The sequence below is a fragment of the Sphingomonas sanguinis genome, from assembly GCF_001476905.1.
Lineage (GTDB): Bacteria > Pseudomonadota > Alphaproteobacteria > Sphingomonadales > Sphingomonadaceae > Sphingomonas > Sphingomonas sanguinis_B.
Genome location: NZ_LDTE01000001.1, coordinates 111,284 through 167,792 on the forward strand (window position 1 = coordinate 111,284; position 56,509 = coordinate 167,792).

Annotated in this window: 55 protein-coding genes and 1 tRNA gene (2 of these 56 cut by a window edge); 32 read left to right on the forward strand and 24 right to left on the reverse strand. The window is 65.7% G+C overall.

Annotation, left to right across the window (positions count from 1 at the left end; genetic code table 11):
• The 4 genes from SB4_RS00540 to radA all read right to left on the reverse strand — a co-directional run.
• Positions 1–81, reverse strand: partial view of a cation:proton antiporter domain-containing protein gene (locus SB4_RS00540; protein WP_058750958.1) — the 5' portion only. Its footprint begins 1,668 nt before the window's first position; 81 of the gene's 1,749 nt are visible here — the first part of the coding sequence; its start codon is at positions 79–81; its stop codon lies beyond the left edge, outside the window.
• Positions 81–518, reverse strand: coding sequence for an iron-sulfur cluster assembly scaffold protein (locus SB4_RS00545; protein ID WP_058715962.1), 438 nt, complete (start codon positions 516–518; stop codon positions 81–83). Before SB4_RS00545 ends, SB4_RS00540 begins: the two co-directional genes overlap by 1 nt.
• Entirely contained in the window at positions 515–1,075 is a 561-nt protein-coding gene (locus SB4_RS00550) for a CvpA family protein (RefSeq protein WP_058750959.1), read from the reverse strand. Before SB4_RS00550 ends, SB4_RS00545 begins: the two co-directional genes overlap by 4 nt.
• An 84-nt stretch (positions 1,076–1,159) precedes the next feature.
• The gene (gene radA, locus SB4_RS00555) at positions 1,160–2,533 is read right to left on the reverse strand and encodes a DNA repair protein RadA (RefSeq protein ID WP_058750960.1); all 1,374 of its coding nucleotides are present in this window, start codon (positions 2,531–2,533) and stop codon (positions 1,160–1,162) included.
• A gap of 99 nt (positions 2,534–2,632) precedes the next feature.
• Here radA and SB4_RS00560 point away from each other — a divergent pair, with 99 nt between their 5' ends.
• A complete protein-coding gene (locus SB4_RS00560; protein WP_058750961.1) occupies positions 2,633–3,778 on the forward strand; it encodes a glycosyltransferase family 4 protein in 1,146 nt (381 codons plus the stop codon).
• 3 nt (positions 3,779–3,781) lie between these two features.
• Here the strand turns inward: SB4_RS00560 and SB4_RS00565 are convergent, their stop codons facing one another.
• Positions 3,782–4,072: a DUF2218 domain-containing protein gene (locus SB4_RS00565; protein ID WP_058750962.1), complete on the reverse strand. Its 291-nt coding sequence runs from the start codon at positions 4,070–4,072 to the stop codon at positions 3,782–3,784.
• Positions 4,069–4,671: a PadR family transcriptional regulator gene (locus SB4_RS00570; protein WP_058750963.1), complete on the reverse strand. Its 603-nt coding sequence runs from the start codon at positions 4,669–4,671 to the stop codon at positions 4,069–4,071. The genes SB4_RS00565 and SB4_RS00570 overlap by 4 nt, the downstream gene beginning before the upstream one ends.
• Positions 4,672–4,791: 120 nt before the next feature.
• Here SB4_RS00570 and SB4_RS00575 point away from each other — a divergent pair, with 120 nt between their 5' ends.
• The 13 genes from SB4_RS00575 (at position 4,792) to SB4_RS00635 (ending at position 16,730) form a co-directional block, all read left to right on the forward strand.
• On the forward strand, positions 4,792–6,120 hold the full coding sequence (locus SB4_RS00575; protein ID WP_058751027.1) for a replication-associated recombination protein A: 1,329 nt from the start codon (positions 4,792–4,794) through the stop codon (positions 6,118–6,120).
• Positions 6,113–6,964: a hypothetical protein gene (locus SB4_RS00580; protein ID WP_058750964.1), complete on the forward strand. Its 852-nt coding sequence runs from the start codon at positions 6,113–6,115 to the stop codon at positions 6,962–6,964. The genes SB4_RS00575 and SB4_RS00580 overlap by 8 nt, the downstream gene beginning before the upstream one ends.
• An 18-nt stretch (positions 6,965–6,982) precedes the next feature.
• Positions 6,983–7,057: transfer RNA gene (locus SB4_RS00585), tRNA-Thr, on the forward strand.
• 64 nt (positions 7,058–7,121) lie between these two features.
• Positions 7,122–7,817 (forward strand): endonuclease/exonuclease/phosphatase family protein, encoded by a 696-nt coding sequence (locus SB4_RS00590; RefSeq protein ID WP_058751028.1) that lies wholly within the window; start codon positions 7,122–7,124, stop codon positions 7,815–7,817.
• Entirely contained in the window at positions 7,817–10,099 is a 2,283-nt protein-coding gene (locus tag SB4_RS00595) for a patatin-like protein (RefSeq protein WP_058750965.1), read from the forward strand. Before SB4_RS00590 ends, SB4_RS00595 begins: the two co-directional genes overlap by 1 nt.
• Before the next feature lie 99 nt (positions 10,100–10,198).
• On the forward strand, positions 10,199–10,507 hold the full coding sequence (locus SB4_RS00600; protein WP_058715970.1) for a lipopolysaccharide assembly protein LapA domain-containing protein: 309 nt from the start codon (positions 10,199–10,201) through the stop codon (positions 10,505–10,507).
• Positions 10,508–10,514: 7 nt separating this feature from the next.
• Positions 10,515–11,189 carry an orotidine-5'-phosphate decarboxylase gene (gene pyrF, locus SB4_RS00605; RefSeq protein WP_058750966.1) on the forward strand — a complete coding sequence of 225 codons (675 nt, stop codon included), beginning with the start codon at positions 10,515–10,517 and terminating at the stop codon, positions 11,187–11,189.
• 35 nt (positions 11,190–11,224) lie between these two features.
• A complete protein-coding gene (locus SB4_RS00610; RefSeq protein ID WP_058750967.1) occupies positions 11,225–11,866 on the forward strand; it encodes a phosphoribosylanthranilate isomerase in 642 nt (213 codons plus the stop codon).
• Positions 11,867–11,912: 46 nt separating this feature from the next.
• Positions 11,913–13,145, forward strand: coding sequence for a tryptophan synthase subunit beta (gene trpB, locus SB4_RS00615; protein WP_058750968.1), 1,233 nt, complete (start codon positions 11,913–11,915; stop codon positions 13,143–13,145).
• A complete protein-coding gene (gene trpA / locus SB4_RS00620; protein WP_058750969.1) occupies positions 13,142–13,954 on the forward strand; it encodes a tryptophan synthase subunit alpha in 813 nt (270 codons plus the stop codon). The genes trpB and trpA overlap by 4 nt, the downstream gene beginning before the upstream one ends.
• Positions 13,951–14,805: an acetyl-CoA carboxylase, carboxyltransferase subunit beta gene (gene accD / locus SB4_RS00625; protein WP_058715974.1), complete on the forward strand. Its 855-nt coding sequence runs from the start codon at positions 13,951–13,953 to the stop codon at positions 14,803–14,805. The genes trpA and accD overlap by 4 nt, the downstream gene beginning before the upstream one ends.
• Before the next feature lie 82 nt (positions 14,806–14,887).
• A complete protein-coding gene (locus tag SB4_RS00630; RefSeq protein ID WP_058750970.1) occupies positions 14,888–16,207 on the forward strand; it encodes a bifunctional folylpolyglutamate synthase/dihydrofolate synthase in 1,320 nt (439 codons plus the stop codon).
• A 94-nt stretch (positions 16,208–16,301) separates the two neighbouring features.
• Positions 16,302–16,730 (forward strand): DUF6628 family protein, encoded by a 429-nt coding sequence (locus tag SB4_RS00635; protein WP_058715976.1) that lies wholly within the window; start codon positions 16,302–16,304, stop codon positions 16,728–16,730.
• Here the strand turns inward: SB4_RS00635 and SB4_RS00640 are convergent.
• Together SB4_RS00640 and SB4_RS00645 are read right to left on the reverse strand one after the other, a co-directional pair.
• Positions 16,720–18,048, reverse strand: coding sequence for an AmpG family muropeptide MFS transporter (locus tag SB4_RS00640; protein WP_058751029.1), 1,329 nt, complete (start codon positions 18,046–18,048; stop codon positions 16,720–16,722). The two genes, SB4_RS00635 and SB4_RS00640, sit on opposite strands and share 11 nt — an antisense overlap.
• Positions 18,049–18,135: 87 nt before the next feature.
• Complete coding sequence (locus tag SB4_RS00645; RefSeq protein ID WP_058715977.1) at positions 18,136–18,567, reverse strand: response regulator; 432 nt, start codon at positions 18,565–18,567, stop codon at positions 18,136–18,138.
• A gap of 111 nt (positions 18,568–18,678) precedes the next feature.
• On the opposite strand from SB4_RS00645, the gene SB4_RS00650 reads away from it, so the two are divergent.
• Together SB4_RS00650 and rsmD are read left to right on the forward strand one after the other, a co-directional pair.
• A complete protein-coding gene (locus SB4_RS00650) occupies positions 18,679–20,031 on the forward strand; it encodes a pseudouridine synthase (RefSeq protein WP_058750971.1) in 1,353 nt (450 codons plus the stop codon).
• Positions 20,031–20,567 carry a 16S rRNA (guanine(966)-N(2))-methyltransferase RsmD gene (rsmD, locus tag SB4_RS00655; RefSeq protein WP_058750972.1) on the forward strand — a complete coding sequence of 179 codons (537 nt, stop codon included), beginning with the start codon at positions 20,031–20,033 and terminating at the stop codon, positions 20,565–20,567. Before SB4_RS00650 ends, rsmD begins: the two co-directional genes overlap by 1 nt.
• Here rsmD and SB4_RS00660 read toward each other — a convergent pair.
• The 3 genes from SB4_RS00660 to SB4_RS00670 form a co-directional block, all read right to left on the reverse strand.
• Positions 20,558–21,832, reverse strand: a complete 1,275-nt coding sequence (locus SB4_RS00660; RefSeq protein WP_058750973.1) for an MFS transporter — start codon at positions 21,830–21,832, stop codon at positions 20,558–20,560. The genes rsmD and SB4_RS00660 overlap by 10 nt on opposite strands.
• Before the next feature lie 60 nt (positions 21,833–21,892).
• The gene (locus tag SB4_RS00665) at positions 21,893–23,533 is read right to left on the reverse strand and encodes an inorganic phosphate transporter (protein ID WP_058750974.1); all 1,641 of its coding nucleotides are present in this window, start codon (positions 23,531–23,533) and stop codon (positions 21,893–21,895) included.
• A gap of 119 nt (positions 23,534–23,652) precedes the next feature.
• Positions 23,653–23,958, reverse strand: coding sequence for a UrcA family protein (locus SB4_RS00670; protein ID WP_058750975.1), 306 nt, complete (start codon positions 23,956–23,958; stop codon positions 23,653–23,655).
• Positions 23,959–24,173: 215 nt separating this feature from the next.
• Here SB4_RS00670 and SB4_RS00675 point away from each other — a divergent pair, with 215 nt between their 5' ends.
• Both SB4_RS00675 and SB4_RS00680 read left to right on the forward strand, forming a co-directional pair.
• Positions 24,174–26,465 (forward strand): ATP-dependent helicase, encoded by a 2,292-nt coding sequence (locus SB4_RS00675; RefSeq protein WP_058750976.1) that lies wholly within the window; start codon positions 24,174–24,176, stop codon positions 26,463–26,465.
• Positions 26,466–26,592: 127 nt separating this feature from the next.
• A complete protein-coding gene (locus SB4_RS00680; RefSeq protein ID WP_058750977.1) occupies positions 26,593–27,156 on the forward strand; it encodes a glycine zipper 2TM domain-containing protein in 564 nt (187 codons plus the stop codon).
• A gap of 51 nt (positions 27,157–27,207) precedes the next feature.
• Here SB4_RS00680 and SB4_RS00685 read toward each other — a convergent pair whose 3' ends face one another.
• Together SB4_RS00685 and SB4_RS00690 are read right to left on the reverse strand one after the other, a co-directional pair.
• Complete coding sequence (locus SB4_RS00685) at positions 27,208–27,558, reverse strand: hypothetical protein (protein ID WP_420893854.1); 351 nt, start codon at positions 27,556–27,558, stop codon at positions 27,208–27,210.
• Positions 27,559–27,659: 101 nt separating this feature from the next.
• Entirely contained in the window at positions 27,660–29,777 is a 2,118-nt protein-coding gene (locus SB4_RS00690) for a prolyl oligopeptidase family serine peptidase (protein WP_058750978.1), read from the reverse strand.
• 222 nt (positions 29,778–29,999) lie between these two features.
• Here SB4_RS00690 and SB4_RS00695 point away from each other — a divergent pair, with 222 nt between their 5' ends.
• Entirely contained in the window at positions 30,000–30,824 is an 825-nt protein-coding gene (locus SB4_RS00695) for an alpha/beta fold hydrolase (RefSeq protein WP_058751030.1), read from the forward strand.
• Between the two features lie 33 nt (positions 30,825–30,857).
• Here the strand turns inward: SB4_RS00695 and SB4_RS00700 are convergent, their stop codons facing one another.
• Both SB4_RS00700 and eno read right to left on the reverse strand, forming a co-directional pair.
• Entirely contained in the window at positions 30,858–31,139 is a 282-nt protein-coding gene (locus tag SB4_RS00700) for an FtsB family cell division protein (RefSeq protein WP_240954765.1), read from the reverse strand.
• Positions 31,140–31,204: 65 nt separating this feature from the next.
• Entirely contained in the window at positions 31,205–32,485 is a 1,281-nt protein-coding gene (gene eno / locus SB4_RS00705; RefSeq protein WP_058750979.1) for a phosphopyruvate hydratase, read from the reverse strand.
• A gap of 159 nt (positions 32,486–32,644) precedes the next feature.
• Here eno and SB4_RS00710 point away from each other — a divergent pair, with 159 nt between their 5' ends.
• From SB4_RS00710 to SB4_RS00730, 5 genes are all read left to right on the forward strand, one after another.
• Positions 32,645–33,178 carry a hypothetical protein gene (locus SB4_RS00710; protein WP_058750980.1) on the forward strand — a complete coding sequence of 178 codons (534 nt, stop codon included), beginning with the start codon at positions 32,645–32,647 and terminating at the stop codon, positions 33,176–33,178.
• Entirely contained in the window at positions 33,175–33,528 is a 354-nt protein-coding gene (locus tag SB4_RS00715; protein ID WP_058750981.1) for a phage holin family protein, read from the forward strand. The genes SB4_RS00710 and SB4_RS00715 overlap by 4 nt, the downstream gene beginning before the upstream one ends.
• Positions 33,525–33,776 (forward strand): DUF3618 domain-containing protein, encoded by a 252-nt coding sequence (locus SB4_RS00720; protein WP_058715629.1) that lies wholly within the window; start codon positions 33,525–33,527, stop codon positions 33,774–33,776. Before SB4_RS00715 ends, SB4_RS00720 begins: the two co-directional genes overlap by 4 nt.
• Before the next feature lie 53 nt (positions 33,777–33,829).
• Positions 33,830–34,273 (forward strand): hypothetical protein, encoded by a 444-nt coding sequence (locus SB4_RS00725; protein WP_241488428.1) that lies wholly within the window; start codon positions 33,830–33,832, stop codon positions 34,271–34,273.
• Between the two features lie 133 nt (positions 34,274–34,406).
• The gene (locus SB4_RS00730) at positions 34,407–36,224 is read left to right on the forward strand and encodes a DUF885 domain-containing protein (protein ID WP_058750983.1); all 1,818 of its coding nucleotides are present in this window, start codon (positions 34,407–34,409) and stop codon (positions 36,222–36,224) included.
• 18 nt (positions 36,225–36,242) lie between these two features.
• Here SB4_RS00730 and SB4_RS00735 read toward each other — a convergent pair whose 3' ends face one another.
• From SB4_RS00735 to cyoA, 7 genes are read right to left on the reverse strand one after another with little or no spacing between them, the layout of a single operon-like run.
• Positions 36,243–36,776, reverse strand: coding sequence for a response regulator transcription factor (locus tag SB4_RS00735; RefSeq protein ID WP_058750984.1), 534 nt, complete (start codon positions 36,774–36,776; stop codon positions 36,243–36,245).
• Positions 36,777–36,779: 3 nt separating this feature from the next.
• Positions 36,780–38,090 (reverse strand): ATP-binding protein, encoded by a 1,311-nt coding sequence (locus SB4_RS00740; RefSeq protein ID WP_082669865.1) that lies wholly within the window; start codon positions 38,088–38,090, stop codon positions 36,780–36,782.
• Positions 38,087–38,797 (reverse strand): SURF1 family protein, encoded by a 711-nt coding sequence (locus SB4_RS00745; RefSeq protein WP_058750985.1) that lies wholly within the window; start codon positions 38,795–38,797, stop codon positions 38,087–38,089. Before SB4_RS00745 ends, SB4_RS00740 begins: the two co-directional genes overlap by 4 nt.
• Entirely contained in the window at positions 38,797–39,204 is a 408-nt protein-coding gene (cyoD, locus tag SB4_RS00750) for a cytochrome o ubiquinol oxidase subunit IV (protein WP_058750986.1), read from the reverse strand. Before cyoD ends, SB4_RS00745 begins: the two co-directional genes overlap by 1 nt.
• Entirely contained in the window at positions 39,201–39,839 is a 639-nt protein-coding gene (cyoC, locus tag SB4_RS00755; protein WP_058715635.1) for a cytochrome o ubiquinol oxidase subunit III, read from the reverse strand. Before cyoC ends, cyoD begins: the two co-directional genes overlap by 4 nt.
• Before the next feature lie 3 nt (positions 39,840–39,842).
• Entirely contained in the window at positions 39,843–41,837 is a 1,995-nt protein-coding gene (gene cyoB / locus SB4_RS00760) for a cytochrome o ubiquinol oxidase subunit I (RefSeq protein WP_082669866.1), read from the reverse strand.
• A gap of 11 nt (positions 41,838–41,848) precedes the next feature.
• Positions 41,849–43,060, reverse strand: a complete 1,212-nt coding sequence (cyoA, locus tag SB4_RS00765) for a ubiquinol oxidase subunit II (RefSeq protein WP_082669867.1) — start codon at positions 43,058–43,060, stop codon at positions 41,849–41,851.
• A 171-nt stretch (positions 43,061–43,231) separates the two neighbouring features.
• Between cyoA and SB4_RS00770 the strand changes: the two genes are divergently transcribed.
• The 3 genes from SB4_RS00770 to SB4_RS00780 all read left to right on the forward strand — a co-directional run bounded on the left by SB4_RS00770 (position 43,232) and on the right by SB4_RS00780 (position 45,454).
• Positions 43,232–44,566, forward strand: a complete 1,335-nt coding sequence (locus tag SB4_RS00770; RefSeq protein WP_058750989.1) for an MFS transporter — start codon at positions 43,232–43,234, stop codon at positions 44,564–44,566.
• A gap of 119 nt (positions 44,567–44,685) precedes the next feature.
• Entirely contained in the window at positions 44,686–45,117 is a 432-nt protein-coding gene (locus tag SB4_RS00775) for a DUF2147 domain-containing protein (protein WP_241488429.1), read from the forward strand.
• 64 nt (positions 45,118–45,181) lie between these two features.
• Entirely contained in the window at positions 45,182–45,454 is a 273-nt protein-coding gene (locus tag SB4_RS00780; RefSeq protein WP_058750990.1) for a DUF1488 family protein, read from the forward strand.
• Positions 45,455–45,469: 15 nt separating this feature from the next.
• Here the strand turns inward: SB4_RS00780 and SB4_RS00785 are convergent, their stop codons facing one another.
• Positions 45,470–47,518: an ATP-binding protein gene (locus SB4_RS00785; protein ID WP_058750991.1), complete on the reverse strand. Its 2,049-nt coding sequence runs from the start codon at positions 47,516–47,518 to the stop codon at positions 45,470–45,472.
• Positions 47,519–47,557: 39 nt separating this feature from the next.
• Positions 47,558–49,363 (reverse strand): glycoside hydrolase family 15 protein, encoded by a 1,806-nt coding sequence (locus tag SB4_RS00790; RefSeq protein ID WP_082669868.1) that lies wholly within the window; start codon positions 49,361–49,363, stop codon positions 47,558–47,560.
• Positions 49,364–49,487: 124 nt separating this feature from the next.
• On the opposite strand from SB4_RS00790, the gene SB4_RS00795 reads away from it, so the two are divergent.
• The 5 genes from SB4_RS00795 to malQ all read left to right on the forward strand — a co-directional run.
• Positions 49,488–50,621, forward strand: a complete 1,134-nt coding sequence (locus tag SB4_RS00795) for a Gfo/Idh/MocA family protein (protein ID WP_058750993.1) — start codon at positions 49,488–49,490, stop codon at positions 50,619–50,621.
• Positions 50,622–50,710: 89 nt separating this feature from the next.
• Entirely contained in the window at positions 50,711–50,971 is a 261-nt protein-coding gene (locus tag SB4_RS00800) for a DUF2934 domain-containing protein (protein ID WP_058750994.1), read from the forward strand.
• Between the two features lie 94 nt (positions 50,972–51,065).
• Positions 51,066–53,168, forward strand: coding sequence for a glycogen debranching protein GlgX (glgX, locus tag SB4_RS00805; RefSeq protein WP_058750995.1), 2,103 nt, complete (start codon positions 51,066–51,068; stop codon positions 53,166–53,168).
• The gene (gene treZ / locus SB4_RS00810) at positions 53,165–54,859 is read left to right on the forward strand and encodes a malto-oligosyltrehalose trehalohydrolase (protein ID WP_058750996.1); all 1,695 of its coding nucleotides are present in this window, start codon (positions 53,165–53,167) and stop codon (positions 54,857–54,859) included. The genes glgX and treZ overlap by 4 nt, the downstream gene beginning before the upstream one ends.
• A protein-coding gene (gene malQ, locus SB4_RS00815; RefSeq protein ID WP_058750997.1) for a 4-alpha-glucanotransferase crosses the window boundary here: on the forward strand, positions 54,856–56,509 show its 5' portion. Its footprint extends 233 nt past the window's final position; 1,654 of the gene's 1,887 nt are visible here — the first part of the coding sequence; the start codon lies at positions 54,856–54,858; the stop codon falls past the right edge of the window. Before treZ ends, malQ begins: the two co-directional genes overlap by 4 nt.

Here is a 56,509-nt window from a genome sequence, read left to right on the forward strand (position 1 = left end):
GCGTCGGAAGACCAGCACGAACGCCAGCCCGAAACCCAGCAGGATCGCACCATCGCGCAGCAGGGAGACTTCGCTGTGCATCAGCGGACAACCGCGCCGGATGCCTGCTCGGCGGCCTCGGCCGCCGCCTCGAAGGCGAGCCGGATCGAGGGGTGGCGTGCGGTATAGGTCAGGGCGGGCGAGAAAACCTCCAGGCCTGGCCAGTCGGGTGCATCCCCCTGCCCCGCCGCCAGCCAGCCGGTCAGGGCATCGCGGGCATCGGCCAGTTCGCTCACGCTGCGCCCGACGATATGCGCCGACAGCAGCGCGGCGGACGCCTGCCCCAACGCGCAGGCGCGGACTAGCATTCCGACCTGGCTGACGCGGCCGTCCTCGTCCAGATCGATGTCCACCGTCACCCGACTGCCGCAGATGGGCGAGCGCTTTTCCACGCTCGCCATCGGATCGGTCAGCCGCTGGTCGTGCGGAATGGCCGTGGTCAGCCGCAGAATTTCGGCATTGTAGAGGGGCGCGGTCATGACGGCGTCTCGCTGTTGGTGGCGGCGTCGGTGGCCGGTGTAGGGGCGCCGAAGACCGGCAAGCCGCGACGGCGGCGATCTACGAAATCCGCGATCCCGGCGCTCGTGGCGTTCAGAAGCTTATAGGTACGGCTCTTGACCATCCATTCGGGACGGCGGGCCGGGCCACCGCTGACCGTATCGACCAGAAGGGCCACGACGAGGAAGACGAGGCTGGCGAGGATCAGCCCCTTGAGCGCGCCGAAACCAAAGCCGAGCGCCCGGTCGACCGGCCCCAAAATCGAGGTCCGCGCCCGGCTGCCGATCGCGCGGGCGACCAGCCGTCCGCCGAGATAGGTCACGCCGACGATCAGCGCAAAGGCCAGGACGGCCGATCCCGATACGGTGCCGACCACACCGGTCAGCGCCTGGGCAAGCGGAATGTGGAACAGTTTCAGAGCCGCGACGATCGCGACCCAGGCAAACAGCGCGAGGACTTCGGTTACGAAACCGCGCAGGAAACCCTGGATCGCGGCGCCGAACACGGCGATCAGGACAAGAATATCAAGCGCTGTCAATGCGTCCGGTCCAATGTTTCAGCCCCATCCTGTCGTCGCGCCGCCCGTGACGGCACGGGCGGACGTGACGACCTCAGCCCCTCGCTACCCCCGACCCAACATATGGTCAACGAACTCGGCCAGGGTTCGGAAACCGGTCATCCGCAAACCGCTTTCCTCGGAGGTCATCGCTCGGGGCACCATGGCTTTCTCGAAGCCCAGTTTGCCTGCCTCCTTCAGTCGCAGCCCGCCGTGTGCGACCGATCGGATTTCCCCCGACAGCGCGATCTCGCCGAACACGATCGCGTCCGACGGAACCGGCCGCTCTGACAGCGCCGAGATGAGCGCAGCGGCGACCGCCAGATCGGCTGCCGGGTCCTGCACCCGGTATCCCCCCGCGATATTGAGATAGACTTCCGCCGACGAAAAGCTGAGCCCGCACCGCGCCTCCAGCACGGCCAGGATCATCGCGAGCCGCCCCGTGTCCCAGCCGACGACCGCACGCCGGGGCGTGGCACCCGATGCCAGCCGGACGGTCAGCGCCTGGATCTCGACCAGCACCGGCCGCGTCCCCTCCAGCGCTGGGAACACCGTCGCCCCCGTAACCCCCTCGTCCCGATTGGTGAGGAAGAGCGAGGAGGGATTGCCGACTTCGGTCAGCCCCTCGGTCTGCATCGCGAACACGCCGATCTCGTCGGTGCCGCCGAAACGGTTCTTGATCGCGCGCAGGATGCGGTACTGGTGGCTCCGCTCCCCCTCGAACGCGAGCACGGTGTCGACCATATGTTCCAGCACGCGCGGCCCCGCGATCGATCCGTCCTTGGTGACATGACCGACCAGCACGACGGCGGTGCCGCGCTCTTTGGCGAAGCGGATCAGCTCCTGGCCCGACGCCCGAACCTGGCTGACTGTACCCGGCGCGCCCTCGATCAGGTCCGAGTGCATGGTCTGGATCGAGTCGATGATCAGCAGTGCTGGTGGCGTGCCGATCGACAGGGTGGTCAGGATGTCGCGGACCGAGGTCGCGGCCGCCAGCCGGACCGGCGCTTGCCCCAGTCCCAGCCGCCGCGCGCGCAGACGCACCTGGTCGGCGGCTTCTTCGCCCGAGACATAGGCGACGGGTTTGCCCGCCAGGGCGAGCTTGGCGGCGGCCTGGAGCAGCAGGGTCGACTTGCCGATCCCCGGATCGCCGCCGATCAGCGTGGCCGAGCCCTCGACGAACCCGCCGCCGAGCGCCCGGTCCAGCTCGGCAATGCCGGTCGCCATCCGGTCGGGCAGCGGAATGTCGGCGTCCAGCCCGACCAGCTGGATCGCACGCCCGCCGCCCTGCAGATTATGCTTGGCGGCAAAAGGGGTCAGCTGGACCGGCGCTTCCTCCAGCATGGTATTCCATTCGGAGCAATCGGGGCACTGCCCCTGCCAGCGGGACGACACCGATCCGCAGGATTGGCAGACATAGCGCTTCTGAACTTTGGCCATGGCGCTACCTCTAGCGGGAGCGGAACGAAAATGGAACGGATATGATGCGCCGGGGCAGGAGTGGTCTTTGCGTCGTCACCCGTCTATGGGGCGGATTCCATGACCCCAGACCAGTTTCGTGTCGCCCTGTTCAGCGGCAACTATAATTACACGCGCGATGGCGCGAACCAGACGCTCAACCTGCTCGTCGGCCATCTGCTCGATCGGGGTGTCGCCGTGCGCGTCTATTCGCCGACATCCTCGACCCCAGCCTTTCCGCCGGTCGGTGATCTGGTCGATGTGCCTGCCATCCCGCTGCCCTTCCGCGCGGATTACAAGCTGGCGCGCGGACTACCTGCCAAGGTGCGCGCCGATCTGGAGGCCTTCGCGCCCAACATCGTCCATGTCTCGGCGCCTGAATTCCTCGGCCATGCGGCGGTGCGCTGGGCGCGGGAAAAGGGGGTCGCCTCGCTGGCGTCGGTGCATACCCGGTTCGAGACTTATCCGGCCTATTACGGCCTGGGCTTTCTCGAAAAGGCGATCGTCCGGCTGCTCACCCGCTTCTACAACAAGTTCGACCGGATCGTAGCACCCAGCCCCAGCATGATCGCGCTGCTGCGCGGCTGGGGCGTGACGCCGCCGATGAGCATCTGGTCGCGCGGCATCGATCATGACCGGTTCCAGCCTGCGCGCCGCAGCCTGGAATGGCGGCGCTCACTCGGCATCGCCGATCACGAGGTCGCGATCGGGTTCCTGGGCCGCCTGGTCAAGGAAAAGGGGCTGGACGTCTTTGCCGAGGCGCTGGCCGAGTTGCGGCGGCGCGGCGTGCCGCACAAAGTACTGATCGTGGGCAAGGGCCCGGCGGAGGGTTGGTTCGCCAAGGCCACGCCCGATGCGATCTTCGCAGGCTATCAGACCGGCGACGATCTGGGCCGGGCGGTCGCGTCGATGGACATCTTCTTCAACCCCAGCGTCACCGAGACGTTCGGCAACGTGACGACCGAAGCCATGGCCGCCGGTGTGCCCGTCGTCGCGGCCAACGCGACCGGCGCGATGGACCTCGTGGCGGATGGCGAGACGGGCTATCTGGTCGAGGCGCGCGACATCATGGGCTATGCCGACGCGCTGGAGCGGATCGCGACCGACGCTCCCTTGCGCCACCGGTTCAGCGCAGCAGGCCAGGCCCGCGTCGCCGATTACCGGTGGGATAAGGTCAACGACGCGGTGCTCGATGCGTACCGCGCACTGTTCGCCGACCGGGCCTGACGCCTAGCCTTCGCGCCAGTCGAAGGTCAGCGGTGCCTCGCGAAAGGCGAACCGGTCCAGATGGCTGGACACGACCTCGCGCATCCGCGCGACGTCGCCGTCCTCCGGCACGTTGAGGATCACGTCGAGCGTGTCGCTGCTCGCGCGCATCTCCAGTTTCGATCCATTGGGGAAGGTGATCGTCCCTTCCTCGGGGGTGAAGACGACCTCCATCTTGTGGCTCCAATGCTTGGCGAGCTGCTGGAGGTAGCGGCTGGCCGAAAGCGTCGGCACGCGGGCAACGGACATGCTCATTTCATCCGCTCCACCTTCTGGGCCAGTTCGTCGATCAGCGCGGCGACCTCGTGAGCCATATCCTGTGAGGCATCGCCCCGCCCGAAGCGTTCGCCCAGCGCGATCTTCAGCCCGATCATCGCACGCCGGACGGGTGCGGAGTCGGTCCGTTCGCGGTGCTCGCCCAGGGCTTTCAGGCGGGCGATCAGCGTTTCGACCTGCTCGGCATTGTCCGCGAGATGGCTGCGTCCGGTTTCGGTCGCGGCGAAGCGCTTCTTGGCGCCCTCCGACCGCTGTTCCTCGATGAAGCCCATTTCGTCGAGCAGGGTGAGCGTGGGGTAGATTACGCCGGGGCTGGGCGCGTAGGCGCCGCCGGTCATAGTTTCGATCTCGCGGATCAGGTCATAGCCGTGGCGCGGTTCGTCGGCGATCAGCTTGAGCAGGACCAGCCGCAATTCGCTGCCGTCGAACATCCGTCCACGGCGTCCGCCCCGGCCGCGACCGCCGCCCATTTCGCGCTCGATGTCCCATTTCACCTCGAACGGCCCGAACGACCAATGGCCCCGCCGATGGCCGCGATCCGTCCCCCCGGCATGATGATGGTGATGATGATGTCGCATGGTGCAACTCCTTTCTTGATAGCATCAAGATATATCGTGAGCGATCGGAGTCAAGATCGTCCAAGATATATCTTTGGGTGAGAGGATGACGTAACGCCCCTCGTGCCCTACATGGCGGACATGGCCGATCTGTTCGCGGGCATGGACCCCGCCCCCGCCGCTCCTGCCCTGTCACCGGACGCGCCGCTGGCCGACCGGCTGCGCCCGATGCAGCTGGCGGAGGTCGTGGGGCAGGATCACCTGACCGGGGCGGGCGGCGCGATCGGGCGGATGGTCGCCGCCGGTCGGCTGTCGTCGATGATCCTCTGGGGGCCACCCGGCACCGGCAAGACCACGATCGCCCGACTGCTCGCCGCCGAGGTGGGCCTGCGCTATGCCGCAATCTCCGCCGTCTTTTCGGGCGTTGCGGATTTGAAGAAGGTCTTTGCCGAGGCGCGCGACCATGCCCGTCTGGGCCAGCGCACCCTGTTGTTCGTGGACGAGATCCACCGCTTCAACCGCGCGCAGCAGGATGGTTTCCTGCCCTATGTCGAGGATGGCACCGTCACGCTGGTCGGGGCGACGACGGAGAACCCCTCCTTCGAGCTCAACGCCGCCTTGCTCAGCCGTGCGCAGGTGCTGATCCTCCACCGGCTCGGCCAGGCGGCGCTCGACCAGTTGCTGGAGCGGGCCGAGGTCGAGATGGAACGTCCCCTGCCCCTCGATCCGGCGGCGCGCGATGCGCTGATCGCCAGTGCGGATGGGGACGGGCGGTTCCTGCTCAATCAGGCGGAGACGCTGTTCGCGGTCGACCTGCCCGAACCGCTCGACCCCGCCGGGCTGTCCGCATTCCTGCAACGCCGGGTCGCGGTCTATGACAAGGACCGGGAGGGGCATTACAACCTCATCTCGGCACTGCATAAGTCGATCCGAGGATCGGACCCGCAGGCGGCCCTCTATTATCTCGCGCGGATGCTGACGGCGGGCGAGGAGCCGCTCTACGTGCTGCGCCGCCTGACCCGCGCCGCCGTCGAGGATATCGGGCTGGCCGATCCGCAGGCGCTGGCCCAGTGTCTTGCGGCCAAGGACGCCTATGACTTTCTGGGCTCGCCCGAGGGGGAGTTGGCGATCGCGCAGGCCTGCCTCTATCTGGCGACCGCGCCCAAATCGAACGCCGCGTACAAGGCGCAGAAACAGGCATGGCGGACCGCCAAGGAAACCGGCTCGTTGATGCCGCCCGCCAATATCCTGAACGCGCCGACCAAGCTGATGAAGCAGATCGGTTACGGCGCGAACTATCAATACGATCATGACGCCGAGGGCGGTTTCTCGGGCGCCAACTACTGGCCCGACGAGCTACCGCCGCAAGAGTTTTATACCCCCTCGGGCCGCGGTCTGGAAAAACGGATCGCCGAGCGCATGGCTTGGTGGGACGAGCGGCGGCGCGCGTTGCGGGATGGGGATGGCTGAGCGCTTCGAGGGGTTCGTCGCGATCGACTGGTCGGGGGCTCATGGGACGGCGCATCCGGGCATCCGCATGGCGCATTGCGGAGCGGGGCATGCTGCACCTGAGCTGGTGCCGCCGCCGGGCCGAGCCTGGTCACGACAGGGCGTGGCGGACTGGATATTGGAGCGTGCCGATGAGCCTCTGCTGATCGGTTTCGATTTCAGCTTTTCGGCGCCTTTCGTCGCGCGCGGCGCGCATCTGCCTGGCGATAGGCCCACGCCCGATGCCCGGGCGCTCTGGGCCTATGTCGACGAGAGCAGCGACGATCCCGATCTGGGCGCGCGCAGCTTCCTAGAGGCGCGGCGGGGCACGCACTTCTATTTCGGGGCGGCCGATGGGCGCAAAGCCGACTTCCTTCACTGGCGCGCGTGCGAGATCGCCGCGGATGGGGGTAAGAAGCCCTCGACCGTCTATGACGCGATCGGCGCGTCTCAGGTGGCGAAGGCCAGCTTTGCCGGAATGCGGCTGTTGCGGCGGCTGGACGGGCATGTCGCGATCTGGCCCTTCGATTCCATTCCGGCGAAGGGCGCGCTGGTGGTCGAAATCTATACCTCTATCGCCGCGCGCGCTGCCGGTCGCCCCCGCGGCCGCAGCAAGATGCGGAGTGCCGAGGCCCTGGACGACGCGCTGACCCAGCTGGGCAGCGAACGGCATCACCCGCTGGACCGGTATGACGACCACAGCACCGACGCGATCCTGACTTCCGCCTGGCTGCGCACCGTCGCGACTCGGCAGGATTTGTGGCATCCGGCCGGGCTGACGACGCAGATCGCCCAAACGGAGGGCTGGACCTTCGGTGTCTCTTGACGCTAGGGGGGCCGCAACGCCGGATTAGCACAGCGGTAGTGCAGCGGTTTTGTAAACCGAAGGTCGGGGGTTCGATCCCCTCATCCGGCACCATTTCCCTTCCGTCCACGCCATCGAAATTGGCACCAAAACCACCGCGCTGCGTTACAGTGGCGGAATGATCAAGGTCGCCAGCTACAATATCCGAAAGGGGATCGGCGCCGACCGCAGGCGCAATCCCGACCGTATCCTGGACGTGCTGCGCGAGGTCGATGCCGACGTCATTGCGCTGCAGGAGGCCGACCGTCGCTTCGGCGAGCGCGAAGGGGTAATTCCGCTTCACCTGCTCGACGATCACAGCGACTGGAAGCCGATCGTCTATGGCATGAAGGCCCGGTCGATGGGCTGGCATGGCAACACGATCCTGGTCCGCAAGACCGTGCAAATCCTGGATTTCGAGGCAATCCATCTGCCCTCGCTGGAGCCGCGCGGGGCAGTGATGGCCGACCTGAGGACAAGAAGCGGCGTCATCCGTGTGGTCGGCATGCACCTCGACCTGTCGGGCCTCTGGCGCAGGCGACAGGCGGGGGCGATCCTGTCGCATCTGGCGAGTTGCGTCGAACCCCGTCCCACCGTCATGATGGGTGACCTGAACGAATGGACTCGCTCCGCCGGGTGCCTTCGGGATTTCACGCGGGAGTTCATCATGGCGGACACCGGCCCCAGTTTCCATGCCAGACGCCCCATCGGGCGGCTCGACCGGATCATGGTGACGCCTGACCTCCACATAGCCGACTGCGGGGTCCATGCGACGCCGATGTCGCGCAAGGCCTCCGACCATTTGCCCATCTGGGCGACTTTGGCACCTCGCTGATGCGCGAAAAGGAACTGCGGCTGGCGCTGGTCTGCTATGGCGGGATCAGCTTGGCCGTGTACATGCACGGCATCACCAAGGAAATCTGGAGGATCGTCCGCGCCAGCCGCGCCTCACACGAGGGCGACCCGCCGGCGTCCGCCGTCGATGCCGTCTATCAGGACCTGCTGGACGAGATGGCGGAGCGGGGCGGCGTTCGGGTTCGCGTGCTCGCCGACATCATTGCGGGGGCGAGTGCGGGCGGGATCAACGGCATTTTCCTGGGGCAGGCGCTGTCGACCGGCCAATCGCTCGACCCGCTGACCGACCTGTGGCTGGAGGCGGGGGACATCGAGTCGCTGATCGCACCGGAGGCCGCGCCGACCTCTCGCTTCTCCAAGATGTGGGCCCTGCCCATCGCCTGGATGGCGGCGGGGCGCAGCGGCGACAAGATCGAGGCGCTGGACGAGGATACCCGCGACGAGGTGCGCTACAAGCTCGGCCATCTGGTCCGCTCGCGCTGGTTCGAGCCGCCGTTCGACGCCGATGCCTTTACGGGCAAGCTGCTGGAGGCATTCGACCGGATGGCGGCGGCTCCGGCGGGAAAGCGCCTGTTGCCGCCCGGCCAGCCGCTGGACCTGTTCGTCACCGTCACCGACTTCACCGGCCAGCCCCAGCGTCTGAAGCTCCATTCGCCGGGCGAAGTGGTGGAGACCGAACATCGCATGGTCGTCGACTTCACCGACAGCGGCGGCGGTCAGCTGGCGGCGATCCCTGAACTGGTATTTGCCGCGCGTGCGACGTCGAGCTTCCCCGGTGCCTTCCCGCCCTTCACCGTCGCCGAGCTGGACCGGGTGCTAGAGAGCCGGCAACAGCAATGGGACAGCCGCGACGCGTTTCTGCGCCGAGTCCTTCCCCGTCACCATGCGGCGGGCGCCGCCGACAAGGCGGTGCTGATCGACGGTTCGGTGCTCGTCAACGCCCCCTTCCGCCCCGCCATCGATGCGCTTGGTCGCCGTCCAGCGCGGCGGCAGGTGGATCGACGCTTCGTCTATATCGATCCCTTTCCGGGCATGCACTTCCGCCTGCCCGGCGGCGGCGGCCATCCCGGCTTCTTCCAGACGATCATCGGCGCGATCAGCGAGTTGCCCCGTCAGCAGCCGATCCGCGACAATCTGGAGGCAATCGCCGCGCGCTCGGGCCGGATCGACCGGATGCAGGCGATCGTCACCGCCATCCGCGAGGATGTGGAAGCCGAGATCGAGCAACTGTTCGGCGGCACCTTCTTCCTCGATCGCCCGACCGCCGCACGGCTGGCCTCGTGGCGGGTGCGCGCGCAAGCGGCATCGGCGGCCAAGGCCGGGTTCAGCTATGCCGCCTATGGTCATTTGAAGCTCGCCAACGTCATCGACGCCATGGCGACGATCTTTGCCGAGGCGATCGGCGACGAAGGGCCGCAGCGGCGCGGCCGCCTGCGCGCAACGATCGAGCGGACCATGGCAGAGCGCTATGTCGGCGCGGAAACGATCCACTTCAAAGGTGGCTCCAGCAACGGCGCGCGTAACTTCCTACGCGCCTTCGATCTCGGCTATCGCATTCGTCGCCTCCGCCTGCTCGCCCGTCGCCTGACCGCGCTGGAGGCCGATCATAGCGAAGCCGAGCTGGCCCCCGTGCGCGACGCCATCTACGAAATGCTGGCCGAATTTCTGGAGCGGCAGCAGGGCCCGGCCCATGCCGACATGGCGCACGATATTCGCCATGCCCGCGACGATGGCGGGCCGCTGCTCGACCAGTTGGAGGCGCGGCTCGACCTGATCCGGCTGGACGGGGAGACCGATGCTCGGCTGGCCGCCGCCTTCGCCGGGCTGCCGCGTTCGGCCCGGCGGACCTTGCTGCTGACCTATCTGGGTTTTCCCTATTTCGACGTGGCGACCTTGCCGCTGTTGCAGGGCGAAGGGCTGGACGAGTTCGATCCGATCAAGGTGGACCGCATCGCCCCCGACGACGCGACCGCGATCCGCTCGGGCGGGGCGGAGGCAACGCTGAAGGGCATCCAGTTCCTGACCTTCGGCGCGTTCTTCAGCCGTAGCTACCGCGAGAACGACTATCTCTGGGGCCGTCTGCACGGCGCGGAGCGGATGATCGACATCGCCATCTCCACCCTGCCCTCGACCATCCGGTTGAAACCCGGTGCGGTCGCAGCATTCAAGCGGCGCGCTTTCCTCGCCATCCTGGACGAGGAGGAAGAGCGGCTAACCGCCGTCGCGCCGCTGATCGCCTCGCTTCGCCGAGAGATCGGCTGAAGGCTGGTCATGCCCGAACAACGCGGCTAGACCGCCAGCCCATGGCGACGTCCGCCCGCTTCGTCAGGGGGCGGCGGACCGGGTTACGCGGAGAAGCGCATGCAGTTCCTGAAAATGCTGTTCTGGTGCTTGCTGGCCTTTCTGGCCGCAGCCTTCACGATCGGGAACTGGACGACCGTGCCGATCCGGCTGGTCGGCGGGCTGGTGGCGGACGTGAACCTGCCGCTGCTGCTGTTCCTGACCTTCCTGCTCGGCTTGGTGCCGACGCTGATCTGGCAGCATGCGGCACGCTGGCGGTTGCGTCAGCGGCTGAGCGCGGCGGAGCGTTCGCTCGCCGCCGTTTCGGCCGAAACGAGCGCCTATGTCGCGCCCGTGCCTACCACCCCCACCACCGAGCCGACGGTCTGATTTTCTCATGAGTAACCGCATCTATGTCGCCATCGACACGCCCGACCTCGCCCGTGCCCAGGCGCTGGCGCAAAAGGTCCGCCACCATGTCGGCGGCCTGAAGCTGGGGCTGGAGTTCTTCTGCGCGCACGGTGCGACCGGGGTGCGGGAGATGGCGCATATCGGCCTGCCGATCTTCCTCGACCTGAAACTGCACGACATTCCCAACACGGTCGCCAAGGCGGTCCAATCGCTGGGGCCGCTGGCTCCCGCCATTCTGACGGTCCATGCCAGCGGTGGTCGCGCGATGCTGGAGGATGCCAAGGCCGCCGCTCCCGTCGGCACCAAGGTCGTCGCGGTCACCATGCTGACCAGCCTCGACGCCAATGATCTGTCGGACACCGGTGTCGTCGGGTCGCCCGCCGATCATGTTCGCCGCCTCGCTGAGTTGGCGGCCGAGTCCGGTGTCGATGGCATCGTCTGCTCGGGTGAAGAGGTCGCGGCGGTCAAGAAGGCATGGCCCAAGGGCTTCTTCGTGGTGCCCGGCGTACGCCCGGCGAACGGCGTGATCGGCGACCAGAAGCGCGTCGTCACGCCGCGCGCCGCGATGGACGCAGGTGCCTCGATCCTGGTCATCGGTCGCCCGATCACCCAGGCCGAAGACCCGGACGCGGCCGCGCGGGCCATTGCCGCCACGCTCTGAGACGTTTTTCGACCCCTCCCATTCGGGAAACGATCATGCCCACCACCGCCAAGATCTGCGGACTGACGACGACCGCCACGCTCGACGCGGCGCTGGGCGGGGGGGCGAGCCATGTCGGCTTTGTCTTCTTCCCGGCCTCGCCCCGCCACCTGACCTTCGACGTGGCGGCAGGGCTGGCGGGCCGGGTGCCCGATCACGTTCAGCGGGTCGGTGTCTTCGTCGATCCCGACGACCAGCTGCTGGAGGCAGCGGTCCGCGCCGGAACGCTGGACGCGATTCAGCTTCACCGTACCGCCCCCGCCCGCGTCGCCGCGATCCGCGCGAAGTTCGATCGCGAGGTTTGGGCCGCCGTGGCGATCAAGGCGCGCGGCGACGTCGACAAGGCGCGTGATTATGCGGGGGCCGCCACGCTGATCCTGTACGACGCCAAGACCCCGGACGAGGCATCGCTGCCCGGCGGCATGGGCCTACGCTTCGACTGGAGCCTGTTGGACGGCGTGCGCCATCCGCTGCGCTGGGCGTTGTCCGGCGGACTGGACGCCGGTAACGTGGCGGAGGCGATCCGCCGCACCGGCGCGCCGTTGGTCGATGTGTCCTCCGGCGTCGAGAGCGCGCCGGGCGTCAAGGATATGGACAAGATCGCAGGCTTCCTTAAAGCCGTTGCGACAAATCAGTGACAGGATCGTTTGCAGGCTCGCCCCGCCAACGCCCAAGGAAGTGACCATGAACGCCCTTAACTCCTTCCGCGCCCAGCCCGACGAGCGCGGCCATTTCGGTGACTATGGCGGCCGCTATGTCGCCGAGACGCTGATGCCGTTGATCCTGGACTTGGAGCGTGAATATCGCGCGGCGCAGGTCGATCCGGCGTTCAAGGCCGAGTTCGACGACCTGATGACCCATTATGTCGGTCGCCCCAGCCCGATGTATTATGCGGAACGCCTAACCGAGACGCTTCGCGCCAGCGCGCCCGCGGGCAAGGGGCCGAAAATCTATTTCAAGCGCGAAGAATTGAACCACACCGGCGCGCACAAGATCAACAACTGCATCGGCCAGATCCTGCTCGCCAAGCGTATGGGCAAGACGCGGATCATCGCCGAGACGGGCGCGGGCCAGCACGGCGTGGCCACCGCCACGGTGGCAGCACGCTTCGGTATCCCCTGCACCATCTTCATGGGCGCGCGCGATATCGAGCGCCAGGCGCCCAACGTCTTCCGTATGAAGCTGCTCGGCGCGGAGGTCCGCCCGGTCACGTCCGGCGCGCAGACGCTGAAGGATGCGATGAACGAGGCGTTGCGCGACTGGGTCGCCAATGTTCACGACACCTTCTACATCATCGGCACGGCGGCGGGCCCTCATCCCTATCCCGAGATGGTCCGCGACTTCCAGTCGGTGATCGGCACCGAATCCAAGGCGCAGATCATGGAGGCCGAGGGTCGCCTGCCCGACCTGCTGATCGCCTCGGTCGGGGGCGGATCGAACGCGATCGGCCTGTTCCACCCCTTCCTGGACGACCCCGAGGTCGCGATGCTGGGCATCGAGGCGGCGGGTCATGGCCTGAGCACCACGCAGCACGCCGCCAGCCTGACCGGCGGCAAGCCCGGCATCCTGCACGGCAACAAGACCTATCTGCTGCAGGACGAGGACGGCCAGATCGCCGAAGCGCATTCGATCTCGGCAGGGCTCGACTATCCGGGTATCGGCCCCGAACATAGCTGGCTGAACGACACCGGCCGTGTCGTCTATGAAGGCATCACCGATACCGAGGCGCTGGACGCGTTCCAGCTGTGCTGCCGGGTCGAGGGGATCATCCCCGCGCTGGAATGCGCCCATGCGCTGGCCGGTCTGTTGAAGCGCGCGCCGACGATGGACCGCGACCAGATCATCCTGATCAATATTTCGGGCCGCGGCGACAAGGACATCTTCACCGTCGCCGACGCCATGGGAGTGAAGATGTGAGCCGCATCGCCGACACTTTTGCCGCCTGTGCCGAAGCGGGGCGCGCCGCGCTCGTCACCTTCGTGACGGCAGGCGATCCGACGCCCGGCGACACCGCCGCGATCCTCGACGCGCTGGTCGCGGGCGGCGCGGACGTGATCGAACTGGGCATGCCCTTTACCGATCCGATGGCCGACGGCCCTGCGATCCAGAAGGCGAATATCCGCAGCCTGAGCGCAGGCACCCGTACCGCCGACGTGCTGTCGATCGCCAAGGCTTTCCGCGCGCGTCATGCGAATGTGCCGCTGGTCCTGATGGGTTATGCTAATCCGATGACGGTGCGTGGCTCCGACTGGTTCGCACAGGCCTCTGCCGAAGCGGGTATCGACGGCGTGATTTGCGTCGACGTGCCCGCCGAAGAGGACGATGCGCTGGGCGTCGCACTGCGCGAGAAGGGCATTGCCTCGATCCGCCTGGCCACTCCGACCAGCGACGCCGCGCGCCTGCCGACGATTTTGACGGGTGCCGATGGCTTCCTCTATTATGTCTCGGTCGCAGGGATCACCGGTCAGCAACAGGCGGCGCAGGCCTCGATCGAGGATGCGGTCGCGCGACTGAAGGTGGCGACGCCTCTGCCCGTCGCGGTTGGCTTCGGTGTCCGTACCCCCGAACAGGCGGCGGCGATCGGTCGGGTGGCGGACGGCGTGGTCGTCGGCTCCGCCATCGTCGATCTGGTCGGCGAACATGGCGCGGGGGCCCCGGAGCCGGTCCGCGCCTATATCGAAACTCTCTCGTCGGCCCTGGCCGACGCCCGCAAGGAACTCGCATGAGCTGGCTCAACAGCGTCCGCAACGTCATCCCCTTCGTCGTCAAGAAGGAGACTCCCGACAATCTTTGGCACAAGTGCAAGGGATGCGGGCAGATGGTCTTCACCAAGGAACTGGAAGACAATCTGAATGTCTGCCCGAAATGCGATCACCATGACCGCATCGGGCCCAAGGCGCGTTTCCGCCATCTGCTGGATGAGGGCAGCTGCAACGAGCTGCCCGCGCCCAAGGTGCCGGAAGACCCGCTCAAGTTCCGCGACTCCAAGCGCTACGCCGACCGACTGAAGGCTGCCCGCACCAACGCCGCCGAGACGGATGCGCTGGTCAATGCGCGCGGCACCATCCTGGGCCATAAGGTCGTGGTCGGCGTGCAGGACTTCGCCTTCATGGGCGGCTCGATGGGGTTGGCCGTCGGCGAGGCGTTCGTGCGCGGCGTGGAAGCGGCGATCGCGGACCATTGCCCTTATGTCATCTTCACCGCCTCGGGCGGCGCGCGCATGCAGGAGGGCATTCTCAGCCTGATGCAGATGCCGCGCACCACGGTCGCGATCCAGATGCTGCACGATGCGGGCCTGCCCTATATCGTCGTGCTGACCGACCCGACCTCGGGCGGCGTGATGGCGGCCTATGCGATGCTGGGTGACGTGCAGATCGCCGAGCCCAAGGCGACGCTGGCCTTTACCGGACGTCGCGTGATCGAGAATACGATCCGCGAAAAGCTGCCCGACGATTTCCAGACCTCGGAATATTATCTGGACCACGGCATGCTCGACATGGTCGTCCACCGCCGCGACCTGCGCGAGCGTCTGGCGACCGTCATCGGCTATCTGACGGGATCGCGTCAGGCGGCCTGATCCGTCGCTTTTCATAAGAGTTGGAATTATGAGGCGGGCCGCGAGGTCCGCCTCTTGTCTGTCTGCCCACAGGGATCGACCGATGCCCGATCATGCCCGCTCCGATCATCCGGCCGTCCAGGCGCAACTCGACCGGCTTTGGGCCTTGTCGCCCGGTGCGGATGTGCTGGGGCTGGAGCGGATCACGACGCTGCTAGCCCGGTTGGGCGATCCCCAGCATCATCTGCCGCCGGTCTTCCATGTTGCGGGCACCAACGGCAAAGGGTCAACCTGCGCCTTCCTGCGCGCCGCGATCGAAGCGTCGGGGCAGAGCGTTCATGTCTATTCCAGCCCGCACTTGGTTCGCTTCAACGAGCGTATTCGTGTCGCCGGGCGGCTGATCGACGATGGGGCGCTGGCAGGGGTGCTGGAAGAGGTGCTCGCGCAAGCCGAGGGAATTGGGGCGAGCTTCTTCGAGGTGACGACCGCCGCTGCCTTTCTGTGCTTCGCGCGCACCCCTGCGGCCGCGACGATCATCGAGGTCGGGCTGGGCGGTCGCCTGGACGCGACCAACATCCTGCCGCCCCCGGCCGTCTGCGGTATCGCCGCACTTGGCATCGACCATGAGGCGTTTCTCGGCCGCAGCCTGACCGGCATCGCTCGCGAGAAGGCGGGTATCGCCAAGCCAGGCACCCCGCTGGTCACGATGGACTATGCCAGACCGTTGCGCGACGCGATCGAGGCCGTCGCTGCGACAGCGGGTGCGCCCGTCTTGGCGCGAGGCCGCGACTGGTTGAGCAGCGTGACGAAGGCCGGCATCCGTTATGAGGATCGCCAGGGCAGCCTTGCCCTGTCCCGTCCGGCCTTGTCCGGGTCGCACCAGTCCCGCAACCTGGCGCTGGCGGTTGCCATGATCCGGCATCAATCGACCGTGTCCGTTCCAGACCAGGCCCTGCAAGCCGCCGCCACGCGCGCAAGCTGGCCCGCCCGCATGCAGCTGCTGCGCCACGGGCCGCTCACCGCCCGGTTGCCGGACGGCAGTCGGTGCTGGCTGGACGGCGCGCATAACCCCTCGGCGGCTACGCCGGTAGCGCGGGCCATGGCCCGGTGGCGGTCGCAGGGGCCGAGTGGGTTGGTGCTGGGTATGCTGGCCAACAAGGAAGCCGGGCCCGTGCTCCAGCGGCTGGGCGCGATGGTCGATCTGGTGGTGACGGTGCCGGTTCCGCATCATGCCTGCCATGCACCCGACGCGCTGGCGCAGCAGGCGCGAGACCTGGGGATGAACGCCCTGTCGGCCGACGATCCGGCGGCGGCGTTGGACGTCATTGCCGAACGCTTCGGTCGCCCCGCCCAGGTGCTGATCGCCGGGTCGCTCTATCTCGCAGGTCAGATTTTGGAGCAGAACGACGAAGCGCCGGATTGATGTGGCCAAACATAGCCGCCGGATCATTTATTTGCGATTGACTATCAATAGCGAGGAATTAGCATGGGGCTCATAATCATGGAGTCCCAAGCCGATGGCCGAAACCCAGACCCTTTCCGCCGCTCTTCCACACATGCTGCCGGCCTGCCCCCATGCCCGGATCGCGCTGTTCGCCGTTCGCCGGATGGGCGCGCATGGTCTGGCCGATGCGCGGGCAGCGCATACGCTGTTCACCGTGTTCGGACAGGATTTCCGGCGACCGCTGGTGCTGATGCGCGCGCTGATGGCGGACTTGGCCGCTCACGCGACGGGCCAAATCGCGATCGCGCCCTGTTGCTGCGGCCGGATGACGGCAGCGGAGGCGGCGCTCATGACCATCCTGGCGCAGATGGAAGTCGCCCCCGACAAAGCCCGCTTCCTGATGGCGGACCTGCTCGGCGTGCGGCGCATCGATGGTGTACTTGCCAGCGCGGCAGCGGTCAGCGCCGCCTTTGCCGATGAGGGGCGACCGATCAGTTATTGACCGTCGCCTCCTGCCGGGCGTCGCCCTCCCCCTCGACGCCCGCACTGCCGATCGAGCGGTCGACCAGGCCCGAACGGGCCATCCACCAGAACAGAGCCACGCCCGGCATGGCCACGATGGTCGTCAGTATATAGAAGTCGACATAGCCGAAGCGCTCGACCAGGGCCCCCGCCGTCGTGCCGCTCAGAATACGGCCGACGATGCTCGCCGCCGCCGAAATCAGCGCATATTGCGCGGCGGTGAAACGCAAGTCGGTCAGCGCCGAGAAATAGGCGACGACGGTGACGCCGCCGATCCCGCTCGAGAAATTCTCGAACCCGATCGCACCGGCCATGCCCAGATTGGAATGCCCCAGCGCCGCCAGTCCGGCAAAGGACAGGTTGGACACCGCCATCAGCACCAGGCTGATGATGACCGAACGCTTCATGCCCAGGCGGGCATAGATCACGCCGCCAACGAACACGCCGATCAGCAGCGCCCAGAAACCGACGCCGACATCGTAGAAGGCGATCTCGTCCTTGCTGAAACCCAGATCGTTGAACAGCAGCCGGAAGGTCAGGTTAGCGAGCGTGTCGCCGATCTTGTGCACCAGGATAAAGGCCAGGATGATAGCAGCACCCCGCCGCCGGAAGAATTCGGCGAACGGACCGATCACCGCACGAACGACGCCTTCGCCTGGGCGCTTGGCAGTAATCTCGTGATGCCGTTCGGGCTCGCCCATGACGATCGCGGTCAGCACGGCTGGGAGCGCGAAGGCGCAACTGACCATATAGGCCACGCTCCAACCCGCACGGGTCGCGATGACGAGCGACAGTGAGGCGACCAGCGCCGATCCGATACGCCAGCCATATTGGCTCATGCCGGCGCCTACGCCCAGCTGGCGCGGCTCGAGCAGTTCGATGCGATAGGCGTCGATCACGATGTCGAAGGTCGCGCCCGCAATCCCTAGCGCGATCGCCGCCAAAGCGGTCTGCGCCAGCGATACCCTGGGATCGGATAGCCCCAGCCCTACTGCCGCCACGCAGACCAGCACCGCGACCACGAACAGCCATGACACGCGCTGGCCCAAGCGATGGAGCAGCGGGATTTTCACGCCCTCCACGATCCAGGCCCATAGGAATTTGAAATTATAGGCCAGGATGACGAGCGCGAAGGCGGTCACGCTCTTCTTCTCGATCCCGGCTTCGGCCAGGCGACTCGCCAGGGTCGAGTTGATCATCGTCAGCGGAAAGGCGGAGGATATACCCAGCGCCAGCGCGGCCAGCGGGGCCCGCTCGACATAGGGCCGCACGCCATCCACCCAACGCCCACTCGTCATAAGGAAATCCGTCCGCATCGAACCAAAGGCCGGACCCTATCGGGCTTGGACCATGCGGGCAACGGGCGCGGTGTCGGGTTCGTGCCCTCAGGCGCGGGCAAACAGCCGAAAACCGGAGGGCAAGCGCGCAGGTGTCCGGCCGCCGCGCCGCTCCTCGATCACTTCGATCGCGGCGAGCAGTTCGCGCGAACCATAGGGTTTCATCAATATGCCCTCGGCCAGATGCTCGGCCCCGTCGGGCGGCGTACCGGTGATGAACAGGACCGGGATGTCGCGGCCATGCGCGGCCTGGGCGACGTCGATGCCACTACCGTCGGCCAGCCGCACATCGGCCAGCACCAGGTCGATCGCCACGCCGCTTTCGATCACGGCCACCGCTTTGCTGGCCCGGTCGACCGTCGCGACGATCTCGTAATCGGCATCGGTCAGGGCGTGTTCGTTATCGAACGCGACCAGCGGCTCGTCTTCGACGACCAGCAGCTTGACGAGCTGTCGCTTCTTTCGCCCGAAGAGTCTCATCCCTGTACCGGCCCGTCTTTCTTGCCCCGTTCTGATTGCCGTAACGCGCCGTTGCGGCGAAACGACGCAATTAATTTCCTTTGGCGCATTGCGTCTGTATCAGCGTCGATCATGACATCAGATCAACGTATCGCCAAGCTGCTAGCCCGGGCCGGAGTCGCGTCGCGTCGCGAGATCGAGCGGATGATCGCCGAGGGGCGGATCGCCCTGAACGGCACGACGATCGACACGCCCGCGACGCTGCTTTCCACGCTCGACGGCATCACCGTGGACGGCCAGCCCGTCGCCGCGCCGGAGCCGACCCGGCTGTTCCTCTATCACAAGCCGACCGGTCTGCTCGTTACCGAGCACGATCCCGCCGGGCGCCCGACCATCTATGATCGTCTGCCCGAGGGGCTGCCGCGCCTGATGCCGGTGGGACGGCTCGACCTCAATACCGAGGGACTGTTGCTGCTGACCACCGATGGCGGTTTCAAACGGCAGCTGGAATTGCCCGCGACCGGCGTCGAGCGCACCTATCGCGCCCGCGCATACGGCGACATCACCCAGGCGGAGCTGGAAGAGCTGATCCACGGGATCGAGATCGACGGCATCCGCTATGGCCAGATCGACGCCAATCTGGAGCGGCGGACGGGCGCCAATGTCTGGATCGAGATGACCCTACGCGAAGGCAAGAACCGCGAGGTTCGCCGCGTGTTGGAACATCTGGGGCTGCAGGTCAGCCGGTTGATCCGGCTTCGCTACGGCCCGTTCCTGCTCGACGACCTGCCGGTCGGCGCAATCGGCGAGGTCAAGGGATATGATATCGTCGAATTCCGCCGGACGCTGGAAGGCGGCATTCCGGCCGACGCGATCAAGCCCCCGAAGGTGAAGCCCGGCTTCCGGGCGCCCCCGGCGCGGACGGCCAGCGATCGTCCTGCACGGAACGCGCCCGTCGATGGTGGCGTACCGAAGCGGCAGGATCGCAGCACGGGCCGTGACGGGCTTCGCCCCGACCGTCCACGCCCCGAGCGCAAGGCTCACACGGGTGATCGGCCCGGCCCGGGACGCGAGCGCTCGTTCCGCAGCGACGATCGCGCCGAGCGTCCCGCGCGGCCACCGCGTGGCGGCGCCACCGACCGTCCCCGTCGCGAAGATGCCGGGCGCAGCTCGGCCTATGGCGATGCGGCCCGCCCCGGCCGCTCTCGGTCAGAGGCGAAGCCCTTCGCCAAGTCCGGCGAGCGGCCGGTTCGCGGCGATGACCGCAGTGACCGTTCCGCTCGTCCTCGGTCGGACGCCAAGCCCTTCGCCAAATCGGGCGACCGCCCGTTTCGCAGCGATGATCGCAGCGATCGTCCGGCGCGGCCATCGCGCGGCGGGCAAGGTCCGTCTGGCCGCTCCGGTGGTCCGGCCAAGCCGGGTGCGCGCGGCGGCAGGCCCAGTGGCCGCGACTCGCGGCCTGGTCGGCCGGGAGGTAATCGCTGATGCGCGTCATTGCCGGACAATGGCGGGGCCGCCCGCTGGTCGCGCCCAAGGGTGATGTCACCCGTCCCACCGCCGATCGGACGCGGGAGGCCTTGTTCTCGATGCTGACCGCGCGGCTGGGCGATTTCGAGGGACTGGCGGTCGGCGATTTCTTTGCGGGTTCCGGCGCGCTGGGGATCGAGGCCTTGTCGCGCGGGGCGGCGTCCTGCCTGTTCGTCGAACAGGACAAGGCCGCGCTCGACGCCCTTCGCGCGAACCTCGCCAAGCTGGAGGCGCAGGGCGATGTGCGCGCGACCTCGGTGATGGCGCTGGGGCCGGCACGCGCGCCGCTGGACCTGATCCTGATGGACCCGCCTTATGGCACCGGCGCGGGCAGCGTCGCGCTCGACAAGCTGGCTCGGCTCGGCTGGGTCGGTGCAGGCACCTGGATCAGTATTGAAACCGCCAAGCAGGAAGAGATCACCATGCCGGGCTTTACCGTCGACGCCTCCCGCGTCCATGGCAAGGCGCGGCTGACCCTGTTGCGTCAGGGCTGAACGAGCGCGCGGCCCCGCACCAAGGCCGTTCCGGCGAGGCTGAGCAGACCGGCGGCGACCAGATAGCCGCCGACAAAGTTCAGCCCGCCTCGCTCGGTCAGCGCCTGGGCGGCAATGGGGGCGAGCGCCCCGCCGATGATGCCGCCCAGGTTGAAGGTCATCGACACGCCGGTATAGCGCACCCCCGCCGGAAACAGCGCAGGCAGCCAGCCGCCGAGCGGGCCATAGGCGAACCCCATCACGAACAGCGCCATCGCCAGCCAGACGAAGACCACGGCCAGCGATCCCGATCCCAGCATCGGCCCCATGACGATCCCGATGAGCACACAGCCCGCAAACCCAAGCTTCAGCATCGCCGGAGCACCGCGCCGATCGGCCATGACGCTCGAGACGATCACGCCCAGCGCGAGGAACAGGATCGCAACCAGCTGAACACCCAGGAACGCTTCGCGCGGATATCCCAGCACGGTGGTGCCGTAACCCAGCGCAAAGGCGGTCGCCAGGTAGAAGATGGCGAAACAGGCGATGACCCCGCCCGTCCCCGCCAGCAGCGCACGGCCATGACCGCTGAGCAGCGTGGCGATCGGCACGCGGGGTAGTGCGTCGCTTTGCTTGGCTTCGGCGAAATCGGGTGTCTCGGTCAGGCGCAGCCGCACCCACAGGCCCAGCATTACCAGCACCGCACTGGCCAGGAAAGGCAGACGCCAGCCCCAGGCGCGAAACTGGTCGTCGGTCAGGATCAGGCCCAGGATCAGGAAGAAGCCATTGGCCAAGATGAACCCGACCGGCGCACCCAGCGGCGGAAACATGCCCCAGGTGTTGCGCTTGCCCGGCGGTGCATTCTCGACCGCGAGCAGCGCCGCGCCGCCCCACTCGCCGCCCAGGCCGAGGCCCTGCCCCAGCCGGGCCAGGCAAAGCAGCAGCGGTGCGATCCATCCGGCCTGGGCATAGGTGGGCAGAAAAGCGATGGCGACGGTCGAGCCGCCCATCAGCATCAGGCTGACGACCAGGGTGGACTTACGCCCTACCCGGTCGCCGAAATGCCCAAACGCGATGGCACCGACCGGCCGTGCGACAAAGGCCAGCCCGAAGCTCGCATAGGACAGCAGCAATTGCGCCGTGGCCGAGGACGCCGGAAAGAAGAGCGGGCCGAACACCAGCGCCGCCGCGGTCGCATAGATATAGAAATCATAGAACTCGACCGCCGTGCCGGTCAGGCTGGCGAGCAGGATATGACGATGCGACACGGGGGATGCTGGGGTCATCCCCTGCTCGTGCAGAAGCGGGCGGGCCGCGTAAAGACCCTGCCGCCCGATTTATCCGCTTCAGCCCGCGACCGCACCCGCGAATTGCAGCAGCAGCCAATAGAGCGTGCCCGACAACAGCATCGCGGCGGGCAGCGTCAGGACCCAGGCAAGCAGCATGTTGCGGATCGTCCGAAACTGCAGCCCCGCGCCATTGGCCACCGACGCGCCCGCCACGCCGGAGGTCAGGATGTGCGTCGTGGAGACCGGACGACCGATATATTCGGCCCCGAAGATCGTCGCGGCGGTCACCAGTTCGGCCGCGGCACCCATGCCATAGGTCAGGTGCGTCTTGCCGATCCGCTCACCGACCGTCACCACGATCCGCCGCCAGCCGACCATCGTGCCCAGGCCCAGCGCCAGCGCCACGGTGACCTTGACCCAGAGCGGGATATAGCGGGTGCCGCGTTCCAGCGAGGCGGAATAGCCGTTGAGCGACTCGATCTCGGCAGCGGTAAAGCGCTGCTTGGCCCCCTCGCTCTTGGTCACCATGCGGGTGGTGTCGAGGACGAGGTACATGTCGTTGCGCAGGTTCGGCACGACGGCAGCGGGCACGCGGCTGAAGGTGCCGTAATCCTCGATCCGCTCGCCGATATCGCGCGACAGGACCGACAGGCCGGCATAGACCTCCGGCTTGTCGATGGCCTTGGTACGAACGCCGTCGACCACCGCCTCGCGGGCACGATCGACCGACAGCGCGCCGGGCGTCCCGTGTGCGGCATAGGCGGTGGCGGCGACATGGGCGCTGCGCACGAAGGCAGGCATCGCGCTTTCGGGCAGCGTGCGGTTGAGCGCATAGGCGGTCGGCGCGCAGCCGATCAGGATCAGCATGATCAGGCCCATGCCCTTCTGCCCGTCATTGCCGCCATGCGCGAAGCTGACTGCCGTGCAGGTGAAGATCAGCAAGGCGCGGATGCCACGCGGCGGCGGCGTATCGCCCTCGGGCTCGCGATAGAGCTGCTTGTCGCGCAGGAAGCGCTTCATCAGGAGGAGGAGCATCAACGCGCCGACGAAACCGATCAGCGGGCTGAAGAACAGCGCCGACAGAACCTTCTGCACCTGCGCCATATCGACGCCTGAGGTGCCGGGGATGTTCGACAGCAGCTGGTTGGCGAGCCCCACGCCCAGGATGGAGCCGATCAGCGCGTGGCTCGACGAATTGGGCAGCCCCACTGCCCAGGTCGCGAGGTTCCACAACACGGCGGCCAGCAGCAGCGCGAAGATCATCGCAAACCCGCCTGCCGAACCGACATGCAGCATCAGGTCGATCGGCAACAGCGTGATGATCGAATAGGCTACTGCGCCTGTCGAGGTTACGACGCCGAGGAAATTGAAGAAACCCGACCAGACGACGGCCAGAGGCGCTGGCATCGAGTGGGTGTAGATAACCGTTGCGACCGCATTGGCGGTGTCGTGAAACCCGTTCACGAACTCGAAGCCGAGCGCGATCAGCAGGGCGAGGCCCAGAAAGGCGAAGACACCCATCGCCATGGGCTCGCCGACGCGCGCCGTGTCGATCGCAACGCTATAGCCCGCATAGAGCAGGCCGCCGACCAGCAGTGCGGCAAAGAGCCACCGCCCCATCGGATGAAGTCCGGCGTCGAGACGCGGTCCGCGAGTGCGGGATTCGGATTGGCCACCGGCGAGCGCTTGAGCTGTCATGGTGATGATCCGTTGCGCCCTTCGAGTGACATTTTGATGACGATCGGTCCAGCACGGACCGGCGGCCGAACACGACCGGGTGCCCTGGAGGGTCGCCCAGTCGTGCGGAAAGACCGATCTCAGTGATTGCTTGCGAGCTGGACACGCGACGCCGACAGCGCCGCAACCTTCACCGCCGCATCGGCCGTCATCTCGCGACGACAGCGGGCGATGTCGTCATTCTGGCGCAGGTCGGCCGTCACCGTTCCGCAGGCGATCATCGCCGCCCGACGGATACGCGCGTCGAGCTGGGCGCGGTGATCGGCGCGACGGAGGTCGAGATCGCCGTGACGAACGGTCATGGAGACGGTTTCGCGCTCCTCGGCATGAACAGCGACAGACGCGAAAAGAGAGGCCGCAAAGGCGGCCGCCGTGAAGATTTTCATCGGGTGTTGCTCCTGCATCGGGACGTGCCCGTCGCGGCGTCGTGGGAACCGCTGCGGCACCCCGATGCTCGTCGGCACGCCGCGCCATTAGGGGCGGCGCATGTCGCTTTCGCGTCGTGAACAAGTCGTCATGATGACGAGTCCCGCGATGAAACAAGCGGTCTTCGATGACGCGGGTGGTTGCCCCGGTTGCAAACGTTCCCTAACTGTTCGCGATGACCGTCTCCCCCTCCGATCCCGCCGCGCTGTCGACCGACTATCCGTATCTGCGCAGCCTCAATCCGGCGCAGCGTGAGGCGGTGTTGACGACCGACGGCCCGGTCCTTGTGCTGGCGGGGGCGGGAACGGGCAAGACGGCGGCGCTGACCGCCCGACTGGCGCATCTGCTCTACACGCGAAAGGCGTGGCCGTCCGAAATCCTGTCGGTCACCTTCACCAACAAGGCCGCCAAGGAGATGCGCGAGCGGGTCGGTCGCCTGGTCGGCGATGCGGTGGAGGGCATGCCGTGGCTGGGCACCTTCCATGCGATCGGCGCCAAGATGCTGCGCCGCCATGCCGAGCTGGTCGGGCTGCAATCCAATTTCACGATCCTCGATACCGATGACCAGCTGCGCCTGCTCAAGCAGCTGATCGTCGCGGCGGACATCGACGAGAAGCGCTTTCCCGCCCGCGCGCTCGGCGGCCTGATCGACGAGTGGAAGAACAAGGGGCTGGTCCCGGCCGATATCGATGCGGGCGAGGCTGAGCGTTATGCCAATGGCCAAGGAGCTGAGCTCTATCGTCAGTATCAGGAACGGCTGCGCAGCGTGAACGCCTGCGACTTCGGCGACCTGCTGCTCCACATGCTCACCATCCTGAAGACGCACCGCGACGTGCTGGAGCATTATCAGCAGCGCTTCCGCTATATCATGGTGGACGAGTATCAGGACACCAACAGCGTCCAGTATCTCTGGTTGCGATTGCTCGCTCAGGCCCGCAAGAACATCGCGTGCGTCGGCGACGACGACCAGTCCATCTATTCGTGGCGCGGTGCGCAGGTCGAGAATATTCTGCGGTTCGAGCGGGACTTTCCCGGCGCCAAGGTCATCCGGCTGGAACAGAATTATCGCTCGACCCCGCATATCCTGGGCGCGGCGTCCGGCGTCATCGCCAATAATGGCGGGCGGCTGGGCAAGACCTTGTGGACCGAGCTGGACGTCGGCGAGAAGGTCCGGGTGCTCGGCGTGTGGGACGGCCCGGAGGAAGCCCGCCGCGTCGGCGAAGAGATCGAGTCGGCGCGGCGCTCCGGCACCTCCTATGGCGATATCGCCATCCTCGTCCGCGCGTCGCACCAGACCCGCGAGTTCGAGGACCGGTTCATCGCCATCGGCATGCCGTACCGGATCGTCGGCGGGTTCCGTTTCTACGAACGAGCCGAAATCCGCGATGCGCTGGCCTATTTGCGGGTGGTCAACCAGCCGTCCGACGATCTGGCGTTCGAGCGGATCGTCAACGTGCCCAAGCGCGGCCTGGGCGACAAGGCGCTGGCCAAGATCCACCAGCTCGCCCGTGCCGAGGACTTGCCGCTGACCATCGCGTCTGCTCGTATCCTCGACACCGACGAACTGACCCCGCAGGCGCGGCGCAGCCTGGGCAACCTGATTGGCGACATCGCCCGCTGGCGCGATATGGCGCGCGACCTGCCGCACGCCGAACTCGCACGGCAGATGCTCGATGAGAGCGGTTACACCGCCATGTACCAGAACGAAAAGTCGGCCGAGGCGGCGGGGCGGTTGGAGAACCTGTCCGAACTCGTCCGCGCGATGGAGGATTACGAGTCGCTCGGCGCGTTCCTGGAGCATGTGGCGCTGGTCATGGACCGCGACGGCGACCAGCGTGAGCCGGAGGTGACGATCATGACGATCCACGCCGCCAAGGGATTGGAATTCGACACGGTTTTCTTGGCGGGATGGGAGGAAGGACTGTTCCCATCCCAGCGCGCCATCGACGAGGGCGGCACGCGCAGCCTGGAGGAGGAACGTCGCCTCGCCTATGTTGCGATCACGCGGGCGCGGCGCAAGGCGATCATCCTCCATGCCGCCAATCGTCGCATCTACGGCCAGTGGACCTCCAGCCTGCCCAGCCGCTTCGTCGGCGAACTGCCGCCCGAGCATATCGAGAGCGAGACCAGCATGACCGGCGGCGAAAGCCTGTGGCGTGCCAACTGGTCCGAACATGCCGACCCCTTCGCCAATGTCGCGCGCGGCACGGGGCGCGGTCCCGGCTGGCAGCGTGCCGCGACGGGCCAGACTGCCCAGCCCGCGCGTCCCGCCCGCATCGTCGAGTCGCGCTCGCCCTCGGTCGGCTTGGGGCAGAAGGGCCGTGGCGATCTGAGTGTCGGCGAACGGGTGTTCCATCAGAAGTTCGGTTATGGCGACATCGCGGCGATCGAGGGCAACAAGCTGGAGATCGATTTCGAGCAGGCGGGGCGCAAACGGGTGATGGACAGCTTCGTCACGAAAGGGTGAGGCGGAAGACGGTTCTTGCCCCACCTCATGAGGGGAAGGACTGGATCGCCCGTTCAGGAACCATATCAGTTCGCATCCGTATCGGTCCCCTATACCCGATTATCCGGGCTATGGAGGGACAGGATCGATGGGCTTTCGTCATCTGACCATCGCAATGATGACCGCCGCCGTCACCATGACGGCGATACCCGCAAGTGCGCAGAGCGCGGCCGACGACGCTCGCTTCCGCGCGGCGCAGGCGCGGTTCGACCGTGAGTATCAGCTCTATCACCAGGAGGTGAACCTCTACATGTCGCGCATGGGTCGCGATTATGGCGATGATGGCTATGCGCCGCCCCCTCCCCCTCCGGGCCCCGGTCCCGGCGGCTACCGCGTCGCGCCGCCGGTCCCCGCCGACGGCTATGACCGCAATGCAGAGCCCTATTATGATCCGGTCGGCGATTATCGCGAAGGCTCGCAATATCGCGAGCGCGTGCTCCAGCCGCAGGACCGGGTCTATGCCGGGACCGATGGCCGCTATTATTGTCGGCGTTCGGACGGCACCACCGGCCTGATCATCGGTGGCGCGGCGGGCGGTATCCTGGGCAATCTGGTCGGCGGGCGTAGCAGCACGATCGCGACTCTGCTCGGTGCGGCCGGTGGCGCACTGGCCGGGCGGTCGATCGACCAGAACCAGGTCCGCTGTCGCTGATGACAAGAACGCCGCCCGCATCTGAGTGCGGGCGGCGTCCTACGACTGGGTTCAGGCCGGCTCGATCATCATCAGCGCGGCGTTCTGATATTTCTCGGCATCGCGCTCGAACAGTGCACTGGCGGCAAAGCGACGCGGCGTCAGGCGGAGCGAGCCCAGCCCGGCCAGCTTGAACGTCCCCATCTTTTCCTCGCGCGGCGGCTTCCCGTCACGCTCGATGGTGGTCGCGTCGACATATAGTTCGTCATGGCGCGTGAAGATCACATGGGGCGCCAGCACCACCTCGCCGCGATTGTACATGGCGGATACCGCCTGCATCTTGACGATCGCTTCAAAGATGATGGCGGGAGCGCCTGCCGCCGGCTCAGCCGGACGGCGCTCGGTCGTCGACATATCGGTCATGCCCCGCATTTGCCCATCCTGCCGCAATGCAGCAAGAGGAATATTGCCGCATACGTCATAGGCGAAAAGGCCGGGCGACGCCACCGCCCGGCCTGCGCTCATCAGCGCTTGGGGCTATCCATCAATTTCTGCGCGAAATAGACCATCTGCTGCGCGCTCAAGCGTGCACCCTGCGCGATGTCGGCGTCGCCCGAATGCCCCCCCGCCGTATCTTCGTAGAAGAGATAGGGGATGCCATATTCGGCCAGCCGCGCCGCGAACTTGCGCGCATGTTGCGGGCCGACGCGATCGTCCTTGGTCGTCGTCCAGATATAGGGCTCGGGATAAGTCACACCCTGGCGGATATTGGCATAGGGCGAAATCTTGCGCAGGAACGCGGCCTCTTCCGGCACGTCGATCGAGCCATATTCGTCCTTCCACGAATCGCCCGCCGCAATCTTCTGGTAACGAACCATGTCGAGCAGCGGCACCTGGATCGTCACTGCCTTCCACAGATCGGGATGCTGGGTCAGTTCGACACCCATCAGCAGGCCGCCGTTCGAGCCGCCATAGATGCCCAGTTTCTGCGGATTGGTGATCTTCCGCGCGAACAAGTCCTTCGCCACGCTCGCAAAGTCGTCATAGATGACCTGACGCTTGGTCTTGCGGCCCGCGTCATGCCATTTCGGCCCGAACTCGCCGCCGCCGCGGATATTGGCCAGGACATAGGCCCCGCCCCGCTCGGTCCAGATCTTGCCGGTCGAACCGAGATAGCTGGGCAGCCGTGCGACCTCGAACCCGCCATAGGCGGTCATCAGCGTCGGTGTCGTCCCGTCGAGCTTGGCCCCCTTGGGCAGCACGACGAAATAGGGGATTTTCGTCCCGTCGGTCGAGGTCGCCTCATATTGATGGACGTTCGTGCCGGTCGCATCGAAGCGCGCGGGCAGCGTCTTCACCACCTGCGGCGCGGCCGGGCGGCTGGCATCGAAACGGGAAAGGACGGTCGGTGTGGTGAAACCCGCCGTCGAGAGATACACGATGTCCGAGCGGTCGCTGGTGCTGACCACGTCGACCGCCATATTGTCCGGCACCTGAACCGCCGAGGCCGACCAGCCGCTTGCTGTCGGCGCAAAGACGCTCGCCCGGCCGCGAACATTGTCGATATAGGTCACGACCACCCGATCCTTGGTCGTCGACACGCCCTCGACCGCCTGGCGATCGGTGGGCGTGAACAGCGTGCGCGGGGTGATCGTCCCGGCCTCCAGCTCTGACAGCGGTGCCCAGACCACCGAACCGGCCGGATGCTCGCCCCAGGCGTCGCTGGTCTGGAAGATCACACGGCCGTCGACCAGCCCCGAGGGGAAGGCGCGCGCGGGCATAGCGATCGGCTTGGCCCCGCCGGTCGGCGTCCACAACAGCTTGTCGCCACCGAAGAAGGTCTTGCGCCGCTCGATGACCACGGCCCGGTGCCCCTGGGCATCGGTCAGCACACCCGCATAGGTGCCCAGCTCGTCGGTCGGCGCACCGCGATAGATTTCCGTCGCCTGCTCCAGCGGCTGGCCACGCTTCACCATCTTCACGACGAAGGGATAGCTCGACTTGGTCAGCGTCCCCTGCCCCCAGTCACGGCTGACCAGCAGTGTGTCCTTGTCGAGCCAGCTCGCGCCCTGCTTCGAGGTCGACAGGCGGAAGCCGCCCGGCACGAACTGCCCCGTCTCCATATCGAATTCGCGATACTCGATCGCATCCTCGCCGCCCTCCGACAGCGCGATCAGGCACAGGCGATCCTCGGGGCTGAGGCAGGTCAGGCCCTTCCAGACCCATTTCTTGCCCTCCGCCTTGCTCAGCGCATCGAGGTCGAGCAGCGTGGTCCATTTGGGATTGGCCGAGGCATAGTCCGCCTCTGTTGTATAGCGCCACAGCCCCTGCGGATGATCCGCATCGCGCCAGAAATTGACGATGCGGCCATAGAGCTGGCCGGGCATCGGAATACGGTCCTTCGCGGACGCGATGGCCAGCGCCTCACCATAGAAGGTCTGGTAGCGCGGATCATTCTGCAGTCGCGGCAGTGTCTTGGCATTCTCGGCCTCGACCCAGGCCAGCGCCTTGGCGCCGTCCTTGTCCTCCAGCCAGATATAGGGATCATTGTCGGTCATCGCGCCGGTCTGCGCCATGGCAGCCCCCGCCGCAAGCTGTCCGGCCAGCATCGTGCCCGCCAGCAGTCCACGCCATCCCCGCATTTTCGTTCTGCTCCGTCCCATTCGCGAATGGAGGGCATGTTACCTTGTCACGCGTCGCTGGCAACCACGGGCGACGCAATATTGCGCCCTTGATCGGCCCTATCGGAAGTCCCTGAAATCGATGCGCTTCGTGGCGATGTGATGCCGCACCACGGACGGAACGGCTTGGCGAGCCTGCCCGTTCAGCCCGCGCATTACCGCAGCACCGTGCAGGAGCAGACCATGCCATATGTAAAGACGCGCGACGGCACCGATATCTATGTCAAGGACTGGGGTGAGGGGCGCCCGGTGGTCCTCCTCCATGGCTGGCCGCTGTCAGCCGACATGTGGGACGCCCAGATGCTGGCGCTGGCCGAGGCAGGGTTTCGCGCGATCGCCTATGACCGGCGCGGGTTCGGTCGCTCGGGCCAGCCTTGGTCGGGTTATGATTACGATACGCTGTCGGACGATCTGGCCGATGTGCTGGAGGCGACGGGCGCGCAGGATGCCGCCGTCATCGGCTTTTCGATGGGCGGTGGCGAGGTCGCACGTTATATGAGCCGCCACGACGGCAAGGGCGTGATCGCGGCCGGGCTGATCGCATCGGTCGTGCCGTACATGCTGAAGACCGACGACAATCCCCACGGCACCGACCAGTCGGTGTTTGACCAGATCGGCCAAGGCCTGCGCGATGACCGGGCGCACTTTCTGCGCCATACCTTCTTCAAACAGTTTTTCGGCGTCGGCTATATCTCCAGCCCCGTCAGCGATGAGGTGCTCGACTGGGCGACGAGCGTCGCGATGCAGGCGGGGCTCAAGCCGACCCTCGCCTGCGCCGAGTCGTTCAGCCAGACCGACTTCCGGCCCGATCTGCCGGCGTTCCGGGTGCCGACGCTGATCATCCATGGCACCGGTGACCAGACCGTGCCGATCGATGCGGCAGGTCGTGCGGCGGCCGAGGGCATCGCCCAGGCGCAGCTCGTCGAATATGACGGCGCGCCGCATGGCCTGAACGTGACGCACAGCGATCGTCTGACCGACGACCTCCTGACCTTCTTGGGTCGTTAAACGAAAAGGGCGGCCTAACCGGGCCGCCCTTTCTCATTTCAGGGGAACGATCACCTCGTCCGGGTGGGCGACGTTCAGTTCCTTGCGCACCATCTCGTCCACCATATCGGGATTGGCATGGTCGGGATCGAGCAGCGCAACGCGGTTCTTCAGCACCGTCCGCTTCTTGTCGAGCGCCGCGTAGTCATGCTCGCGCTTCACCAGCTGACGCTGATACTCGCCATAAGCGAGCAGGCCGTTGCGCCCCAGCACCGCATAGGCCCCGAAGAACGCAACGATCGTCAGCCCCAGAGCGGGCAAGGCAGCCCGCTGCATGGTGCGGATAAAGGGCGACGTCTTTCTGGTCACGCTTCCCATAATCGTACCGTCGCCCTTCGAATTCAAGCGCGGATCAGGATATCGCGACCGGCATAACGTGCCGAATCGCCCAGCTCTTCCTCGATGCGGATCAGCTGGTTATACTTGGCGAGCCGGTCCGAACGCGCCAGCGAGCCGGTCTTGATCTGACCGCAGTTCGTGGCGACCGCCAGATCGGCGATGGTCGCATCCTCGGTCTCGCCAGAACGGTGCGACATGACGGCGGTGTAGCGCGAACGCTGCGCCAGCGACACGGCCTCCAGCGTCTCGGTCAGAGTGCCGATCTGGTTAACCTTCACCAGCAGCGAATTGGCATAGCCGCCTTCGATGCCCTTCTTCAGACGCTTTGGGTTGGTGACGAACAGATCGTCACCGACCAGCTGCACCTTGTCGCCGATCATGTCGGTCAGCGCCTTCCAGCCCTCCCAATCATCCTCGGCCATGCCGTCTTCGATCGACAGGATCGGATACTGGCGGGTCAGGTTCGCCAGATACTCGGCCATCTCATGGCTCGACAGGATCTTGCCCTCGCCCGAGATATTGTATTTGCCGTCCTTGAAGAATTCGGTCGCAGCACAGTCGAGCGCGATCATCACGTCGTCGCCCGGCTTGTACCCGGCCTTCTCGACCGAGGCCATGATGAAGTCGAGCGCTTCGTTGGTCGAGGCGATGTTGGGGGCGAAGCCGCCCTCGTCGCCCACGCCGGTCGCCAGGCCCTTCTCGTGCAGCGCCTTCTTCAGCGTGTGAAAGATTTCCGAGCCGCAGCGGACCGCTTCCATGATGTTCGCCGCACCGACCGGCATGATCATGAATTCCTGGAAATCGATCGGGTTATCAGCGTGTTCGCCGCCATTGATGATGTTCATCATCGGCACCGGCAGCAGATGCGCCGAGACGCCACCGACATACTTGTAAAGCGGCAGGCCGCGCGCCTCTGCCGCCGCCTTGGCCGCTGCCAGGCTGACGCCCAGGATCGCGTTCGCGCCCAGGCGGCCCTTGTTCTCGGTGCCGTCCAGTTCGATCATCGTGCGATCGAGATCGGCCTGGTCCTCGGCATCCATGCCCAGGATCGCGTCGGTGATCTCGTCATTGACCGCCTCGACGGCCGCCTCGACGCCCTTGCCCATCCAGCGGCTCTTGTCGCCATCGCGCTTCTCGACCGCCTCATGCGCGCCGGTCGACGCGCCCGACGGCACGGCGGCACGCCCGAAGCTGCCGTCTTCGAGGAGCACATCCACCTCGACGGTGGGGTTGCCCCGGCTGTCCAGGATTTGACGCGCGTGGATGTCGATGATTGCGGTCACGTAACGATGCTCCTACATCAGCCTTGAAGGTCTCGGCGCGGCTCTATCGTGTGACTGTGCGAAGGGCAATTGCGGGAAAAGCATGGAACCGTGGTTCCGTTGCCGGGGTTAAGAGGCAAAACCGCCCGTTCACCCGGGCCAAATGGAAAGGGTTTTCCGATGGCTGACACCGACAGCACATTTCCCGCCGCCAATAGCGACGCGCCGAGCTTCGCTGGAAACACCGCCGTCGCCCCGGAGGTCGCTGCCCCCAACGCTGCTTTTGATAGCGAGGCCGAGGCGTCTAGGGCGAAGGCAGGGCTTGCCGATGCCAAGCAGCAGGTGAAGGAAGGCGCAACCAAAGTGCAGCAGCAGGCGGTCGACAAGATCCATGCGCTGGCGGGCGATGGCAAGGCCAAGGCGGGGTCCGCGCTCGATCAGGTCGCGCAGATGCTGAACGATGCCGCCGTGCAGGTCGATGAGAAGCTGGGTCAGCAATATGGCCAATATGCGCGGTCGGCCGCCGACACCGTGACGTCGCTGTCGGGCGCGATCAAGGACAAGGATGTCGAGGAGCTTCTCGACGACGCGCGCGCCTTCGTGACCAAGAGCCCGGCGGTCGCGATCGGCGTTGCCGCGGCGCTCGGCTTCGTGCTGGCCCGCGTCGTTCAGTCGGGCATCGAAACCCGCCAGTCGGTCGATGGCGCCGCGTGACCCGGGTCGCCGAGACCCTGAAGGCGGCCACGCCGGAGCCGGAGACGCTGACCTCGTTGGTGTCGCAGCTGGTCGATGACGGGCGCTCCTTCATCACCGCCGAGATCGATCTCGCCAAGGCGCGGGCGACCGACAAGATCGGTCGTTATCGCAGTGCGGCGATCTTTTTCGGCGTGGCGGCGGTTCTCGGCCTTTCGGCTTTGATCGCGCTGCTGGTCGGCCTGATCTTTGCGCTGGCCCCGTCGACCGGGCCGTTTGCGGCAACGCTGATCGTGATCGGTGCCGTGCTGATCGTCGCAGGTGTTCTGGCGATGGTCGGCAGGTCGTGTCTGTCGGGGGGCCAGTCATGACCGTCGCCGAAGCCGAAGCCCGCGCAGCCGAAGCGCGCGAGCGGATGAACCAGACCGCCTCGCGCATCCAGGCGCGCCTGGAGCCGAAGGCGCTGGCCGCCCAGGCGAAGGAAGCCGGTATGTCCGCCGCCTGTTCGGGCTTGGAGACTGCAAAGAACAACCCAGCCACCGTGGCAGGCGGTGTCGCGGTCTTGGGGTTGCTGCTCAACCGTCGGCGGATCGCCCGCCTGTTCAAACGCAAACGCTGATTTGGCGCGCCGGGACGAGTCCCCCGGCGGCACAGCCCAGAAGGATGTTGGCCATGACCACCGAGACCCATCACAATCAGCAGACCGACGGCCTCCGCGAAAAGCTGGACCATGGTCGCGAAACCGCATCGCAGGCGCTGCACGACGCCAAGAACAAGGCGGGCGAGTTGGCGCACAAGACCGCGCGCACGATCGAAGCCAACCCGCTCGGCATCCTGGTCGGCGGCCTTGCGGTCGGCGTCATCGCCGGCGCGCTCATCCCGCGTTCGGCGCGGGAGAAGGAAGTGCTGACCCCGCTCGGCAAGAAGCTGGGCGAAACGATCCGCCAGGCAACGCAGGCCGCACGCGAAACCGGCCTTCGTGAGCTCGAAGAAGCGGGCCTGACCAAGGACAATGCCAAGGATCGCGCGCGTTCGCTGTTTGACAATGTCGTAAAGGCCGCCAGCAATGCCGGGTCGGCCGCTGCCAAGGCGGCCACGAACAAGACAACCGTCTAAATCGCCATTTTTGGCGGCTTATCAGAGCCCTGCGATCCTGACGGGATCGCAGGGCTCTTTTCGTTGAACGGCTTGCGGGCGGGGAAAGGGCTTTCTACCAAGGTCGGATTGTTTCTCCTGTCGGGATACCCGCTTGCGCCTTCTCTCCCTTGCCATAGTTCTGGCCGTGTCGGCCACGCCTGCCCTCGCTCTTGCCCAAGCGACTCCGATCGCCGCACCCCAGCCCGGTGAGGGCAAGGAGGATGCCCGGCTCAAGCGGCTCTTCCACGATAGCGACGAAGCCAGCCTGGCGCGCAATCCGATCAATGGGCTGTTTCGTGGCGACATGCGCCGTGCCGATCGGATCGGTGATTTCTTTTCCGATGCTTATATCAACGCCGAGCGGGCGGCGGCCGAAAAGGACCTGAAGGACCTGGGCCAGATCAACCGGGCTGCGCTGACGCCGACCAATCAGGTCGCCTATGACGTCTTCCAGCAGCAGACGCAGACGACGCTGAAGGGACTCGACCCGGCGCTTGTCGCGCTGACGATCGTGCGGCCGATGGACCATTTCTACGGCATCCAGACCTTCTATCCCGAATTCGCCTCGGGTCAGGGCGCCGCGCCGTTCAACACCGTGGCCGATTACGACAACAATCTAAAGCGCAACGTCGAATATGCCCGCCTGCTCGACGAAGCGATCGTCCGCTTCCGCCAAGGCATGGCCAGCGGTGTTGTGCAGCCCAAGCTGGTCGTGCGCAACATGATCGCGCAGTTTGACAATCTGTTGGCCGGCCCCGTCGAGGACTCGACCTTCTATGGCCCGGTGAAGCGCTTCCCCGCCAGCATTCCAGCGGCCGAGCAGGCGCGCTTGAAGACCGCCTATGCGACGCAGATCCGCGACGTCATACTCCCCGCCGAGCGTCGGATGCGGACTTTCCTGGCCGACACCTACCTGCCCGCCGCGCGCGATAGCGTTGGCCTTTCGGGAATGAAGGGCGGCGACCGCCTCTATAGCTATCTGATCGAGCAAAACACGACCCTGCCGCTCAAGGCGGACGAGGTGCACCAGCTCGGCCTGTCCGAAGTCGCGCGCATCCTGAAGGCGATGGAGGTGCAGAAGCAGGCGGTCGGCTTCAAGGGCAGCTTGCCAGAGTTCTTCACCTTCCTGCGCACCGACCCGCAATTCGCGCCCAAGAGTGCCGCGCAGCTCCGCGAAGGGTATGAAGCGATCGGACGCCGCATCGACGCGCGTATTCGCGAGCAATTCTCCCTGATCCCCAAAACCGCACTCGAAATCCGCCCCGTTCCGGCCTTCAAGGAAAAGACCGACGCAGGCGGCTCGTACCAGGGCGGCACGCCCGACGGCACGCGGCCGGGGGTCTTCTACTACAACACCTACGACCTGCCCTCTCGCTACATGTGGGAGATGGAGACGCTGTACCTGCACGAAGCGGTGCCGGGTCATCATTTCCAGATCAGCCTGGCACAGGAAAATGCCGCCCTGCCCGCGTTCATGCGCTTCGGCGGCAACACCGCTTATGCCGAGGGTTGGGCGCTCTATGCCGAGACGCTGTGGCCCGAGCTGGGCATGGAAACCGATCCCTATCAGCGCATGGGCGGCCTGAGTGACGAGATGCTGCGCGCCATGCGGCTGGTGGTCGATACGGGTATCCATGCCAAGGGTTGGACGCGCGACCAGGCGATCGAATATATGCTCGCCAACTCCCCCATGGCACGGACCGACGCGACCGCCGAAGTCGAGCGCTATATCGCCATTCCGGGCCAGGCGCTGGCCTATAAGATCGGCCAGCTGACGATCAGCCGGTTGAAGGCGCAGGCCAAGGCGGAGTTGGGCGCGAAGTTCGATCCCCGCCGCTTCCATGCCGAAGTGCTCGACACCGGTGCGCTGCCGATGCCGGTGCTGGAGAAGAAGATCGCCGACTGGATCGCGGCCGAAAAGCGCCGCTAGATCGGGGAAAGCGCCGCGTCAGGGGACGTGGCGCTTCTCCAGCTTCCGCGCCAGCGTCCGGCGGTGCATCCCCAGCCGCCGCGCGGTTTCCGAGATGTTGAAGTTCGTCTCGGCCAGCGTTTCGTTGATCCGCTCCCACTCCAGCGTCTTGATCGAACTCGGCCTGTCGGTGATCGCGGTCGTCGCGTCGCCGCCCGCCTTGTGGAAGGCCGCCTCGATGTCGTCGGTGTTCGACGGCTTGGCCAGATAGTGGCAGGCGCCCAGCTTGATCGCCTCGACCGCCGTGGCGATGCTGGCGAAACCGGTCAGCACGACGATCAACATGCCCGGATCATGCGCATGAAGCGTCTGGACACAGGCAAGGCCCGAGGCCTGGCCCAGCTTCAGGTCGACCACCGCGTAACGCGGCGTGGTCTCGCGCAGCACGGCGACTAGCACGTCGGGGCTGGCCGCGACCCACACGCGGTAGCCACGCCGCTCGAACGAGCGTTGCAGGGTCCGGGCGAAGGTTTCGTCATCCTCGACGATCACCAACGTGCGTTCGTCGTCCATATCCTACTCCCGATCCGATACGCCGATCATGCTTAAAGGTAGGGTCAGCGTCACCACCGCGCCACCCTCCGGGCGGTTCGTCGCCTCGATCCGGCCGCCCAGCTTGCGGACGACGCTCGAGACCAGGAACAGGCCGACGCCATGCCCCTCGCCCTTGGTCGACTGCTGGGGGCGGCCGACCTGCGACAGGGTGGCCGAAGTAAAGCCCGGACCGCAATCGGTGACCCGTACGGCGACCGCCCCACCCTCGCGCGTCACGCTCAAGCCTACCCATGCGGGGGACGCCTCGGCCGCGTTATCGAGGACGTTCCACACCGCCTGCTTGATCGCCGGGTCGGATACGATCGCGGCATCGTCATCGGTGCGGTGATAATCGAGCGTCACCTGCGTATGGCTCTGTCGCCATTCATCGACGATGGTATCGATGAAGCGGCCGACCTCGGACAGCTCCGCCGCCTCGCCGCGTGGTTCGCCCGCCGATTGCAGGATGCGGGTAACGATCGCCTTGCACCGCTGCACCTCCGCCTGCATCTCGGCGATCTCACCCATCAGTTCGGGATCATCGCGCAGCTTCGGCACGCGTCGCCAGTCGCTCAGGATCACCGACAGGCTGGCGAGCGGCGTGCCTAGCTCATGCGCCGCGCCGGAGGCGAGCAGGCCCATACGCACGATATGCTCCTCCTCCGACGCCTGTTGCCGCAGATCGGCGAGGCGCGCGGCGCTGCGGCGCAGATTGTGGCTGATGCGGGTGACGAACAGGATGAGCAGCCCTGCGACCAGCGCAAAGCCCAGCCAGTTGCCCAGCGTATGCAGTCCGGCAATGTCGCCGAACAACCAGGGCGGAAAGCTGAGCGGCCGATGGTGCAACGACAACAGGCCGAAGCATACGCCCGTAATCCCCGCCAACGCCCAGGCCGACCATGTCTCGAGCAACACAGCGCCCAGCACGACCTGAATGAGGTAGAGTGAAATGAACGGGTTCGTCGCCCCGCCCGCCAGGAACAACTGGAGCGTCAGCGTACCGACGTCGAACATCAGCGCGAACAGCAGTTCGGTATTGGTGATCCGGTGAAAGCGAAGCCGGACATGGCTGAGCAGGTTGATCGCCACCGCCATCACGAGCACGCCCATCATCGCGGGCACGGGAAGTTGAACCCCCATGACGCGATTGACGAACAGGATCGTGACCAGCTGCCCCGCCACCGCCATCCAGCGCAGGTGGATGAGCTGGCGCATATTCGCGGTGCCCGCCGTCGGATCGGGCTCACGCGGGCGCATCGTAAAGGGCAGGAAGGGCGGCTCGCCCGAGGTCATTCGCGCCCTCGCCGCCACAGTATGAAAAGGCCGACCACCGTCAGCAGCGCGAGCGCGAACCATGTCAACGCGTACGAGAGATGGCTGTTGCGAAACGCCACCACGGTCAGTCCGCCAACCGGATAGCCGCCCGGATTGGGGCTGGCGTCGGCATCGATGAAATAGGGGGCGACCGGTCCCAGCCGCTTCGCCTCGGCGATGGCCACGACGTCGCGCGAATACCAGCGATCGGCGGTAGGGTCGTTTGAGCGGAGGAAGCCGCCGCCCGGCTCGGTCACGCGGACCAGCCCCGTCACGCGTACCGGTCCCTCGGGGCGGCTATGGTCCTGGCGCTTCTCAGGTGGGACGAAACCGCGATTGACGAGCACCGTGAAATTCGGCCCGACCAGTGGCGTCAGCACCCAGTAACCGGGACCGCGCTCGGTCACCGCTTGAACGAAGGTCTCGCGATTGTTGCGGAAGCGGCCCTGGGCGGTGACCCGACGATAGACGTCGGACTGGTCGGCCGAAGGTGGCGCCGCGACGGGCGGGGCACGGAGGCGCGCATCGACCGTTGCGATCAGGTCTAGTTTCCAGGCCCGGCGCTGCAACTGCCAGACGCCGAGCGAAACAAACCCCGCAACCAGGGCCAGCCCGATCGCGGTCAGGATCGCCAGCGTCAGCGGCGAGCGGCCGCGCCGCCCTCCGCCGACGCCAGCATCCGTCATTACATGCCACCGCCCAGTTGGGCGGCCATGTCGGGCATCATGTTGGTGTTCATGTGATACATGACCCAGATCGATCCGCTCAGCGTAATCACGACGAGAACGGCGGTAAAGACCAGCGCCATCATCGTCCAGCCACCCTCCGACTTGGTGTTCATGTGGAGGAAGTAGATCATGTGGACGACGATCTGGACGAAGGCCAGGCCCATGATGACCAAAGCGGTCGTCTGGGTATCGCCCAGCGCGCCGGTCATGACCGCCCAGAACGGAATGGCCGTCAGGATCACCGACAGCACGAAGCCGATCATGTAGCCTTTGAGCGAGCCATGACCGTGGGTATCGCCATGCGCATGGGCATCATGGCCGTGGTCGGCGTGGTCGCCATGACCATGGGGGTTATGAGCGCTCAACGGAGAACTCCCAGCAGATAGACAAAGGTGAAAACACCGATCCAGACGACGTCCAGGAAGTGCCAGAACATCGACAGGCACATCAGGCGACGCTTGTTCGCCTCGATCAGGCCGAAGCGGCCGACCTGCACCATCAGCGTGACCAGCCAGATCGAACCGAAGGTGACGTGCAGACCGTGCGTGCCGACCAACGTGAAGAAGGACGACAGGAAGGCCGAACGCTGCGGACCCGCGCCCTCATGGATGAGGTTGGCGAATTCGTAGAGCTCGATCGACAGGAAGGCGAGACCGAACAGGCCGGTGATGCCCAGCCAGATCAGCGTGTTGGACTTCTGATTCTTCTCCATCGCGATCATGGCAAAGCCATAGGTGATCGACGACAGCAGCAGCATGGATGTGTTGAGCGCGACCAGCGGAAGCTCGAAAATCTCCCGCGGGGTCGGCCCGCCCGCATAGCTGGTGCCCAGGACGCCGTAGGTGGCGAACAGGATGGCGAAGATGAGACAGTCGCTCATCAGGTACATCCAGAAGCCGATGGCCGTCGAGCCACCGCCTTCGTGATGATGATCCTCGTCCTCGACCAGATAATAGGTCGGGTTCTTGGCCGGATCGGCGCTCAGAACGTCGGTCGACATGGATCAGGCTCCCTGCCCGAGCAGACGACGCCGCTCGCTTTCCGTAGCCACGACTTCCTCGACGGGAATGTAATAGTCGCGGTCATAGTTGAACGTGTGCCAGATGGCGACGACGACGACACCGATCAGGCCAAAAGCGGCGAGCCACCACATGTACCAGATCATGCCGAACCCGGCGGCCGTCGAAAGGGCGGCGATGATGACGCCGGTGCCCGTGTTCTTCGGCATGTGGATCGGACGATAGCCCTCGGTCGGCGCCTCGGCCTTCTTGTCCTTCATGTCGTACCAGGCATCCAGCTCATGGATGACCGGCGTGAACGCGAAGTTGTAGTCCGGCGGCGGCGACGAGGTCGCCCATTCCAGCGTGCGGCCGTTCCAGGGATCGCCCGTCACGTCGCGCAGTTCTTCCTTCTTCCAGATCGACACGCCGATCTGAACCAGGAAGGCCCCGATGCCGCCCGCGATCATCAGCGCACCGAGCAGCGCGACGACGAAGTAGATTTGCAGCGACGGATCGTCGAAGTGATGGAGGCGACGCGTCACGCCCATCAGGCCCATGATGTAGAGCGGCGTGAAGGCGACCCAGAAGCCGATGACCCACAGCCAGAACGACACCTTGCCCCAGAACTGGTTGAGCTTGAACCCGAAGGCCTTGGGCCACCAGTAGTTGATCGCGGCAAAGGCGCCGAACAGCACACCGCCGATGATGACGTTGTGGAAGTGGGCAATCAGGAACAGCGAGTTGTGCAGCACGAAGTCGGCAGGCGGAACAGCCAGCAGAACGCCGGTCATGCCGCCGATCGAGAAGGTCAGCATGAACGCGATGGTCCACATCATCGGCAGCTCGAACCGGATGCGCCCCTTGTACATGGTGAACAGCCAGTTGAAGATCTTCGCACCCGTCGGGATCGAAATCACCATGGTGGTGATGCCGAAGAACGAGTTGACGCTGGCGCCCGAACCCATGGTGAAGAAGTGGTGCAGCCAGACCAGGTACGACAGGATCGTGATGACGATCGTGGCGTAGACCATCGAGGTATAGCCGAACAGACGCTTGCCCGAAAAGGTCGAGGTCACTTCTGAGAACACGCCGAACAGCGGCAGGATCAGGATGTAGACCTCCGGGTGACCCCAGATCCAGATCAGGTTCACGTACATCATCGGGTTGCCGCCGAGATTGTTCGTGAAGAAGTTGGTGCCGACATAGCGGTCGAGCGACAGCAGGACGAGCGTGGCGGTCAGCACGGGGAAGCTGGCGACGATCAGGACGTTCGCGCACAGCGAGGTCCAGCAGAACACCGGCAGCTTCATCATGGTCATGCCCGGCGCGCGCATCTTGATGATGGTCGCGATCAGGTTGATGCCCGACAAGGTCGTGCCGACACCGGCAACCTGAAGCGCCCAGATATAATAGTCGACGCCGACATCGGGACTGAAGTCGAGCTCCGACAGCGGCGGGAAGGCAAGCCAGCCGGTCCGCGCAAACTCGCCGATGAACAGCGAGGCCATGACCAGCACCACGCCGCCCGCCGTCATCCAGAAGCTCAGATTGTTGAGATACGGGAAGGACACGTCGCGCGCACCGATCTGGAGCGGCACGACATAGTTCATCAGGCCGGTGATGATCGGCATCGCCACGAAGAAGATCATGATGACGCCGTGGGCGGTGAACACCTGATCATAGTGATGCGAGTTCAGAAAGCCCTGGTTATCGCCGAAGGCGATGGCCTGCTGCCCGCGCATCATCAGCGCGTCGGCAAAGCCGCGCAGCAGCATCACGATGCCCAGCACCATGTACATGATGCCGATGCGCTTGTGATCGACGGTGGTGAACCACTCCTTCCAGAGATAGCCCCACAGCTTGAACTTGGTGATCAGCGCCAGCACCGCGATGCCGCCGACCGCGACACCCAGGAAGGTGCCGACGACGATCGGCTCGTGGATCGGCAACGATTCGATCGATAGCCGTCCGAAGATGGTCTTTATGATGTTTTCCATGATGGCGTGCCTCAGCCGCGACCCGCACCGGCATGACCAAAGGTCTGCGGGCCGGGGGTCTGCGGGATGGAAAGGAAGGACATGCGGCGGTTCTTCATCTCACCGGCATCCTGCGCGCCGTTCGACGGCGTGGGCTCCAGGCTCTGATGCGGCGAGACCTCGATTTCCTCGGGCGACTTTTCGAGCGCACCCTTGGTCCGATCCCCATGCATCGGGCCGGTATTGTTGACGGGCGGATTACCCTCGCCGACCTTCATCTTGTGCGGATCGCCGCCACCGGTCATCCGGTCGTGCATCATCACGTCCGACATGCACGGCGTGTTGTCCGCCACGCAGCGGTTGACGACACGATCGAACAAGCCGCCCTGGACGCCGTTGAAGTACATGGCGGGCACATACTCGCTCGGTTTCTCGACGGTCAGGAAGGCCGCGCGGGTTAGCTGACCCTGCCCCTTGCCCTGTCCGGCCTGCGACGCGCGAACCTTGTCCACCCACTGGTCGAAGCCGTTCGACTGCAGCGCGTAGACAGGGAAGTTCATGCCCGAGAAGCCCGCGCCGCTATAGTGCGACGACAGCCCCTTGAACGTGCCCTCGCGGTTCAGGACCGCGTGCAGCTTCGTCTCCATGCCGGGCATGGTGTAGATCATGCCGGCCATGGCGGGGATGTAGAAGGCGTTCATCACCGAGGTGCCGGTCAGGCGGAACTCGACGGGCCGGTCGACCGGCAGGGCCAGTTCGTTGACCGTCGCGATGCCCTGCTCGGGATAGATGAACAGCCACTTCCAGTCGAGCGCGACGACCTGAACCTCGAGCGGCTTGACGCCCGCCGCGACCGGCTGCCCAGGTGCGGTCCGCTCGATCGGGCGATAGGGATCGAGCAGGTGCGTGCTGGTCCACGTCACTGCGCCCAGGCAGATGATGATGAGCAGCGGGGCCGACCAGATCACCAGTTCGAGCATCGTCGAATGGTCGAACTCGGGATCATATTCGGCTTCGGTGTTGCTCTTGCGATAGCGCCACGCGAACAGCACCGTCAGCGCCATCACCGGAATGATGATGAGCAGCATCAGGGCCGTCGCGATCAGCACCAGATCGCGTTGCTGCACGGCGACGTCACCGGCAGGGTTGAGCACGACCGCGTCGCATCCCCCCAGCATGGCCAGGAGGGGCAAGGCGGCCCAGCGAAGAGGGCGCAGGCGCGCAAGGCTCGACGAATGAGACATATGGAAAGCGCCGCTACGCCTTTGCTGCACCTGCGCACATTGGACAGTTTGTCCAATCCCCCCCGGCCGCCGAAAGGCGCATAGGCGCAGCAGAATGGCGGTCCTGTGCGGTCTTTTTGCATCGCAACCGGCCCGCCTTAGGTACAGGTAAGAAGTCAGGACTGGCAGCCGATGAGCGCAGAGTTAACCGCATCGACCTCGACGCCCCTTGAGCGGGACGCGCAGTTGGTCAATGCCCGCGAGCCGCACCATGTCGCGCCGGGCGATATCGCCATCGGCGTCATTATCGGGCGCACGTCGGAGTTCTTCGACTTCTTCGTATACGCCATCGCTTCGGTGCTGGTATTCCCGTCGCTGATCTTTCCCTATGTCGATGCGCTGACCGGCACGCTCTACTCGTTCGCGCTGTTCTCGCTGGCGTTCATCGCCCGGCCCATCGGCACCTTCATCTTCATGGCGGTCGACCGCAGCCTGGGTCGCGGGGTCAAGCTGACCATCGCGCTGTTCCTGCTCGGTGGCTCGACCATGGCGATCGCCTTCCTGCCCGGCTATGCGCAGATCGGCACGTCGGCGGCCGTGCTGCTCGGCATCTTCCGCATCATGCAGGGTCTGGCCCTGGGCGGCGCCTGGGACGGCCTGCCCTCGCTGCTGTCGCTGAACGCCCCGGAGCGTCGTCGCGGCTGGTACGCGATGATCCCGCAGCTGGGCGCGCCGCTGGGCCTGCTGGTCGCCAACGGCCTGTTCGCCTTTTTCCTGACGACACTGAGCACCGCCGACTTCCTGGACTGGGGCTGGCGCTATCCGTTCTTCGTGGCCTTCGCGATCAACGTCGTGGCGCTGTTCGCCCGCCTGCGTATCGTCGCGACGCCGGAATTCCAGCGCCTGTTCGAGACCCGCGAGCTTCAGCCCGCACCGGTCGGCGAGACGATCCGTGCCGAAGGCCGCACCGTCCTGCTGGGTGCGTTCGCGCCGCTCGCCAGCTTTGCGATGTTCCACATCGTCACCGTGTTCCCGCTGTCCTGGGTCGTGCTGTTCAACAAGGAACGCCCGCAGGACTTCATGATGATCGAAATCGTCGGCAGCATCGTCGGCGTTATCGCGATTCTCGCCTCGGGCAAGATCGCCGACCGGGTGGGTCGCCGTACCCTGCTGGGCGCGTCGGCCGCCGCCATCGCCGCTTATGCGGGCTTCGCGCCGCAGCTGCTGAGCCAGGGCGGCGTGGGCGAGACGATCTATATTGTGCTCGGCTTCCTGCTGCTCGGCTTGGGCTTCGGCCAGTCGTCGGGCGTCATCAACTCGGGCTTCTCGCCGCTGCGTCGCTATACCGGTGCCGCGATCACCTCGGACCTGGCCTGGCTGCTGGGTGCGGGTTTCGCGCCGCTGGCCGCGCTGCTGCTGTCGAGCAATTTCGGACTGTTGTCGGTCGGTGTCTATCTGTTGTCGGGTGCTGTCGGCACGCTGGCCGCGCTGGGCATCAACAAGGAACTCGCCAAGCGCGCATCGTAACGCGTCTACGCGATTTTAGGAACGAAATGGCCGGCGGGGCGACCCGTCGGCCGTTTTGCTTTGGGCATGCGCCATCCTACATTCATCCTAGCCGCGTATCAGGCCGGGCAGGAGGCGTTATGAAGACAGGCATAGGACGCAAGGCCGCGATGGCCATGGCATTTGCGGGCGGCACGTTTTTCGCAATTGCAGCGGATGCACGGGTTCCGGCAGGAACCTGGGCCAATCCCTCGAACACGGTGCAGGTGCGCTTCGCGCCCTGTGGTCGCGGACGCGACGCGCAGCTGATGTGCGGCACCGTCGTCTGGGCCAGCGAACAGGCCAAGGCCGATGCGGAGCGAGGCGGTTCGCCCCGGCTCGTCGGCACGCCCCTGTTCACCGATTTCGAGGAGGAAGAACCCGGCCGCTGGGCGGGAACGGTCTTCATTCCCGATATCGGACGCGAGGTGGAAGGCACGATCACCCAGATCGACGCCCGCACGCTCGTCGGCGAGGGGTGCCTGTTCGGGCGATTGGGCTGCAAGGAACAGCGCTGGCACCGAGTCAAATAACGCCGCGCCATGGAACCGCCGCGCGTTTGCGGCGTCCCCGACGCGGTAACAGGAAAGGGCAGATATGGCTGACGATACGCTGACAGTGGTTGCGGGCACGATCGAGGACAATGTGTCCGACCGGCAGGTCGAATTCGTCGGGGAATTGGACGGCGAGGAATATCAGTTCGCGGCCCAGTACGACCTTCTCGAAGCGTTGAGCGGCGACGTGCCGGATGGCGACGCCGTGGAACTGTTCGAGCGCTATTGCGACGACATTTTGGAAGCGGCCCAGACCGCGCTCGCCCGGGACATGACCCAGTCGCTGGTCGTCGTCAGCGAGAACGATCTCGACTGATCGTCCCAGCCAGGATCACTGGTCGAACAGCCGGTCCATCTGCTGCGCGAGCTCCGCCAAAGTGTAGGGTTTGCGCAGCAGGGCAAAGCCATGGCTGCCCTCATCCGCGATGACCTGGCTATAGCCGCTGGTCAGCAGGATGCGGAGTTCGGGATAAAGGCGGCTGATCTCATGCGCGAAATCGATGCCCGACTGGCCGGGCATCATGACGTCGGAGAATACGAGGTCGAACCGATCCGCGCCGGTCTTCAACTCCTCCATCGCGGCGGCCGCGTTGGTCGTCGTGACGGTATGAGATCCCAGCGTCTGTAGCGCCTCGACCGCGAACTGACCGACTTCGATATTGTCCTCGACCACGAGGACGCGGTGCTCGGCGCGCTTGTGGCCTGTCGCCATCGCCACGCGCCCTTCACTGACCGGCAGGCCGTCCACCTGCGGCAAAAGGAGAGTGAAGGTCGCCCCCTCGCCCGGCTCGCTGACGACATGGACGTCGCCACCCGACTGGCGCGCAAAGCCGAACACCTGGCTGAGGCCCAAGCCGGTGCCCGCCCCCAGCCGCTTGGTGGTGAAGAAGGGCTCGAAAATCTGGTCGAGACGTTCGGGCGGAATACCTTCGCCGGTATCGGTTATCGCAATCCGTACCTGACGCTCGCTCACTGCTTCGGCCTCGGACTTCACCCGAATGGTCAGCCGCCCCTGCCCCGCCATCGCGTCCCGCGCATTGACCGCCATGTTGACGATCGCGGTATCGAGCTGGCTGCGGTCGACATGCGCGCGACAGGGCACCTCCGGCAGATCGACGTCCAGCTCTATGCCCGGACCACACAGGGTCGTGATCATATCGACCAGCGATGTTATGCTGTCCCCGACATCGACGATCTCTGGGGTCAGCGGCTGGCGGCGCGCGAAGGCGAGCAATTGCGCCGTCAGCTTGGCGGCGCGATCGGCGGCGTCAGCGATGGCGTCGATCTGGCGCTGGCGACGCTCAGCCGGGAATTCGGCGCGGCGGAGCAGGTCGATCGAACCGCGAATGACGGTGAGCAGGTTGTTGAAGTCATGCGCGACACTGCCCGTCAACTGGCCGATCGCCTCCAACTTCTGTGCCTGGCGCAGCTGTTCCTCGGTGGCGCGCAACGCCTCCTCGGCAGCCTTTTGCTGGGTGATGTGACGACCGACCGAAAAGACTTCGAATTCGCTGGAGGCGCCGACCCAGGCGATCCATTCGTCATGGCCCTCGGCATGGTGCATCCTGAGTTCGATCCGCGGGACGCCCCCTTCCAGTGAAGTGCGCAGCGCGGCTCGCGCCCCCTCCCGATCGTCGGCGTGAATGAAATCCATCACCGACCGGCCGATCAGGTCGGTCGCCTCATAGCCCAGCAAAACCCGCCACGCCGGGTTGATCCGGCGGATCGTCCCTTCGGGATCGATCACGGTCAGCAGGTCCGGCGACACGTCCCACATCCGGTCGCGCTCGGCAGTCCGTTCGATGATCCGCTGTTCCAGCGTGACGTTCAGCCCGCGCAACTCCTCCAGCGCTTGCGACAATTGCGCCTGGCTCTCACGCAGGGCGGCATCGGCATGGACGCGTGCGGTCGTCTCGTTGGTGAAGATGAACAGTCCGGCGACCTTGCCTTCGCCGTCCAGCACGCGCGAATACGAGAAGGACCAGAAAGTATGCGCCTCGCCCCGGTCGGTATCGAGCTTCCAGGGCAGATCGACGAAGCGCTGGGTCCGGCCCGCCAGCGCATCGTCGATGATCGGCCGCGCCTGTTCCAGCGCATCGGCCCATACCTCGTCGAAGCGCGCCCCCATCGCCCAGGACAGGCGCGGGCCCAGCAGCGGAAAATACGTCTCGTTGAAGAAGAAATGAAGGTCCGGCCCCCAGGCCAGGATCATCGATTCGGGCGAGTTGAGCACGAGGCTCAAAGGAATGCGGAAGGATTCGGGCCAATCCTGCGGCGGCCCCATCGGGTGCCCAGTCCAATCCCGTGCGAGGATCAGTCGTGTCGCCTCCCCTCCACCTTCCAGAAAGGCCAGCTTCGGATCGGAGGAGACGACACTCATTGAGGCGCTGCTAGCAAGTTGTACGTGGCTCCGCCACCGTCACAATTCCTCGCCCGCCAATGTCGCCGCTGCCTGGATGACGGCCAAATGGGTCAGTCCCTGTGGCATGTTGCCCAGATAATGGCCGGTCTTCGGATCAATCATCTCGGCGTAAAGCCCCGCGCCCCGGCTATCGAGCACCTCGGTCGCCGCGTCAAAGGCGGCCTGCGCGGCCTCGGTCTGGCCGAGGATTGCACGCGCCTCGATCATCCAGAAGGTACAGGCGAGAAAACAGCCTTCCTCCTTATGCACGCCCGAATAGCGATAGTGGAAGGCCCCCGCCGCCAATTCCCGGTCGAGCGCGTCGAGGGTGCGGGCCAACCGGTCCTGCCCATCGAAGCGAAAGCGCACCGCCAGCGCCAGGCTGGCGTCCAGAGAGTCGCTGTCGGGGTGCATCAGATAGGCACCGCGCGCCTCCGACCAGCAATGCTCGCCGATCCACGCCTCGATCCGATCGCGTTCGCGCGCCCAGCGGTCGCGGCAGGTCGTCGGGATCTGCCCCTCATCGGCCAGTTCGACCGCCCGCGCCAGCGCCTGCCAGCAACTGATCTTCGACATGGTGTAATGACGTTCCTCGGGTAGCTCCCAGATGCCCGCATCGGGTTGCCGCCACCGATCGGCGCAGTCGTCCGCCAAGTGCGACAGCGTCTCCGCGCTGGAGGTGTCGAGGAAGTTGCCACAGGCGACGAAGCGGCTCGCCGTCTCGAAGATGTCGCCATAGATGCCGTGCTGGTGCTGGCCGCCCGCCAGATTACCGACACGGACCGGCCGGGACCCGCGATAGCCACCGACAGCGATTTCCTGCTCCTCGGGCACGGGCTGGCCGTTCAGCGTGTAGCAGACCTGCGGCATGCCCTCCCCCAACCGCTTGAGCAGCCAGGTGAAGGCCGCTTTCGCCTCGGCATGGGCACCGATGCGCAGGAACGCCTTGATCGTATAGCCGGCATCGCGAACCCAGGCGTAGCGATAGTCGTAATTCTTCTCGCCGCCGATCCCCTCGGGCAGGGATGTGGTCGCCGCCGCCGTGATCGCCCCGGTCGGGGAGTAGAGCAGCAGCTTCAACGCCAGCGCGCTGCGCAGGATACGGTCGCGGTGAAGTTCGGGCACCTTTAGCCCGCTGGTCCATTGCCGCCACTCATCGTCCGACAGGTCAATCCGCGCGTCGATCTGCTCGATATCCTGGCAGACCAGCGGTTCGTCCTCGCCCGCGATGATCGCGATGCGCGCGCGGTCGCCCGGCCCCACCGACGCCGTGCCGGTGACCAGCCCATCCTCGACATGATCGATGGTCACATGCGCACAGTGACGGAACACGCCCAGCACGCTGTCGACATGAAAGACATTATGCCCGCCCGCCGGTGCGAAATAGGGGCTGACCGTGTCCGCCCGGCGGCTGAACCGCAGGGTGATGGCGAAGCGGACGAACCCGTCGAGCCCCTCCACCCGGCGCGCCAGCTCTGCCCAGGGAAGCCGCCCGGCCGGGCCGCTGTTAAGGGACTCGACCAGCTTCGCCCGGCCGCTGGCGGTGGTGAAGATCGTCTCCAGTACGTTGCTGTGGGTGCGATAGCGCCGCTCGACGGTGAAGGGCTCGACCGGCGTGATCGCGAAGGTCCCGCCCCGTTCCCCATCCAGCAGCCGGTCGAACAGCGGCGCGGAATCCATGTTGGGTACGCACCACCAGTCTATTGTCCCGTCCGCCCCGCTCAGCGCGACACTACGCCCGTCCCCCAGCGCGGCATAGTTTTCGAGGTCGAGAAATCCTTCGGCATCGCGCAGCGGATCGGCATGCTGGTCGGGAAGAGACACGGTGGCAAGCGCTCCACTGATACAGGTTAGGCGGCTGAAAACTCGCCAGACCCGTTAAATCTCCGTGGGACCTTCGTCGGATTGGCGCGTTGCAGCATCCGTTACGTCATTTGGGAGCATCGCCATGAGCCTGGCATCGGCATTCGGTTTCGGCACGAAGAAGGTCCGCTACGCAGTCGTAGGGGCGGGCGACATCACCCAGTCGGCCATGCTGCCCGGCATCGAGCATACCGGCAATTCGGAGCTGACCGCGATCGTTACCGGCGACGCCGAGAAGGGACGTCTGCTCGCCAAGAAATATGGCGTCGAGCATGTCTATTCCTATGATGAGTTCGACAAGCTGCTGACCGCGAATGTCTGCGACGCCATCTATCTCGGCACCCCCAATTGGCGACATGCCGAATTCGCCATTCCGGCGCTGGACGCGGGCATCCATGTACTGTGCGAAAAGCCGCTAGAGGTCTCCAGCGAGAAGGCCCGCGCCATTCAGGATGCCGAGCGCCGCTCCACCGCCAAGCTGATGACGGCCTATCGTCTGCACTTCGAGCCGGGCACGCTGGCGGCGATCGAGAAGATCAGGAACGGCGAATTGGGTGAACTGGTCGGCTTCACATCCTGCTTCGGGCAGAAACTGGACCCCGATAATCACCGTGCCAAGCACGGGCTAGAAGCCGGGCCGCTCTTCGACATGGCGCCCTACCCCATCAACGCCATCCGCTATCTGTTCGGGGCGGAGCCGGTCGCGGTCGAAAGTGCCGTCGCCACGCGCCAGCCGAGCGCTGGCCTGGGCGACCTCGACGATACCTTCGCCGTCGTCCTGCGGATGCCGGGCGACAAGCTGGCGAGCTTCACGGTCAGCTATGCGATGAACAATATCGACAGCCTGATCGTGGCGGGCATGAAGGGCTCGATTCATATGAGCCCGGCCTATGGTTTCCAGTCGGGGATCGAGCATGACGTCACGATCGGCGACAAGCAGAGCCATGAGGCGTTCAAGCATACCGACCAGTTCGGCGGCGAAATGCGCTATTTCTCCGACTGCATCCTGAATGACCGAGATCCCGAGCCCGATGTCGAGGAAGGTCTGTCCGATCTGCGTGTGATCGAGGGGATCGTAAAGGTGATGGAGACGGGCAGCCGCGTCGAACTGCCGCCCTTCACCCGCACCCGCCGCATCGATCCGGCCAGCCAGCGCCAGACCCTGTCTGCGGTCCGAGCCCCCGAACAGGTCAAGGCGAAATCGCCCACCGGGAATTGATGCGCATCAACGCGATTATGGGGGAGCATAATCTCTCCCATAATCGTTACGCTGGCGATGACAGTTGATGTCACGGCAGGGAGTCGACGGTGGATAACAGGCAGGAACAGCTTCGCGCGCGCGCTTACGGCATCTGGCAGGCCGAGGGGGAGCCGCACGGGCGCGACCGCGAGCATTGGGAGATGGCCGAGCGCGAACTCGCCAGTCCTAATGCAGATGTGAAGGCTCCCGAGCCCAAATCCACCTCCACTCGCTCGAGAAAGGCCACGCCCGTCGAGAAGACCGATGTAAAGGGGGCAGCGGAGGCGAAGCCCAAGACGCGCAAGCCGCGCGCCGCCAAACCCGCCTGACGTCCATTGGCGGGGCAACGCCCCTCAACATGACTGCGCCTTTCGCAAGGCACCATTTCACGGATCGTCATTCGACTTTTGCCGGAGAGATTTCTTGACCGAATTGCCCGACCAGATCCTGCCCGGCTCCGCCTATCCGCTGGGCGCCAGCTTCGATGGAGAGGGCGTCAATTTCGCCGTGTTCTCGGCCAATGCCGACCGCATCGAGCTGTGCATCTTCGACTCGCAGGGCAAGCGCGAGCTGAAGCGTTACACCCTGCCCGAATGCACCGATGAGGTCTGGCATGGCTATCTCCCCGATGTCGGGCCGGGCCTGCTCTATGGCTACCGCGCGCATGGGCCTTACGAGCCTGAGGCCGGGCACCGCTTCAATCCGAACAAATTGCTGCTCGACCCTTACGCCCGCAAGCTGCACGGTGAGATCAAATGGACCGACGCGCTGCACGGCTATCAGATCCGGTCGAAGAAGGAAGATCTGAGCTTCGACAAGCGCGACAGTGCTGCCGCCATGCCCAAGGCAGTGGTGGTCGACGATCATTTCGAGTGGTCGCGCGACGTGAAGCCCAACACGCCCTGGTCCGAAACCGTGATCTACGAAGCGCATGTAAAGGGTCTGACCAAGCTGATGGAGCTCGTGCCGCCGCGTGAGCGGGGCACCTATGCCGGGCTCGGCCATCCCGCGGTCATCAAGCATCTGAAGCGCATCGGCGTCACCGCGATCGAGCTTTTGCCGATCCACAGCTTCACGCAGGACCGGTTCCTGCAGGAAAAGGGGCTGCGTAACTATTGGGGCTATAACACGCTAGGCTTCTTCGCTCCCGAGCAGGCCTATTTCGCGACCGATACCCAGGACGAACTGCGCCGCGCGGTGCACAAGTTGCATAAGGCGGGGATCGAGGTCATCCTCGACGTGGTTTACAACCACACCTGCGAAGGATCGGAAAAGGGCCCGACCTTGTCGTGGCGTGGGCTCGACAATGCCAGCTATTACCGGCTGGTGCAGGATCAGCCGCGCTACACGATCAACGACACCGGCACCGGTAACACGCTGAACCTGTCGAAGGCGCGGGTGATCCAGATGGTGGCGGACTCGCTGCGCTACTGGGCGACCAGCTTCGGGGTCGACGGCTTCCGCTTCGACCTGGGGCTGACCCTGGGGCGCGAGGCGGATGGCTTCGATCCGGGTTCGGCCTTTTTCGACGTGCTGCGCCAGGACCCGGTGTTGGGCCGGCTGAAGCTGCTGACCGAGCCATGGGACGTCGGACCCGGCGGTTATCAACTCGGCAATTTCCCGCCCGGCTTTTCCGAGTGGAACGACAAGTATCGTGACACGGTGCGCAAATATTGGCGTGGCGATCCCGGCCAGCGTGGCGATCTGGCGGCGCGGCTGGCGGGCTCGGGCGATCTGTTCGACCGGCGGGCACGGCGGCCTTGGGCCAGCCTCAACATGCTCGCGGCGCATGACGGCTTCACCCTGGCCGATACGGTCATGTACGAGCAGCGCCACAACGAGGCCAACAAGGAAGACAATCGCGACGGCCATTCGGAAAACTACTCGCGCAATTGGGGCGCCGAGGGGCCGACCGACGATGAAGGCATCAAGGACGCACGCGGTCGCGTGATGCGGTCGATGATGACGACCTTGCTCGCCTCGCTGGGCACGCCGATGATCGTGGCGGGCGACGAATTCGGTCGGACGCAGCACGGCAACAACAACGCCTATTGCCAGGATAACGAAATCAGCTGGCTCGACTGGAAGGCCGCCGCCTCGGAGGAAGGCGAGGCTATGATCGCCTTCACCGCGCGACTGGCCGAGTTGCGGCGGCGCTATGTCGTGCTGCGCGCGCCGAGCTTTCTCTATGGGCAGGACACGCCGGGCCATGGCATCAACGATATCGAATGGTGGGACGAACGTGGCGAGCGACTGAGCCCCGAGGATTGGGACAATCCCGAAGGCCGCGCCTTGATGATGCGTCGCGCGATCGCGACCGAAGATGGCTGGGTCGAGGCGGTGTCGCTCCTGCTCAACGCCTCGGCCGATCCGATCACCTTCACCCTGCCCCCGCCCCATGCCGCACGCACCGTCCTGATCGACAGTGCCAAGCCCGAACAGGGCGAGATCGAGATCGGCGACAGCTATGAGGTCGGGCCGCAAAGCGCCGTGTTGATCACCTGGCAGGATGCGATCGAGGCATGACTGCCTGGGGCCCCGAGCTGCGCGACGGCGCCGACACCCGTTTCCGCCTCTGGGCACCCGACCGAGAGGCGGTGACGCTGGAGATCGATGGCGCGCCTTCCGTGGCGATGCAGCGGGACGGTGCCGGCTGGTTCACCGCGACGGCGCCGGCGTCGGCAGGCACGCGCTATCGGTATCGACTGGATGCCGAACTGGCGGTGCCCGATCCGGCCTCCCGGCTGCAATCGGGTGGTGTCCATGGCTGGAGCGTGGTGGTCGATCCACGTTTCGCCTGGAACGCGACCGAATGGCGCGGTCGGCCCTGGGAAGAGATGGTCATCCTGGAGCTTCATGCGGGCACGTTGGGCGGGTTCGAGGGTATTCGGGATAGGCTGCCCGCCATCGCCGCATCGGGCGTTACCGCGATCGAGCTGATGCCGGTCAACGCCTTTGGCGGCACCCGCAACTGGGGTTATGACGGGGTGCTGCCCTATGCCGTGGCCGAGCCCTATGGCTCGCCCGCCGAGTTGAAGACGCTGGTCGACACCGCCCATGGCCTGGGCATCTCGGTGTTCCTCGATGTGGTCTATAATCACTTCGGGCCGGACGGGAATTTTCTCAACGCCTATGCCAGCGCCTTCTTCCATCAGGATGTCGACACACCCTGGGGCGGCGCGGTGGCGGTCGACGCCGATCCGGTGCATCGCTTCTTCGTCGACAATGCGCTGATGTGGCTGCGCGATTATCGCATCGACGGGCTGCGCTTCGATGCGGTTCACGCGATCGCCAATGACAGCTTTCTCGACCGGATGGCGAGCGAAATCCGCGCGGCGCTACCCGAGCGGCATGTCCATCTGGTTCTCGAAAACGAGAAGAACGATGCCGAACGGTTGCGGGCCGGATGTTATGACGCGCAGTGGAACGACGATTTCCACAATGTCCTTCACGTCCTGCTGACCGGTGAGACCAGCGCCTATTATGGCGACTTCGCCGATCGCCCGGCGGAACGGCTGGCACGTTGTCTGAAGGAAGGCTTCATCTACCAAGGCGAAGGTTCGCCCAACCATGACGGCAAGCCCCGCGGCAAGCCATCGGGCGACCTGGCCAGCAACGCCTTCGTCGCGTTCCTTCAGAACCACGATCAAGTGGGCAACCGCGCCATGGGCGAGCGGCTGATCCGGCTGACCGATCGCGAGCGGCTCCGCGCCGCGACCGCGCTGCTGCTGCTCGGGCCGCAAATCCCCTTGCTGTTCATGGGCGAGGAGGAGGGCAGCGAGAGCCCCTTCCTGTTCTTCACCGACTTCCACGACGAACTGGCCGATGCGGTCCGCGAAGGCCGCCGCCGCGAATTCGCCAAGTTCGACGCCTTCGCCGACCCCGAAGCGCGTGAGCGTATCCCCGACCCGAATGCCCGCAGCACGTTCGACGCGTCCGTTCCCGAACCCGGACCGGCGGCAGGCGAATGGCGGGCCCTGTATCGCGAGCTGCTGACCCTGCGACAGGTCCATATCGTACCTCGACTGAAAGGTGCGGTCGGCCTGTCGGCCGATGCCAGCGGCGAAGCACGGGTCAAGGCGCGCTGGAGGATGGCGGACGGGGCCATGCTGACGATCCTGATCGACCTCGGCACCGATCCGCTGCCTTTGGATCAGGAGGACGGCACCTTGATCTTCCGGGAGAACGACCGCTTCGCCGCCTGGATTTCCACATGAGCGACCTCCACGCCCGTGCCGAGGCAGCAGGGCTGTCGCGCGATTGGCAGGACGCCAAGGGACAGGCGCAATGCGTCTCGGACGAAGCGTTGGCGGCGATCCTCGACCGGCTCGATATCGATCATGGCGAACCGGTTTTCGTTTCCGGCGAGCTCGATCAGGCCATCGCACTGCCTGGCACGTGGCGCGATGGACCGGCGCACCTGACGCTCGACAATGGCGAGGTGCGGTCGGTCACCCTGAACGACGGCGTACTCCCCGGCATAGCAGACTGGGGCTATCATCGGCTGGAGCAAGGCGGCCACAGCATCACCGTCGCGGTCGCCGCTGCCCGCTGCCCCGCGCCGCCGCCGGGGCGTCACTGGGGCAGCGCCGTGCAAATTCCGTCGCTTCGGGAAGGCGGCGGGGCCTATGGTGATTTCGCCAGCCTGGCGACGGCCGCCCGGGCGCTGGGCCAGTCCGGCGCTTCGGCCCTTGCCATCAGTCCCGTCCATGCCCTCTTCCCCGCCGATGCCAGCCGGTTCAGCCCCTATGCTCCGTCGAGCCGCCTGTTCCGCAACATCTGGCTCGCTCCCGCTGGAGAACCGGTGGCCGAGGCTCCGTCGCTGATCGACTGGAAAACGGCGGCACCCGACCGCTTACGTGATCTCCGGCTGGCCTATGACCGATTGGACGATAAAAGCCGATCGGACTTCGCCCGGTGGCGGCACGAACAGGGCGAGCGGCTGGAAGCGCAGGTCCGTTTCGATGCGTTGCAAGCGCATTTCTACGCTCGGGATCAGGCGCAGGGCTGGCGAGGTTGGCCGTCCGAATATCACGATCCGACCGGAGCGGCGGTGACCCATTTCGTGGCGGAGCATCAGGATGCGATCGCCTTCTACGCCTTTGCGCAATGGTGGGCCGACCGTGCACTGGCGCAAGCATCGACCGCCGCGCGCGAGGCGGGGATGGAAATCGGGCTGATCGCCGATCTTGCCATCGGCGTGGCAGCCGACGGAGCCGACAGCTGGAGCCGTCCGGGCGAGCTGCTGAGCGGCCTGTCGATCGGCGCGCCGCCCGATCCGTTGGGCCCGGAGGGGCAGAATTGGGGCATTACCGCGCTATCCCCCTTCGCGCTCCGCCGACTGGGTTTCGTACCCTTCATCCAGACGCTGCGCGCCGTCTTCGCACACGCAGGCGGCATCCGTATCGACCATGCGCTTGGGCTGTGCCGTTTGTGGGTAATCCCGGAGGGCGCACCGGCCGACCAGGGTGCCTATCTGGCGATGCCCTTTGCCGACCTGCTACGCATCCTGCGGATCGAGGCACAGCGGGCCAATGACGGAGGCGGTGCCATCGTGATCGGCGAGGACCTGGGCACCGTGCCTCCGGGGTTTCGGGACACGATGGCTGACATCGGGATGCTCGGAATGCGGGTGCTTCCGTTCGAGCGGGATGCCGAAGGCCGGTTCACGCGACCGGAGCAGTGGGACGCACAGGCTATTGCGATGACCGCCACCCATGACATTCCGACCGTCCGAGGCTGGTGGACCGGTCGCGACCTCGACTGGCGGGCTAGGATCGCGGGTCGCTCGGTATCCTCCGAGGATAGCGAGCACCGCGCGCAGGAAAAGGCGGCGCTCTGGGCCATGATTGGCGAAGACACAGCCC

What these genes read in the sequence shown, in the direction of transcription:
- SB4_RS00545 (WP_058715962.1), bottom strand. Translation starts at nt 518, where the DNA reads ATGACCGCGCCCCTCTACAATGCCGAAATTCTGCGGCTGACCACGGCC.
- radA (WP_058750960.1), bottom strand. Translation starts at nt 2,533, where the DNA reads ATGGCCAAAGTTCAGAAGCGCTATGTCTGCCAATCCTGCGGATCGGTG.
- SB4_RS00560 (WP_058750961.1), top strand. Translation starts at nt 2,633, where the DNA reads ATGACCCCAGACCAGTTTCGTGTCGCCCTGTTCAGCGGCAACTATAAT.
- SB4_RS00565 (WP_058750962.1), bottom strand. Translation starts at nt 4,072, where the DNA reads ATGAGCATGTCCGTTGCCCGCGTGCCGACGCTTTCGGCCAGCCGCTAC.
- SB4_RS00570 (WP_058750963.1), bottom strand. Translation starts at nt 4,671, where the DNA reads ATGCGACATCATCATCACCATCATCATGCCGGGGGGACGGATCGCGGC.
- SB4_RS00575 (WP_058751027.1), top strand. Translation starts at nt 4,792, where the DNA reads ATGGCCGATCTGTTCGCGGGCATGGACCCCGCCCCCGCCGCTCCTGCC.
- SB4_RS00580 (WP_058750964.1), top strand. Translation starts at nt 6,113, where the DNA reads ATGGCTGAGCGCTTCGAGGGGTTCGTCGCGATCGACTGGTCGGGGGCT.
- SB4_RS00590 (WP_058751028.1), top strand. Translation starts at nt 7,122, where the DNA reads ATGATCAAGGTCGCCAGCTACAATATCCGAAAGGGGATCGGCGCCGAC.
- SB4_RS00595 (WP_058750965.1), top strand. Translation starts at nt 7,817, where the DNA reads ATGCGCGAAAAGGAACTGCGGCTGGCGCTGGTCTGCTATGGCGGGATC.
- SB4_RS00600 (WP_058715970.1), top strand. Translation starts at nt 10,199, where the DNA reads ATGCAGTTCCTGAAAATGCTGTTCTGGTGCTTGCTGGCCTTTCTGGCC.
- pyrF (WP_058750966.1), top strand. Translation starts at nt 10,515, where the DNA reads ATGAGTAACCGCATCTATGTCGCCATCGACACGCCCGACCTCGCCCGT.
- SB4_RS00610 (WP_058750967.1), top strand. Translation starts at nt 11,225, where the DNA reads ATGCCCACCACCGCCAAGATCTGCGGACTGACGACGACCGCCACGCTC.
- trpB (WP_058750968.1), top strand. Translation starts at nt 11,913, where the DNA reads ATGAACGCCCTTAACTCCTTCCGCGCCCAGCCCGACGAGCGCGGCCAT.
- accD (WP_058715974.1), top strand. Translation starts at nt 13,951, where the DNA reads ATGAGCTGGCTCAACAGCGTCCGCAACGTCATCCCCTTCGTCGTCAAG.
- SB4_RS00630 (WP_058750970.1), top strand. Translation starts at nt 14,888, where the DNA reads ATGCCCGATCATGCCCGCTCCGATCATCCGGCCGTCCAGGCGCAACTC.
- SB4_RS00635 (WP_058715976.1), top strand. Translation starts at nt 16,302, where the DNA reads ATGGCCGAAACCCAGACCCTTTCCGCCGCTCTTCCACACATGCTGCCG.
- SB4_RS00640 (WP_058751029.1), bottom strand. Translation starts at nt 18,048, where the DNA reads ATGACGAGTGGGCGTTGGGTGGATGGCGTGCGGCCCTATGTCGAGCGG.
- SB4_RS00645 (WP_058715977.1), bottom strand. Translation starts at nt 18,567, where the DNA reads ATGAGACTCTTCGGGCGAAAGAAGCGACAGCTCGTCAAGCTGCTGGTC.
- SB4_RS00650 (WP_058750971.1), top strand. Translation starts at nt 18,679, where the DNA reads ATGACATCAGATCAACGTATCGCCAAGCTGCTAGCCCGGGCCGGAGTC.
- rsmD (WP_058750972.1), top strand. Translation starts at nt 20,031, where the DNA reads ATGCGCGTCATTGCCGGACAATGGCGGGGCCGCCCGCTGGTCGCGCCC.
- SB4_RS00660 (WP_058750973.1), bottom strand. Translation starts at nt 21,832, where the DNA reads ATGACCCCAGCATCCCCCGTGTCGCATCGTCATATCCTGCTCGCCAGC.
- SB4_RS00665 (WP_058750974.1), bottom strand. Translation starts at nt 23,533, where the DNA reads ATGACAGCTCAAGCGCTCGCCGGTGGCCAATCCGAATCCCGCACTCGC.
- SB4_RS00670 (WP_058750975.1), bottom strand. Translation starts at nt 23,958, where the DNA reads ATGAAAATCTTCACGGCGGCCGCCTTTGCGGCCTCTCTTTTCGCGTCT.
- SB4_RS00675 (WP_058750976.1), top strand. Translation starts at nt 24,174, where the DNA reads ATGACCGTCTCCCCCTCCGATCCCGCCGCGCTGTCGACCGACTATCCG.
- SB4_RS00680 (WP_058750977.1), top strand. Translation starts at nt 26,593, where the DNA reads ATGGGCTTTCGTCATCTGACCATCGCAATGATGACCGCCGCCGTCACC.
- SB4_RS00685 (WP_420893854.1), bottom strand. Translation starts at nt 27,558, where the DNA reads ATGACCGATATGTCGACGACCGAGCGCCGTCCGGCTGAGCCGGCGGCA.
- SB4_RS00690 (WP_058750978.1), bottom strand. Translation starts at nt 29,777, where the DNA reads ATGCGGGGATGGCGTGGACTGCTGGCGGGCACGATGCTGGCCGGACAG.
- SB4_RS00695 (WP_058751030.1), top strand. Translation starts at nt 30,000, where the DNA reads ATGCCATATGTAAAGACGCGCGACGGCACCGATATCTATGTCAAGGAC.
- SB4_RS00700 (WP_240954765.1), bottom strand. Translation starts at nt 31,139, where the DNA reads ATGCAGCGGGCTGCCTTGCCCGCTCTGGGGCTGACGATCGTTGCGTTC.
- SB4_RS00710 (WP_058750980.1), top strand. Translation starts at nt 32,645, where the DNA reads ATGGCTGACACCGACAGCACATTTCCCGCCGCCAATAGCGACGCGCCG.
- SB4_RS00720 (WP_058715629.1), top strand. Translation starts at nt 33,525, where the DNA reads ATGACCGTCGCCGAAGCCGAAGCCCGCGCAGCCGAAGCGCGCGAGCGG.
- SB4_RS00725 (WP_241488428.1), top strand. Translation starts at nt 33,830, where the DNA reads ATGACCACCGAGACCCATCACAATCAGCAGACCGACGGCCTCCGCGAA.
- SB4_RS00735 (WP_058750984.1), bottom strand. Translation starts at nt 36,776, where the DNA reads ATGGACGACGAACGCACGTTGGTGATCGTCGAGGATGACGAAACCTTC.
- SB4_RS00740 (WP_082669865.1), bottom strand. Translation starts at nt 38,090, where the DNA reads ATGACCTCGGGCGAGCCGCCCTTCCTGCCCTTTACGATGCGCCCGCGT.
- SB4_RS00745 (WP_058750985.1), bottom strand. Translation starts at nt 38,797, where the DNA reads ATGACGGATGCTGGCGTCGGCGGAGGGCGGCGCGGCCGCTCGCCGCTG.
- cyoC (WP_058715635.1), bottom strand. Translation starts at nt 39,839, where the DNA reads ATGTCGACCGACGTTCTGAGCGCCGATCCGGCCAAGAACCCGACCTAT.
- cyoB (WP_082669866.1), bottom strand. Translation starts at nt 41,837, where the DNA reads ATGGAAAACATCATAAAGACCATCTTCGGACGGCTATCGATCGAATCG.
- cyoA (WP_082669867.1), bottom strand. Translation starts at nt 43,060, where the DNA reads ATGTCTCATTCGTCGAGCCTTGCGCGCCTGCGCCCTCTTCGCTGGGCC.
- SB4_RS00770 (WP_058750989.1), top strand. Translation starts at nt 43,232, where the DNA reads ATGAGCGCAGAGTTAACCGCATCGACCTCGACGCCCCTTGAGCGGGAC.
- SB4_RS00775 (WP_241488429.1), top strand. Translation starts at nt 44,686, where the DNA reads ATGAAGACAGGCATAGGACGCAAGGCCGCGATGGCCATGGCATTTGCG.
- SB4_RS00780 (WP_058750990.1), top strand. Translation starts at nt 45,182, where the DNA reads ATGGCTGACGATACGCTGACAGTGGTTGCGGGCACGATCGAGGACAAT.
- SB4_RS00785 (WP_058750991.1), bottom strand. Translation starts at nt 47,518, where the DNA reads ATGAGTGTCGTCTCCTCCGATCCGAAGCTGGCCTTTCTGGAAGGTGGA.
- SB4_RS00795 (WP_058750993.1), top strand. Translation starts at nt 49,488, where the DNA reads ATGAGCCTGGCATCGGCATTCGGTTTCGGCACGAAGAAGGTCCGCTAC.
- treZ (WP_058750996.1), top strand. Translation starts at nt 53,165, where the DNA reads ATGACTGCCTGGGGCCCCGAGCTGCGCGACGGCGCCGACACCCGTTTC.